Genomic DNA, 53871 nt, shown 5'->3' on the forward strand with positions numbered 1-53871 from the left:
TTTGCGCTTGTTGTTATTAGTCTGTTTGCTGTGTTATCAACGTGCTGGGGGCTAGCTGATAGTACGGTCAAACATCCTTGCCATAACATTGAGAGCGCTGCATTAATCCATTAAGCAGCCTCTACTGAATAAAAGTGACGTTACTGGATATAGAGTCTGGGGACCCAATAACGCCTGAACTGTTACGTTAACCTGTCCATGGTTAACGGTGTATAAAGCGGCAAGGATGTAAGATGTTGTGCGCTTATTATTAGTATGATTTTGTTGCTATTTGCCTTGTGTTGTCCGTTTGCTGGGGAACCAACGAATAACACTGTCATACACCCTTGCCAAAACGGTTATGGCTTAACTTGCCATTGCTTGTAATTGTTGACTTAACTGGGTAATTTTTTGCTGTAATAGAGCGATTTCTGACACAATGGCACCACGGTTTTCAGTTTTACGGGTTTCACTGTGCTTAACCCATTTGTAAACTGTTTTAGCCGAAACGCCATATTGCTTGGCGACATCAGATAAAAGACGATTGTGCACTTTCACTTCATTAATGACTTGATGTTGAAAGTCCATTGGGTATTGTCTAGCTGTTGACATACTCATTCGATAATTCCTTAATGTTTTACTTATACTTGCTTGAACGAGATTCAACGTCGTCCCATTGGCTGTAACCAAGATGCGCTAAGAAAAAAATGTTTTGGCGGCATTGTTCAACCAGCTTAGCAACCATGGCATTAACTGATTTGATGTGTTGACCTGGATTCATTTTACTCATCACTATCTCCTACAACTTCAACGGACTGCTTAAAAATTAAACTACTACTTAGTAGGTATATTCCTCTATATGAAAAGCTTGTGCCAACTTTGTATTTGTTTTTAAGATTGTGATTTTTAAGGCGTTATTGTTTTAATGCTTATTTTTAGATTTTTACTGTTTGGTTTAATTGGTGCAATTGCACTAATTTGGTGAATAAAATACTGAAAATATTGCTTTAGTCGAGCGCAAGTATGGCGAAGGTTTGTGGCAATTAAAGGCCTGCTTTATGACAAAATGACGATGAAGGGGTTGATCTGATGAGCGGCATAGAGGGTGTTATACCATTGCGCGTTAGCAAGTGATCTCTCAGCGAGAATTTAAAAGGGCTTAAACAAGGCGAATGACTGAATGAATAGTTATTCTCTTTCGAAGTCATGCAACGCAGTGTAAGCCCTTTTAAAACTCGCCTGAAAGGAATGCCCCAGCGGCTTTTGCTCTGCGTTCTCGCTATTTGAAAGGGAACAACCATGACTACATAGCGACGCCTTAATCAAAAACCGCTGGACGCATTCTGAGTGGTCACTTATTAATGCGGAATGGTATTAATACCCATCGGCCAAAGTGATGCCAATTAGCATAAAAAGTGGTCGTGCTTACGGGTATATCGCTTATCACTTCGTAAGACATGGTGAAGGTAGCACAACTACCTCGCTGCAATTGCTGCCTTGTGCTAATTTAACCTCAACTCTGGATAAGAGATGTATTGATAACGATATAAATCAATAGATTGACTAAAATCCACTGTCAAGCTTGTGATTTGTTTTGCTAACAAGGCGAATTAACGCGTCAATAGCTAGCCTATTGCAAGTTAATTCAACGCAGTGAGGAAGGCAAAGGACTGCTTGAAAGGCGTTTGTTATCCAGAGCTGAGGTTAATTTAAGTGTTTGATGTAATTAATTGTTTGTGGTGTAAAAGACTGGCGTTGAATGTTATTTTGAGCGGTTGCAGGAACATGAAAAAAGTAATCGAGATAATGGGCTTATCGAATAACTGGCGTTGGTATCAATACTCGTTACTTTTAGATTTTTGATATTAGATTTTAGATATTGAGTTGAAGGGGAGTGATATGCATTCTACTGACTTGGTATTTTTGGCTTAACAACACTCGTCGAATTTATCGTTAATTAAATTGCACACTGCTTCGAGTGCCACTTCGGCATCTGGGCCTGTGGCTGTCACAGTGATCATTTTACCAATACCGCTTTCTAGCATTAGTAGCCCCAATACGCTGGCAGCACTGGCTTGTTTATCGGCCTGTATTAAGGTGATTTCAGCATTAAAGTCAGCGGCAAGTATTGCGAGTTTTGTAGCCGCACGAGCATGTAAACCCAATTTATTTGAAATTGTGACCTGACGCTCCAACATGTTTTACACTCCACCTTAGGCTAAAGTTTATTTTCGTTTATATCGAGCTCTCTGTGGCGAGCATTCACTGTGTGTTTACTGCCTTGTCGGAAACGCTTTGCCAGTTGATCGGTAATATATACTGAGCGATGCTGGCCACCGGTACAACCAATAGCGATGGTTAAATAGCTGCGATTATTACGTTCTAGGTGCGGCATCCAGGTTTCGAATAGATTTTCAATTTGCCAAATAAACTTATTCACAAGGGGTTGGCGACCTAGAAATGCTTGTACAGGTTCATCAAGGCCAGTAAATGGTCTTAATTCAATTTCCCAATGTGGATTAGGCAAAAAACGCACATCAAACATAAAGTCTGCTTCGGTAGGCATACCGTGCTTAAAACCAAATGATTCAAAATTTATCACCAGTTCTTTATCGACACTTCCCAGCAATATTTGCCTGACTTGATCACTCAAATCGTAAATATTCAATGCAGATGTATCGATATAATGATCAACTATTTTGGCGATAGGCTCTAGCATTCGGCCTTCTAACTTAATGGCCTCTTGCAATGAAATCTGGTTTTTAGACAGTGGATGTAAGCGACGGGTTTCACTGTAACGCTTTAGTAGCACTTTATCGCTGGAATTTAAAAAGAAACTGGTTATTTCGGTATCGGGTTGCAGCATTTGCAGCTGCTCTTGTAATACTTTGCCCTGCTCAGCAATATTACGTACATCAACACTAATGGCGACCAAATCATTACTGCCTTTTAATTGCGCCAGCAAGGTACCAATTAGCGGTAATGGCAGGTTATCTACACAGTAATAGCCTAGGTCCTCGAGTACTCTTAGGGCGACTGATTTACCTGAGCCAGACCGTCCAGATACAATAACGAGTTTCATGCGGTGATTACCTGATAGAGTTCAGTTGAGTCGTGGATTTTGCGTAGCTGTTTTAATACTTGTTTGTCACTGAGTTTTTGCGCCATTGACGATAAGGTACTTAAGTGTTGCTGGCACTGATCGGCTGGCACTAACAAAGCAAACAGAATATCTACAGGCTGTTTATCGATAGCATCAAACTGGATTGGCTCTTCACATTTTATAAAAATGCCAATAGGGTGATCGATTGTTGTCAATCGACCATGAGGTATTGCAATACCGTTGCCTATACCTGTGCTACCCATTTTTTCGCGTGCTAGAAGGCTTTCAAAAACCTCTTGCGAAGATAGGGTCGGGTACTGGGCAGCGACGATGTCGCTGATAAGCTCCAGTACCTTTTTCTTACTGCCCGGTGTGGCACAGGTGGTGCATTCCGGCTGCAGGATGGTACAAAGTTCCATCGTTAGTGTTTTGTATACTTCTCTTTGTGTTTAATTACCTGACGGTCAAGCTTGTCTATCAGGGCGTCTATTGCGGCATACATATCGGTATGCTCTGACATGGCAAAAATTTCTCCGCCTTTTAGGCTGATTTTTGCTTCTGCTTTTTGTTGTAACTTTTCGACATTAAGTACTACATGAACATTATTGATCTGATCGAAGTGCCGTTCAAGCTTTGAAAATTTATCATTAACGTATTCACGTAAAGATTCGGTGATTTCAACATGATGCCCTGATAGGTTGATTTGCATTACACTTCTCCATTGTTGAGTAAATTTATAAACTCTTACGTTGGTTTGAGGGCGGGATTAGCATTGCCTCACGGTATTTTGCAATCGTACGACGAGCAACGTTTATGCCCTGTTCTGCCAGAAGTTGAGCCATTTTACTGTCACTGAGTGGCTTTTTCTGATTTTCTGCAGCAACCAGCTTTTTAATAAAAGCACGGATAGCCGTAGATGAGCATTCTCCGCCATCATCAGTACTCACATGACTAGAGAAAAAGTATTTCAGTTCAAATAACCCTCGTGGGGTGTGCATGTATTTTTGTGTTGTCACCCGTGAAATGGTCGATTCGTGCATTTCAACGGCTTCAGCAATGTCGTTGAGCACCATAGGTTTCATGGCTTCTTCGCCGTATTCAAAAAAGCCTTGCTGAAATTGCACAATACAATTAGCGACTTTTAATAAGGTATCATTTCGGCTTTCAAGGCTTTTAATAAACCACTTTGCTTCTTGTAAATGGCCCCGGATAAATTGGGTGTCAGAGGGGTTTTTACTGCTACGTGCCATTGCAGCGTATTGCTGGTTTACGCCAATTTTAGGCATGTTATCTGGGTTTAACTCAACGACCCAGCGACCATTCTTTTTAAATACGGTGACATCGGGAATGACGTATTCGTCATCAGTAGCGGTGATCAACAACCCTGGGCGAGGGTTAAGCGATTGAATGAGCGTTATTGCGTCTCGTAATTCATCTTCTTTTAAACGAGTTTTACGCATTAATAATCTAAAATCGCGCCCAGCAATTAAATCTAAATAATCTTTGATGAGTAAGCGAGCGTTGTCAATATGCGGTGTGTCATTGGCGTATTGAGCTAATTGGATGAGTAGACACTCGCTTAAGTCACGTGCGGCAACACCAACAGGGTCAAAGTGCTGAATACGTTTTAGTACTGCTTCGACTTCGTCTAATTCAACATTTTCATCACCCATAGCGTCCAAAATTTCTTCGGTGCTTTGCGTTAAGTAACCTCGTTCATCGATGGCGTCGATAATGGCTGTCGCAATGGCTAAATCGGTGTCAGAAAATGGTGTCAGGTTTTTTTGCCACTCTAGATGTTCGTATAGTCCTTCAGTGGTTTCTCCTTGAAATGGCATGTCATCATCGCGCATGCTTGCACTGCCAGAACCTGACATTGGCGAGGCGGTGTAGACTTCATCCCAGGTGGTGTCCATGGGCATGTCGTCCATGGTTTCTTTACTGATTGATTCTGTGGTGTCGACGGTTGATGTGTCTTTCTCAACACTGATATTACTGTTATCGCTAAAGTCGGTTTCTGACTGATCACGACTTTCTTTTAATGGGTCTTTTGCTTGAGAAAATTCATCTTCTATTTCAAGTAATGGGTTGGAGTCCAGTGCTTGTTGGATTTCTTGCTGTAGCTCCAATGAAGATAATTGCAGCAAGCGGATTGCCTGTTGCAATTGAGGGGTCATGGTGAGGTGCTGACCCATTTTAAGTTGGAGTGACGCTTTCATTTACCGCTTATCCCTAGATGATTTCCATAACAATAACAATCTCGAAAAACTGTGGTGGATTGTCACATACGTCAATGACATTTAACGCTATTTAGGTATCGTTCAACGACATGATTTAGATAGGCTAAAAGGCTTATATCTTAACTATAGCTTGAATTGTTCACCTAAGTACACTGCTCGAACTTGTTGATTGCTCAAGATCTCATCAGGTGTGCCTTCTGCAATCAAATTACCTTGACTGACTATGTATGCTCTTTCGCACACATCGAGTGTTTCGCGAACATTGTGATCTGTGATCAAAACCCCTAAACCACGGCTTTTAAGCTGTTGAATAATTTTTTTAATGTCGATAACTGAGATAGGGTCAACACCGGCAAATGGCTCGTCGAGTAAAATAAATTTGGGGTTAGCCGCCAGTGCTCGGGCAATCTCTACTCGACGACGTTCACCACCCGATAACGACATGCCCTGGCTGTCGCGAATGTGGGTAATGTGAAACTCTTCAAGAAGATGTTGAAGCTGCTCAATGCGCTCATCATTACTGAGTTCTTTGCGCGTTTGTAACACGGCCATGATATTGTCATGCACGGTGAGTTTACGAAAAATACTCGCTTCTTGCGGTAAATAGCCAATCCCTTTGCGGGCTCTAAGGTGCATGGGATCTGAGGTTAGGTCGTCTTTATCGATTAAAATCCGGCCTTTATCGCTTTTGACTAAACCAACAACCATATAAAATGTTGTTGTTTTTCCGGCACCGTTTGGACCTAATAACCCCACGATTTGCCCCGTTTTTACGGTTAAGCTCACATCTTTTACAACTTGACGAGCTTTGTAGCTTTTGGCTAAGTTTTCAGCGGTTAGGGTGATTTGGGTCATGGTTTAATCTGCTTGTTAACGGGAATTTCTGGCAGCTTTTGTTTTGGCGCTGACTCGTCTTGGAAATTTTCAGGCTGAATAATAGTGATAACACGGTCTTGACCAGTACCAGTGCTTTCAGCAAGGAGCTCTTGCCCTTTTATATTGTACTTAATGCGGTTACCTGTGACCTGGCTACCTGCTTGGTCTAACTTGGCATTTCCTGTTAACGTAAGTGTTGTCGTTGCCAAGTCGTAACTGATTTCGTTAGCACTTGCGGTACCGATTTTACCGTCATCTAATTCTTGCGAAAAGGTGGCTGGTTTGCCCGTGGCAATGAGGCGTTTTGAGGTACTATTTTCTGGGGTAAATGCCCGCAGTTCATCAGCATTGATGTTAATGGTGCCTTGGGTAATGGTTACAGGTCCATAGAACACAATTTGGTTATTTTTAATGTCGGCAGACTGACTCGCTGCTGCGATTTTTAATTCTTGTTTAAGATCACCTTGCTTGGCCATAACTGAAAAACTCAGTACACAAAGTAAACCACTGAGTAGCATTGTGGCATTGGCGCGAGGATGTCGATTATTGTGACTCATATGTTCCTTCTACTTGGCTTAGTAGCGATAATTTTTGCGTATTCAAGTCAGCATGTAGGCCTAATCCCTGAATCATAAACCCTTTACCTTTGATATACACCATATCTTGTGAGCTGCCTATCATGGTGGTTAAATCAAGAGATACATCGTTAGTGGTTAAAGATTGCAAGGGCTCTTCTATATCAATGGCATCAATAATAACATTATTTTCTAGGCTGATTTGATTGCTTTGTTTATTTAATTGGCCTTGATCTGCACTTAGTTGCCACTGTGCTTTGCCATTTTCTGGGTAAATTAAATAGACCGGTTTGGTAAAATGGGTAATATCACTTGAAGCATAATGCTCCATGTGTTCTGCGGTGACTCTGCTTTCAATGAGCCCTTGTTCATTAAATTGAGTTGTCCGTAAGTCATCGGCAATAAAATCTGGGCGTTCAACCCCAACGACTTTAATGGCATCCATTTCACTTCGCTTAATTTGTGTTTGCCAATATAAGGCCAGTGCAAGGCCAAAAAATGCGGCAATTGCGATGGTCACTCTATTCATATACTCATACCATGAGCGCTGGCAATTTTATCTTGGCTGAGTAGCAGTAAATCGGTTAGCTCTCTAAGGGCGCCATAACCACCATTAATGCTGGTTGTCATATGGCAATGTTGCTTTACAAATGGATGACCATCAGCGACACACACGGCTAAGCCCACCACTTTCATGACAGGTAAATCGACCATGTCATCACCAATGTAGGCCACTTCGTCTGCAGTGACATTATAGTGGGATAATAATTGCTCAAATGGCTCAAATTTATTGTCGATGCCCTGATAAATATGGGTAATGCCTAGTGCTGTCATGCGGGTTTCAACAATTTTAGATTTACGGCCCGTAATAACGGCTACGTGAATGCCACTGGTTAATGCAGAACGAATGCCATAACCATCACGGGTATGAAATGCTTTTAATTCTTCGCCAGCATTGCTTAAGTAAATTCTGCCATCAGAAAACACGCCATCAACATCGCAAATTAACAGCTTAATTTTTTTAGCTCTTTGCCAAATCTCGTCGCTGATTGGACCGTAAAAGCCTTGGTGGGTTGTCGAATCTGACATGGTTAAATGACTCCTGCTTTAACCATATCGAGCATATTTAGTGCGCCGATAGGTTGATGATGTTGATTAACGACAATCAGTCCGTTGATGTTTTTGGTTTCCATTATTTGTAATGCTTGTGCAGCCAAAATGCCGCTTGGACTGGTGACACAATTTTTGGTCATGACTTGCGAAATAGGTGTGGTACGTAAGTTGACTTCAGCATCTATGATACGTCGTAAATCACCATCAGTAAAAATACCTACAAGGGTGTTTGTTTTATCAACAATTGCCGTCATGCCCAAGCCTTTTTTAGAAATTTCGTATAGCGCTTCGCTGATACAGATATCATCACTGACGAGAGGCAAACGTTCATCTCGATGCATAATATCTTCAACTTTTAATAATAATTTACGACCTAAAGCTCCACCTGGGTGAGATAAAGCAAAATCGTCGCGGGTGAATCCTTTTGCCTGTAATAAAGTGATAGCCAGAGCATCGCCCAACACTAAGGTGGCTGTAGTACTTGAAGTGGGGGCTAAACCAAGGGGGCAGGCTTCTTCTTTTACTTGAATGCAAAGATGAATTTTTGCGAGCCGAGCCATGTTTGATTCTGGTTTACCGGTAATTGCAATGACAGGTACCCCCATGCGTTGGATCACTGGCAGTAACGTGAGAATTTCACTTGATTCACCCGAGTTAGAGATGGCGAGTACGATATCATTTTTATCTAACGCCCCTAGATCTCCGTGGCTGGCTTCCCCTGGATGCACAAAAAAAGCCGGTGTGCCTGTACTGGCAAATGTTGCCGATATTTTATTGCCAATATGACCTGATTTACCCATGCCCATGACAATCACTTTGCCTTTACACTGCAAAATAAGCTCACATGCCTGAGCAAACTCAACTGAGTCAACATATTGATATAAATTATCTAATGCCGCTTTTTCGATATCGATGACTTTGCGGCCCCATTGGCGAAACTGAATGTGATCTAGCATAGGTGTCTCTCTTTATAATGCTTTGTCTTTATGCTCCAACTTAATGGGATTGAAATACAGCAACTTGGTACGCAATAAAGGTAATTAATAACAGGGCGCCATGCCAACGAGTGAGTTGTTTTTTGGCACCACTTGATAACACTAAGACCGCTAACGCTGCACTTGTGCCCAGCACCATATAAAAATCTCGTCCACTGGCTTGCGCGTCGATAACCCCTGGGGCAATAAGCCCAGGTATCGCAAGTACAGCTAAAATATTAAATAAGTTAGAACCGACGATGTTACCAATGGCTAAATCGTCTTCTTTTTTTAGCACTCCAGCAATGCACGCTGCAAGTTCTGGCAAACTGGTGCCAACAGCAATAATGGTTAATCCGATGACTAGGTCTGATAATCCATAAAATTTGGCAATACCGACAGCGCCATCAACCATCCAACCCGCTGATAGTGGAAGTAATATAATACCAACTGTTAACCAAATGATAGCATGAAAGGTGGGGACGTTTTTAGGGATCTCAGATTCCAAATCGTTATCTAAAGCATCTGGGGTTTTATTGGTAGTGGCTTGCCAAATGAAATACCCCATTAATGCCAAAAATAATACCGTGAGCATTATTCCTTCTGCACGAGTTAAATTTCCGTCGTGTAGAGTGTAACCTGCAAAAACTGTCGCAGCTAACATTAATGGAATTTCACGCTTAAGGGTTGTCGAGCCCACACTAATGGCGCCGAGCAGGGCGGTGAGTCCTAAAATTAAGGTAATGTTGGCAATGTTTGAGCCCAATACGTTGCCAATAGCGGTATCTCTCATCCCGTCCATCGATGCCGTTGCGGCAACAAACATTTCCGGCGCCGAGCTACCCATTGCAACAATGGTTAGTCCTATCAGCATTGGCGGTAAGCCTAAATTACGTGCAAATGCAGCTGCACCGTAAACAAATCTATCTGCGCTCCAAACTAAAACAGCAAGGCCAGCAATTAACATTAGGATATTAATTAGCATGTGATCCCCATAATGGTAAACAATTAGCGGGCATTTTCGCTGGATTTTCACTAAATTGAAAGCATTGCACATTAATTGTATTAGCAATGTTCATTGGTTATATGGATATAGTTGTAGCTTAATGGACAATTACAGTACAATTTGCGCTTCATCTTCTTCTAAGGAAGGCTGTTATCTTTACAACACCGATACCTGATATGAGTAATTCAAATAATTCCCCTTTGGTAGAAATAAACCATTTGGCGTTTAGCCATGGTTCGCGCGTGATTTATGAGGATATTTCGTTAACGATACCCAAAGGTAAAGTCACGGCAATTATGGGCCCCAGTGGGATAGGTAAAACGACGTTATTGAAATTAATTGGTGGGCAACTTACACCTAACAGCGGACAAATTTTATTTGATGGTCACGATGTTCATAAACTAAAGCGAGAAGAACTCTTTGAACTGCGTAAGCGCATGAGTATGTTGTTTCAAAGTGGCGCCATGTTTACCGATCTTAACGTATTCGATAACGTAGCATTCGCTTTGCGGGAGCATTCAGGCCTGCCTGAAGAGATTATTCGCTCAATTGTATTGATGAAACTGCAAGCGGTTGGGTTACGTGGCGCGGCTTATCTAATGCCAAATGAATTATCTGGCGGTATGCAACGTAGGGCTGCTTTAGCTCGGGCTATTGCACTTGAGCCAGAAATGATTTTGTATGACGAGCCTTTTGCTGGCCAAGACCCTATTTCAATGGGAATGTTAGTTAAATTGATCCGTGAGCTTTCTGATACGTTAAAACTGACCTCTGTTGTCGTGTCTCATGATGTGGATGAAGTGCTAGGTATTGCTGATTATGTTTACGTCATCGCGCAAAAGAAAGTGATTGCGCATGGCACACCAGAGCAACTTCGTTTGTCTGACAACCCGCAGTTAATTCAGTTTATCCAAGGTGCGCCAGATGGTCCTGTACCATTTCATTATCCTGCCGAGGATTACCAAGAGGAGTTATTGCGTGGGCGTAATTGATAATCTGGCCGATTTAGGCAAGAACGCATTAAAAATCGTTTTAGGATTAGGCCGTGCTGGCTTAATGCTGTGGGGCGCAATTGTACGCGTGCCTAACATTAAAAAAGGCTTACCATTACTGACCAAGCAAATTTATGTGCTTGGTGTTCGTTCGATGGTGATTATCTTGGTGTCTGGCTTATTCATAGGCATGGTACTGGCGCTGCAAGGCTATAATATTTTAGTCGGTTTTGGTACCGAAGAGAGCTTAGGCCCTATGGTTGCGCTCAGTTTGCTACGTGAGTTAGGCCCTGTTGTTGCTGCACTGTTGTTTGCTGGCCGAGCCGGTTCTGCATTAACGGCTGAAATTGGGTTAATGAAATCGACTGAGCAGTTATCTAGCCTAGAAATGATGGCAATTGATCCACTGAGGCAAATTATTGCGCCGCGTTTTTGGGCCGGTGTAATTAGTATGCCTTTGTTAGCGCTGATGTTTAGTTTGGTGGGGATTTTTGGCGGTCACCTAGTTGGGGTTGAGTGGAAAGGTATCGATAGCGGTGCGTTTTGGTCTATCCTACAGGCGTCGGTCGAATGGGAACAAGATATTGTTAACTGTTTAATTAAAAGTTTGATTTTTGGCGTGGTAGTAACTTGGATAGCCTTATATAGGGGTTATGAGGTGCAGCCAAATCCAGAAGGTATTAGCCGTGCGACAACATCAACCGTTGTGCAGGCCAGTTTAGCTGTTTTAGCGCTGGACTTTTTGCTCACTGCAATTATGTTCGGAAATTAAGGTTTTTTCATTGTTTAGTTTAATTGAAGTGGTTTAAGAGTATGTTAACACGGAAAATTGAGTTACTTGTAGGCGTGTTTTTATTGTCTGGTTTATTGGCTTTTTGCGTATTGGTATTTAATGTTGCCAATGTCGAAGTGAAGTCAAATGACCAAACTTATACATTAGTTGCTGAGTTCAATAATATTGGCGGGTTAAAAGTACGCTCACCAGTAAAAGTGGGTGGTGTTGTGGTTGGACGTGTGAGCGACATTACGCTTGATACACACAAGTTGATCCCTGTGGTCACATTGACCATGGATAAGCGCTATGATCAGTTCCCCGAAACCAGCAGTTTAGCCATTTTAACGTCGGGGTTATTGGGTGAGCAATTTATTGGTTTAACCCCAGGTTTTATGGACGATGACATTGCCATGCTTGCTAATGGCGATAAGGTTCATGACACTCGTGGTGCATTGATTTTAGAAGATTTAATTGGTCAACTGTTGTACAGCATGTCGTCTAAGGATAAATAGGAGCTATATAATGAGAGCACTTTTTAGTCGTGTAATTGCGTTATGTTTTGTGGGTAGCGCTGTTATCAGTTCTGTTGCAGTTGCAGCCAATGACGAGATAAATACTCAAGATCCTTTTACAATGATCAAACAGGTTGCCAATAAAACCTTTGATCGTTTTAAAGCAGATAGAACGTTAATTGATAACGACTTAAGCCATTTAAAAGTGATTGTTAACGAAGAATTAATGCCTTACGTTGACTACAAATACGCTGCATATAAGGTGATGGGCCAATATTTACGTGATACGACGCCAGATCAGCGTGACCGTTTTGTTGAAGCCTTTGAGGGATATTTAGTCGCCACCTATGCGCAAGCCTTGACCGAATATACCAATCAAGCAGTTGAGTTTGACCCAGCAAGTGATTTTAAAGACGAAAAAATTGTCGAAGTGAACGTGCAAATTATCGAAAAAGGCCGTCCACCGATTAAAGTGCAATTTAAAGTTCGTCGCTTGAAAGACAATACCTGGAAAGCGTTTGATTTAGTGGCAGAGGGCGTCAGTTTACTTGCATCTAAGCAATCTGAGATATCTAATTTGATCCGTCAACAAGGGATTGAAGCGGTCATTTCGATGTTGAATGACAAAACCAAACAAAAAATTGATCGTCAACCAGCAAAAGAAGCAACAGCAGCGTGATTAACTTTAACCAACAAGAGCAAACATGCTTTGTTAGCGGACGTTTAACACAGGTTGAAGTAAAACAATTATGGCCAAAACGCCAAGAGTTGTTTACTGCTTCAACCCAAGTGATAGACTTAGCCGCCCTAGAATACGTAGACAGTGCTGGTGTTGCCTTGTTGCTTGCATTTGTGAGGCTCAGTCACCCCAGTACAGAAGAAAAAAGCGGTTCTCGCCAATTGGTTAACCCCAGTGAGCAGCTTGTCAAAATGATAGAGCTATACGATTTAGACGCTTTTTTCAGTAAAAAATAATTTACAAACAATGGTTTGTAAATATCAGCTTTAAAAGTAAAGGTAATAGATTTCATGGATTGCAAGGTTATTGAACAAATTTTAACAGAGGCACTGTCGTTGACAGAAGCTCATGTGACTTCCGATGGCAGCCATTACAAAGTGGTTGCCGTTGGAGAATGCTTTGATGGCCTAAGCCGAGTGAAGCAACAGCAAGCGATTTACGCACCATTAGCTGAGCAGATTGCCAGTGGTGAACTACACGCTCTCACGATCAAAACATTCACGCCCACTCAGTGGAAACGTGAAAAACTTTTTAACATGTAATACAGAGATTCACAGTGGATAAATTAACTATTACAGCCAGCAAACCGCTTACTGGCGAAGTCGTGATCTCTGGCGCAAAAAATGCAGCATTGCCAATTTTAATGGCAGGTGTGTTAGCCCAAACCGATTTTATTGTCTCAAACGTGCCTAATTTGCGTGACGTCAATACCAGTTGCGAACTGCTTCGCTGTTTAGGTGCTGACGTTGAACAGCTTGAAAACAGCAGAGTGCGGATTTCGACCACTAACTTAAATGAGTATTGCGCACCTTATGATTTAGTCAAAACCATGCGTGCCTCTATTCTTATCTTAGGGCCGCTATTGGCGCGTTACGGCACAGCAGACGTATCTTTGCCTGGCGGTTGTGCCATTGGTGCTCGTCCAGTTAATTTGCACTTACATGGTTTAGAGCTCATGGGAGCTAAAATCGAAGTTAAAGAAGGTTACATTAAAGCGCGAGTGGATGGCCGTCTTAAAGGCGCGCATATCTTTATGGATATGGTCAGTGTTGGCGCCACAGAAAACCTATTAATGGCAGCATCTTTAGCCGAAGGTACTACAGTAATAGAAAACGCTGCCCGCGAACCAGAAGTCACAGATTTAGCCAATTGCTTAATTGCCATGGGCGCTAAAATTTCGGGCGTGGGTACTGCAACACTGACGATTGAAGGTGTTGAGCGTTTATCGGGCTGTGAATATCGGGTCATGCCAGACCGAATTGAAACCGGTTCTTTCCTTGTTGCCGCCGCTGTAACGCGTGGCAAAATTCGTTGCGTGTCTGCCGACCCTAGTGCGCTAGAAGCTGTGTTATTAAAGCTTGAAGATGCAGGCGCCACGATTACCACGGGTGAGGATTGGATTGAACTTGATATGCACGGCAAACGCCCTAAAGCGGTCAATATTAAAACAGCGCCTTACCCGGCGTTTCCAACCGATATGCAAGCGCAGTTTTGTGTGTTGAATGCCCTTGCAGAAGGTACTGGGCGTGTCACAGAAACGATTTTTGAAAATCGCTTTATGCACGTCCCAGAGATGAGCCGTATGGGCGCGAATATCGAACTAGAAGGTAATACCTGCATTATTCATGGTATTGAACGTTTAAATGGTGCTCAAGTCATGGCAACTGATTTACGTGCTTCTGCCAGTTTAGTGATTGCTGGTTTAATGGCTGATGGCATTACAACGGTTGACCGTATTTATCACTTAGACCGTGGTTATGAACATATCGAGGCTAAATTTCAGGGGCTAGGCGCTGAAGTGATACGTGTGAAATAAATTTTAGCAGGTGAATAAAAAAGCCATTCAATAACACATTGAATGGCTTTTTTATTGCGTGATCTGCTCGTGAAGATTTACTGAGAACTAATCTACTTCGTCGACTTTTTCAGCAATGATAACAGGTAAGGTTTGTTTTTTACCTTCACGAATGATGGTCATATTAACCTTAGTGCCAGGCGGGGTTTCAGCAATACGGTCCATTAGCATTTCAACGCCGGGGACATTCTCTTCATTATACTGTGTGATGACATCTCTAGGCGCAAGACGTGCACGTGCAGCTGGGCCATCTGGGTCGATGCCGGTAACCAGCACGCCTTTTAAATCGGGTAAGTTAAGGATTTGAGCGACCACAGGATTTAAGGGCTCCCCAGAAATACCCAAGGCTCCTCGAATAACCCGACCATGCTTAATTAATTTGTCCATAATGCTATGGGCTAATTTAATCGGAATGGCAAAACTAATCCCATTGCCACCGCTATCACCGCCAACTTGAAACGCAGCGGTATTGATGCCTATTAACTCACCACTGGTATCAATCAATGCTCCGCCAGAATTACCTGCATTAATGGCGGCATCCGTTTGCAAAAAGTCCAAATACCCTGAACTTAAACCATTGCGACCCGTTGCACTAATGATCCCCTGAGTAATGGTTTGACCTATGTTGTAAGGATTTCCAATTGCCAGCACCACATCACCGACTTGAGCAGGATTATTAAGGTTAAACGGGACGATAGGTAAATTGTCGCCTTCAATTTTTAAAACGGCTAAGTCTGTCACCGGATCGGAACCGACCACTTCAGCGGTAAATTTGCGTCCATCTTGAAGTGCAATCACGATCTCGTCTGCTTTTTTTATCACGTGATAATTAGTCAGCACATAACCATCTTTACTCATGATGACGCCCGAGCCTAAACCTTGTAAAGAGCTAGAGTTTAATGGATTACGTTGATCAATACTGAGACTGTATATATTGGCAACAGCAGGGGCGGCACGACGAACTGCCTTGGCAAAAGACAGCTCTGAACTGCCACTGTGTACAGTAGATAGCCCACTGTTTAGCGAGTTATTAGGTAAAAAAGAGGTGATAACTAAAAAAACAGCTGCCATTATCAGGCCAAATAGCGCAGCTTTAATTATATAGATGCATGTGTCTTTAAAATTCATGGCCTAATATTTTTTGAAAAAATGAACTTTATATTAACATAGCTCAAAAAATTAAGCATCGACCAAAAATCATCGATGCTTAATAATTAACGATAAATCACTTTTTTGTTATCACTCAACAGTCAGTGATTTTAGGCTATTAGCCTTTGTCTTGATGCAGTTGAAAAATTAACGTAACACTAGGTATAAGAGATTATTGTCTCTTAATATTTTTAGTGCCACGGAGCTTTGATTTTCTTTTAATGCTTCTTTAAGTACTTTTAGACTAGAAATTTTACTGCGATTTAACCCCACAATTAAATCTCCTTTTTGTAAACCACTCATTGCCGCTGGAGATCCTTGGGCAATTTCAGTGATTTCAATGCCTTTTTTACTGTCTTCTAGTGTTGCACCTTGTAGCATAGGGTGCACGTTTCCGGCTTCTGCCTCGACTTTATCTGCTTCACCTAACGTGGCTTTGATGGTCTTTTTGTCACCATCGCGAATAATGCCAAACTCAACTTCTGCACCTGCGCCCATAGTGGCGACTTTAGCGCGAAGTTCTTGGAAGGTTTTAATGCTGCGACCATTAAGACTCACAATAATATCGCCAGCTTTTATGCCCGCTTTATCTGCAGCACTTTTTGGCATCACTTCATTTACAAAGCCGCCATGCTGAGTGTCTAGGCCAAAGGCTTTAGCAAGCTCGTTATCAAGATCTCTACCAGACACGCCTAACACGCCACGGCGTACTTCGCCATGTTCAATGATTTGTTCAACTAGGTTGTTAACCATGTTGGCAGGTATCGCGAAGCCGATACCAACGTTACCGCCATTAGGTGCAACAATGGCGGTATTGATACCAATAAGCTCACCTTTAAGGTTAACTAATGCTCCACCCGAGTTACCGCTATTAATTGCCGCATCTGTTTGAATAAAGTTTTCTAGCATTTCTATCCCTAGGCCGCTGCGGCCCAAGGCGCTGACAATACCTGAGGTGACCGTTTGCCCTAAACCAAATGGGTTACCAATGGCCACCGCAAAATCACCGACACGAATATTATCCGAATCCGTTTGTTTGATTGACGTTAAATTTTTAGCTTCGATTTGCAAAAGTGCGATGTCCGATTCTTTATCAGCGCCAATTAATTTCGCTTTGATTTCGCGCCCGTCATGCAAACCTATTTGAATATCATCTGCACCATTAATGACGTGATTGTTGGTCACAATATAACCTTTGTCTGCATCGATGATCACGCCCGAGCCTAAGCCTCTAAAAGGGCGTTCTTGCACTTGCTCTTGTGGGGCATTAGGCCCAAAAAAGTAACGAAATACATCAGGTACACGCTGTTTTGACACTTGTGTGCCAGAAACGGCAACCGACACCACTGCTGGAGTTGTTCGCTCTAACATAGGGGCAAGGCTGGGTAGCGCTTGGCCGTCAACTGACTGAGGGATCGCCGCGTGAGAAACGGCTGGAAACATAGTTAATGATGCCGTTAATAATGCTGCTGAAAGTAAGCTTAATTTTGTTTTCATGTACGTAGCTCCTAGATGCATTCAACTCGATAAAATAAATATGTGGTTTGAAAGCATGATTTCAAAGTTAAATATCGTTAATTAATTTGATTGGTAATATCACGACCAAGTGAAATGTCATTGCATATTAATTGGGTAATAGATTCGCTTATGCTGAGTTACTGATTGAGAGTTAAGCACAGATTGTTAGTTCCATTTTGATTAACAAAGCTTAATTTGATCGTTTAAGTCGGTTACTCGTATTGAATATTTAATGTTATTATTTGCAGCAATTATTTGATGTAAGAGAGTCATTACCGTGTCGCAGTTAACCCCTTGGCAGCATTATCAGCAGGACCTTAAACGAGAAGACTTTTCACATGATGCCGCGCAAGAGCAAGCGGTTAAATCGTTGCAACGTGTTTATGATGAGCTCCTTAACCTAAATAAACCCACTTCTGGAATAACGAAATTGTTTTCAGCTGTAGGCATTAAATCTAAGCCTTTGCCAGTAAAAGGCCTGTATTTATGGGGTGGGGTGGGGCGTGGTAAAACGTATTTAATGGATACGTTTTACGACGCGTTGCCTGGTGAGCGCAAACTTCGGGCGCACTTTCATCGTTTTATGCATCAAATCCATCACGATCTTGATGGCCTAAAAGGGGTACAAGATCCGCTGGTGAGCATTGCAAGAAAAATGGCTGCTCAATATCAGGTTATTTGTTTTGATGAATTCTTCGTGTCAGACATTACCGATGCCATGTTGCTAGGCACATTATTTCAAGAATTATTTAAGCATGGCGTAGCGCTAGTTGCGACCTCAAATATCATTCCCGATGAGCTCTATAAAAACGGCTTACAACGCGCACGTTTTTTACCTGCGATAGCCCTAATCAATCAACATTGTGAAATTCTCAATGTTGATTCGGGTATTGATTATCGCCTACGAACCCTAGAACAAGCCGAGATTTATCACTACCCGCTCGATGAGCAAGCTGATATTAATTTGCTGCATTACTTTGCCCAATTGGCGCCAGAGTCAGAGGTACAAACTGCCGCCATTGAGATCGATGGGCGTTCGATTAACATCCGTAAACAATCTCAAGGGGTGTTATTGATTCAGTTTAGGGACTTGTGTGATGGGCCTCGTTCTCAGCGTGATTACATGGAAATTGCGCGTCTTTATCATACTGTGCTGCTCAGTGGCATTGAGCAAATGGGAGCGCAGCAAACCGGTGATGATATCGCCAGACGCTTTCTTGCGATGGTTGATGAGTTTTATGAACGTAACGTCAAACTTATTGTTTCTGCGCAAATTCAACTTGAAGATATTTACACAGAAGGCCAACTGACATTTGAGTTTAGGCGTTGTCGTTCACGCCTAATTGAGATGCAATCGAGAGATTATTTAGCGTTAGAACACTTGCCCTAATGCCATTTACACCCAAGTTAACACGCACAATTTCTGCACGATGTTTATTTGTGTAATTTATTTAAAAAATACTAAAAAAGCAGGTGATCTTTAGATTCTCTTTGCGTATAATCTGCGGCCTGCCCGCGTTAACCGCCTATTTGGGCGGAAGTTAGAAACCAATATTCATGCTCGAAGGGGCAAGAATCGGTAATTTTGTGTTGATTGCAACCGGCAGTCAGCATGTGAGACAGAAAATTAACTTTGGGTTTTTGTAATAATGAAGACTTTTACTGCTACACCAGAAACTGTAACTCGTGACTGGTACGTTGTTGACGCTGAAGGCAAAACTTTGGGTCGTATCGCAACTGAAATCGCAACACGCTTACGTGGTAAGCATAAGCCAGAATATACTCCACACGTAGACACCGGTGATTACATCATCGTTATAAACGCTGAAAAAGTGGCTGTAACTGGTAATAAAGCTGCTGGTAAGATTTACTACTCTCACTCAGGCTTCATTGGTGGCATTAAGCAAATCAGTTTTGAGAAGCTTCAAGCTCACAAGCCTGAAATGATCATCGAGAAAGCAGTTAAGGGTATGTTACCAAAAGGTCCTTTGGGCCGTGCTATGTTCCGTAAACTTAAAGTTTACGCAGGCACAGAACATAACCATGCTGCACAACAACCACAAGTTCTTGATATCTAAACGGGAGGAGTAAGCAAATGTCTGCAACTCAGTACTACGGCACTGGCCGTCGCAAAACATCTACAGCTCGCGTTTTCGCTAAAGCAGGTAGTGGCAATATCATCGTAAACCAACGTCCTTTAGATGTGTACTTTGGTCGTGAAACTGCTCGTATGGTTGTTCGTCAACCATTAGAGTTAGTTGAAATGACTGAAAAATTAGACATCTATGTAACAGTTAAGGGCGGTGGTATTACTGGCCAAGCTGGTGCAATTCGTCACGGTATTACCCGTGCACTTATGCAACTAGATGAAGCTTTACGTCCTACTTTACGTACCGCTGGTTTTGTTACCCGTGACGCTCGTAAAGTTGAACGTAAGAAAGTTGGTCTACGTAAAGCACGTCGTAAGCCACAGTTCTCTAAGCGTTAATTCGTTTTTTGGATTCAAAAAACCCAGCATCTGCTGGGTTTTTTATTGCCTAAAATAAACGTAATATCTCCACATTTATTGCTGTTAATACCAATCCTTATTAGAATGTGACCTATTTTAGGCTGCGTCACTAGACACAGTTCAATGAAAATGACTGCAGGTGTCGTCATCTACATCAACGTCATTTGATACCGTAATTGTGGGGATGCAGCCCTGAAGGGCGAATTTATCAGCGTGGTATTGTTTGTTAGCCTTTCTTAAACTCGTGCAATATAACCTAATGCACTATGACCTAGTGAACTATAAACTAGTGAATTATAACCTAGTGAATTATGCCCTCAAAAGACTGCCTCGACGACCTCACTGATAACTTTCGCTAAAAGGGCAAATTCTAATGCTGATTGGTATCAGCATTAGAGTCATTTCAACAGCCCAAGGGCCAATGTTCAGTTAGTGCTTTTGAAATACAACTAAATGGATGCTCGGGGGCAGAGTCGTTACAGCGTGCACTCATCTTAACAAGGCCTGTGCTGCCCATGTTAACTGTGCAATGGTATTGCATTGTCTTATTTAGCGCATAATGGGATGCAATTTAACCGTTTATATGGAATTGATAATATTATTGTTGGGGGTTTTAGCGTGAATGTGCAATTAATAATGACCGCGATTGGTTTGGTTTTGATTATAGAAGGTCTTGGGCCATTACTTTTTCCTAACAAATGGCAAAAATATTTATTAGAGTTTTCTACACAAAAGCAAAATGTTCTCAGGCGCTTAGGTGGAAGTCTTGTGACTGCTGGTATCGTTTTATTGATTATTTTTTAATAAAATACTTGCCTATAACCCCCTAAAATCTGTTAAAATTCTATTTTATACCACAAGACGTTGCAGCTAATAATGGGCAAAAATGTAGTCGTACTCGGCACTCAATGGGGTGACGAAGGCAAAGGTAAGATTGTCGACCTTTTAACAGAACAGGCAAAATACGTAGTTCGTTACCAAGGCGGCCACAATGCCGGTCATACTTTGGTGATTGATGGTGAAAAAACCGTTCTTCATCTTATTCCGTCTGGGATTTTACGTGATAACGTAAAATGTATTATCGGTAATGGTGTTGTACTTGCTCCTGATGCATTGATGAAAGAAATCAACATGCTTAAAGGACGCGGTGTACCTGTAGAAGAGCGTTTACTGATTTCAGAAGCGTGTCCGCTAATTCTTCCATTCCATTGTGCACTTGATATCGCTCGCGAAAAAGCGCGCGGTAACAAAGCTATTGGTACTACTGGTCGCGGTATTGGCCCTGCATATGAAGATAAAATCTCACGTCGCGGTTTACGCGTAGGCGATTTATTTAATGCAGAGTTATTCGCGACTAAGTTACAAGAAGTAATGAAATATCATAACTTTATGTTAACTGAGTACTATCAAGCTGAAGCGGTTGATTACCAACAAACGCTTGACGATGCATTAGCGATTGCAGATTACCTCAAGAGCATGTGCACTGACGTAACAGAAATGTTAGATGTAGCACGTAAAGCGGGTGAGCCAATCTTATTTGAAGGCGCGCAAGGTACATTATTGGATATCGACCACGGTACATATCCTTTTGTGACCTCATCAAACACTACAGCAGGTGGCGTAGCGACGGGTTCAGGTTTTGGTCCACGTCATTTAGATTACGTGCTAGGTATTATGAAAGCGTACACCACACGTGTTGGTGCGGGTCCGTTTCCAACAGAGCTTGCCAATGAAATCGGTGATTATATCGGTGAAAAGGGTCAAGAGTTTGGTGCAACAACCGGTCGTAAGCGTCGTCCAGGTTGGTTAGATGCTGTGGCAATGCGCCGTGCAGTTCAAATTAACAGCGTAAGTGGTTTCTGCTTAACTAAATTAGACGTTTTAGACGGCCTAAAAGAAGTTAAAATTTGTGTTGGTTATGAGTATCCAGACGGAACAGTATCAAAGGTAACCCCTTTGGCAGCTGAAGGTTATGAGATGGTTAAACCAATCTATGAAACCATGCCAGGTTGGAGCGAAGTCACTTTTGGTGCGACTTCAATTGACCAGTTACCTCAAGCGGCAATTAATTATATCAAGCGTATCGAAGAACTTTTAGAGACGCCTGTAGACATTATTTCTACTGGTCCAGATCGTAATGAGACCATGATTTTGGTTAATCCATTTAAGTAACACAATGAGGCCGCGTTAAGCGGCCTTTTTTATTTCTCTTGCTGTTTATGCCCCGTAATAATTCACATTGATACCGTGTCCTACTCAAGAAATGCGCTATAATGCCGATGGATAAGTCATCATAGTGTTATTGAGAATTCTTATGTTGCGTATATCGTTAGTTCTTTTAAGCCTGCTTTCTTTAAATGCCTTTGCGTTGACAGAGGCTGTCGATATTTATAGCGATAAACAATTGATTTCACTTATTCAATCAAATCAATATTTACAGCGCGTAAAAGCAGATGAGTGCCAGCTCGTACAAGATATTGAAGCCCGGGCAGAAATCCTGCAACAGCCCTTGTATCAGTTTTTATGGGCAGAAATGCTCAATCACGGTGTTTGTGTTAAGGCGCATCCATCTCGCGGTATGATGCTATTGCAAACATCAGCAGAGCAAGGTAGCGCAGAAGCCATGGTTAAATTGGCGGATTATTATTATCGCGGTAAACTAGTGATGAAAAACCCGAATCGTGCAGTGCAATATGTATTACCTGCCGCGGCAAATGGCAGTTTATCTGCGCGAATGATGTTAGTGCGTTTATTTAGTGAAGGTTACGGTAGCCCGACCGATTATGAAATGGGTTATCATTGGTTATATAACAGTATTTTTGATGACGATGCTCAGCAGAAGAAAGCATCGTCTTTATTGCAGGTGTTAGCTGCAAAAATGCCCGCCAGTGTAGTGGCTAGGGCGCAGCAGTCCCAACTGTATACACGTTAAAGGCTCCATGGTTTGGAGCGAATTATTTGGAAATTGAATGATCAACGATCCTCATTTTGAGAGAGAGCAAGATAAGTACGACAATCCTATTCCTAGCCGCGAGTACATTTTAGAGTACTTGCGCGCGCAAAAGTCTCCCGTTAGCCGTGATAAAATTGCCCAAGCGCTGAATATCACCGAGGAAGAGCCATTAGAAGCGCTTCGTCGTCGTCTTCGTGCTATGGAGCGTGATGGCCAGTTAGTTTTTACTCGTGGACAAAGCTACGGTTTGCCAGAGCGCATGGATTTGTTATCTGGTAGTGTAATTGGCCATCGAGACGGTTTTGGTTTTTTTAAGCCAGACGACGGTGGTGATGACTTATATATTAATAACCGTGACATGTTGATGTATTTCCATGGCGATAAAGTTTTAGCGCAAAAAGCCGGAACAGATCGCCGTGGTCGTCGCGAAGCGCGTATTGTGCGCTTAGTGCAAGAACGAACAGCTGCACTTGTTGGCCGCTATCATGTTGATGGTGGTATGGGCTTTGTGATAGCCGATGATCGCCGTATAACACAAGAAATTTTAATCGATAACAATGATCGAAATGGCGCCCGAGCCGGAGATGTTGTTGTTGTTGAATTAACACGTCGACCAGGTCGATTTGTTAAAGCCGCAGCGAAAGTGACAGAAGTGCTAGGTAAAACCATGGCGCCCGGTATGGAGATTGAAATTGCATTACGTAATTATGATTTACCCCATACCTGGTCAGCTGTCATCGAGAAAAAGCTAAAGCGAATTCCTGATGAAGTGACCGAAGAAGATAAATTAGGCCGTGTTGATTTACGCCATTTACCGCTTGTTACCATTGATGGTGAAGATGCGCGTGACTTTGACGATGCAGTGTATGCAGAAACAAAGCCCAGCGGTGGTTGGCGTTTGTGGGTTGCGATTGCCGATGTGAGTCATTATGTGAGAACAGACTCAGCATTAGACATTGAAGCTCGCGCTCGTGGTAATTCAGTGTATTTCCCGTCGCAAGTGATCCCAATGCTACCGGAAAAAATCTCTAACGGTTTATGCTCACTCAAGCCACAGGTTGACCGTTTGTGTATGGTTGCCGAAATGACCATTTCTGCCGCAGGGAAACTGTCAAGCACTAAGTTTTACCCTGCAGTGATGCACTCCCATGCTCGTTTCACTTATACACAAGTGGCCGACATGCTAGAAGGCGGCCCGATAGCACCTGAACATGAAGCCTTGTTTCCTCATTTGTTATGTTTACAGTCTTTGTATTTAACCCTTGATGAGCGAAGAGCCGAGCGTGGTGCAATAGCGTTTGAAACATTAGAAACCCAGTTTATTTTTAATGAACAACGCAAAATTGAGAAAATTGTTCCTCGAGGGCGCAATCAAGCGCATAAAATCATTGAAGAATGTATGATTTTGGCCAACGTAGCATCGGCTAAGTTTGTAAAAAAACACAAAGGCGAGGTGCTGTATCGTGTCCATGAAGCGCCGTCTGAACAAAAGCTCGCTAACTTTAAAGAGTTTCTTGCTGAACGCGGCCTAAGCATGGACGGTGGGTTAGAGCCTACGCCTACAGATTATCAAAATCTGATGTTGAAAATAGCAGAACGTCCGGACTTTGAACTGATCCAGGTCATGTTATTACGTTCAATGCGTCAGGCTATATACAGCCCAGATAACGAAGGACACTTTGGTTTGGCGCTTGAGGCATACTCGCATTTTACATCGCCTATTAGACGTTACCCTGATTTGATTTTACATCGAGTTATTAAATACTTACTTGCCAAAGAGCAGGGCGACGTTAGTGACAAATGGACGCGTGATGGCGGATACCAATATCAAATAGAAGAGCTGGATTTACTCGGTGAAGAGTGTTCGACCACCGAGCGTCGTGCCGACGAAGCCACGCGTGATGTCAGTGATTGGCTAAAATGTGAATACATGCAAGATCATGTTGGTGATACATTTGAGGCCGTTATTGCTTCTGTGACGAGTTTTGGTTTGTTTGTTCGTCTAAATGAATTATTTATTGATGGCTTAGTGCATATTTCAAGTTTAGCAAGTGATTATTATCAATTTGATCAAATGCGCCAGCGTTTAATTGGTGAAAATACCCGCCAAGTATATCAAGTGGGTGATGCGGTCACAGTGAAAGTGGCTGCAGTCAATTTAGATGATCGTCAAATTGACTTACTGATGGTGGGTGACAGCAGTAAAGGTAGCGGTAAAAGACCAAGAGCTGCCAAAGTCATGACTGCCAGAGAGCGTGCCAACCTTGAAGGGGCTAAAAAGTCAGAGCCAAAACAGGATAAGCCAAAAGCACGTAAAAGTCGCTCAGGCGCTAAATCCAGTGGTGTAAAAAAACCTGCTGGCGCTAAAAAGTCATCAACTAAAAAGAAATCGTCTGATCCAGTTAACGCGAAATCGACAGTAAAGAAAACCTCTGCCAAGCGCAGCAAGAGAAAGTAATTAAATGAAAAAACAAGATACCATTTTTGGCATTCATGCTGTTCAAGCGCTATTGGCCAATAGCCCGGAGCGTGTCATTGAACTTTGGTTATTGCAAGGTCGTGATGATGAACGTTTAACGCCATTAATCAATACCGCTTCAGCTTTTGGCACTACATTACAACGTGCTGCACGTAAAGTGTTAGATGAAAAAGCCGGTAGCTCGCAACATCAAGGCATTGTTGCCCGCGTTAAAGCGGCTAAACCTTTGACAGAAAACGACTTAGATGCGCTGTTAGACAAAACTGACACACCTTTTTTACTTATTTTAGACGGGGTTACCGATCCACATAATTTAGGTGCTTGTTTGCGTAATGCAGATGCTGCGGGGGTGCATGCGGTTATTGTGCCTAAAGATAACTCGGTGGGGTTAACATCAACTGTCAGTAAAGTGGCTTGTGGTGCTGCTGAGACAATCCCGTTGTTTCAGGTGACTAACTTGGCTCGCACTATGCGCCATTTACAAGATAAAGGTGTGTGGATTGTTGGTACAGCAGGCGAAGCGCAGGGGAATGTTTATCAAGCAGACTTAAAAGGGCCTTTAGCGATTGCCATGGGTGCTGAAGATAAAGGCTTACGTCGTTTGTCACGTGAAAGCTGCGATTCACTCGTGTCGATCCCTATGGCGGGCAGCGTTTCAAGCCTGAATGTATCAGTTGCAACCGGTGTTTGTTTATTTGAGGCGGTTAGACAACGTTTAAGTGTGTAATACATAATGCCAAGCGGCATTAATAAGTTGTCTAGCGTTTTTATTAAGATTACCTTTAGCTATTCATAAAAAAACGGCGATAAATTATCGCCGTTTTTTATGTTTATCATTTTCTATCGGCGGCTCATTTCGTTGTCCACGTCTTCATTATCAGTCTCTTTGTTGTCAATGCTGTCTTCGGTATCAACCACATTGGCATAAGCCGCGTTGTAGTCTGGTGTATCTTCAGTGTCATCTTGCTCATCGTCAATGTTATCGTCTAGCCTATCAAAGGCGTCGTCAGCAGGATAAATCATCTGTTCGTTCACCATTTCAACATTCACCCTTGGGTCCAGTGACGCCGCTAATGGCGAGCTCACCAAGTCACCCCCGGCCATGACATAATCCCCAGTTGAGAACTGTTCGGCTTTTTGGCGCTGATTAACCCAGATTAATCGGGCAAGTAAGGTAAATGAGCAAATTGCCATGAAGCCGTAGAGCATTTGATCGCCCATTAACTGCATTAGCCCCGATGCAATAAGCGGCCCAATACTGGCCCCAATACCAAAAGTCACCAAAATAGTGGCAGATAAACCTACTCGCTCATGTTGTTCTACCCGAGAATTAGCTAGTGCTGTGGCTAATGGGTAAAGCGTAAAAGCTAAAATGCCAAATAAACTGGTCAGTATGAGTGAGTAAGTAGAGTGAAATGGCACGATAGTGATGATTAACACTAACACGCCTAATAACCCGCAGTTGATCCTGATAAGAAGGCTGCGCGAAATAATATCAGACAGTTTACCCATGGGCCATTGCGCGAGTAATCCGGCCAAAATAGTGCATGACATATACATGGCAACATGCTCTGGATCTATCCCCTTTGCAGTCGCATAAGAAGGAGCAAGGCCATAAAAACATCCGACAATCATGCTGCCAAGTGCAACCGTTGATAATGCTTGTGGCGCGCGTAGCCAAAAATGCCCCATTTTCAACGGTGCTGGCGTGAGCGGTTCTGGGTGTATGCGTCGGGTAATCGCAATGGGCACAATACACAGGGCAAAACAAATAGCGATTAATAGCAGGGGTTCAATACCGAGATCGGGATATAAGCTGATTGCACCCTGGCCAGCCATAAGCCCTAGGTAAGAAACTATCATGTAACTGGCAAACACTGTACCGCGCTGATTAGTTTCAGCTTGTTCGTTTAACCAGCTTTCGAGCACCATGTACTGGCACATCATGCCCATGCCGACAGCTAAGCGTAAGACCAACCATACGGTTAAGTTATCAATTAACGCATGGCCTAATGCCGAGGCGGTTACAATTCCCGCACAGGCAACAAAAGCACGTATGTGGCCCACTTGAGCAATCAGTTTATGGCCCACCTTGGAGCCGCACACTAGCCCAATATAGTAGGCAGACATCATGCCGCCTATCCATATTTGTGGCACGTCCATATTGGTTAGGCTTAGGCCTAAATATGTGGTGAGAAGACCAGCTGCTAGCACCATTAAAAAAGTTGTACTATATAACGATGCAAAACTGCGTAGCGGGCTGTCCATAACTGCGCCTCGATAATTTCTGTAAGGTCTGTTCACCTCAATGAATGAATGGCTTGTTTCGCTTCATTTTTTACGTTAGATCATTATTGAAACGTATATAACAAGTTGAAGGTTGTGACGGTATCGGTATTTCTACTGTCATCAGGAACCACTTCAGTGTACTTGATGTTCATGCCAATTTTAAATGCCCAATCTTGAATAAAGGTATTTTTGTAACTCATATCAAGGGTTAAGGTATTATTGTCTAAGCCTGTTTCTGCCGTTACGTCAGCGTTAAACGTGGTGTACTCTTGTAATTTTACCGTGTATTTAGCCGCTGAACGCAGAATCACATCACGATTTTCATCAGGGTAAGGGTCTGTGGTGCTCGATTGAGGCTGGTCGTAACGATAACCTGGACCGGCTTCAAGGCTTAACTTTGTCTTATAATTTTTAATTAGGTCAAAACCATAACCAGAAGAAATGGTTGTAATGCGGGTGTACGAACCAAATTCATTCCAAGTAAATTCACCCCGGCCAAACACATAACCACGATCTAGTTTGTAGTTAGACTGTAAAAAGAGCTCGTACTTTTCTGCCGTTGATTCACTGCCGTCAGCAGCATAATACACTTTTACTGTGCCTTCTTGCTTAGTGTTCAGTGAATCATAGGTGAGATAAGTTCTACCGTTAAAGTTTTTGGTTTCGTTGTTACCACTGTTTAGCTGTAAACCCGCTTCAACCTCGGCATAAAAACTGCTATCAGGTTCTTGGTAATCTGGTGGAACTAACGCCCATGTCGGGCTCGATAATAAGCAGAGTAGGCATAGGGTAACTAGATTTTTTATGGTCATCATTGAATTGCTTTATTCTGTAATGGCGTAAACGCAAGGTTTTTGACTGCCGACATCATACCTGCAATCAAGTTTGCTGAAAAGAGAGTTATTGCTTGAGTTTCCGTCAGTGTTTATGTATTATCGCGCGCTCAAATCAGTCACTTTAATTCGTTCCTTGCCTCCACATTGGTCTGACTGAGCCAGAAAAGAGGCTACTTAACCGTAAGGAGCAATAAATGCGTCATTACGAAATCGTATTTATGGTTCACCCAGATCAAAGTGAACAAGTCCCAGGTATGATTGAGCGTTACACCGGTGTTATCACCGCTGCTAACGGTACAATTCACCGTTTAGAAGATTGGGGCCGTCGTCAATTGGCATACCCAATTCAAGACCTACATAAAGCTCACTATGTTCTTATGAACGTAGAAGCATCTGCAGAGTCTATCGAAGAGTTAGAAACAGCTTTCCGTTTCAACGACGCTGTTCTGCGTAACATGGTAATGCGCACTAAAGTTGCCGTTACTGAAGCTTCTCCTATGGCTAAAGCAAGAGACGAACGTGATTCACGTCGTTCATCTTCTGATGACCGTAGCAATGAAGAAGAAAGCGCTGAAGAAAACGCTGAATAATTTATTCTGTGAATAACCACTTAACCTTGTTTGGTACGGTTACTCGAACCAAGCGACTAAATAGCCCTAGTGGGATAAACCATACGGTTATTACGGTAGAGCATAAGTCACAGCGTTATGAAGCAGAATTACTACGAAACGTATACTGCATTATACAAGTGATTTTAAGTGGTCCACGCTTTAATAGCGTTACAGATAAATTACAAGCAGGTGTGCAAGTTGAAGTAGAAGGGTTTCTTTCACTCCAACAAGGACGAAATGGACAAAACCGTTTAGTCTTGCATGCTGAAAATGTCGAATTGAAAACTTAGGAGACTGTCAAAATGGCACGTTATTTCCGTCGTCGCAAGTTCTGCCGTTTCACCGCTGAAGGTGTTGCAGAGATTGATTACAAAGATATCGTTACTTTAAAGAACTACATCACTGAAAGCGGCAAGATTGTTCCTAGCCGTATCACTGGTACTAGTGCTAAATACCAACGCCAACTAGCTCGCGCTATCAAGCGTGCTCGTTATCTTTCTCTACTGCCATATACTGATTTACATCAGTAATATTGCAGTATTAATTCCTAATCGAATAAAGAGGATTTGATAATGAACGTTATTCTGCTAGATAAAGTTGCAAACTTAGGTGGCTTAGGCGATCAAGTTTCTGTTAAAGCTGGTTATGCTCGTAACTTCCTTTTACCATACGGTAAAGCAGTTGTAGCAAACGCAGCAAACACTGAAGTATTTGAAGCTCGTCGTGCTGAATTAGAAGCTAAATTAGCTGCTGAATTAGCTACTGCGACAGCTCGCGCTGAAAAATTAACTGCATTAGAATCAGTTGTTATTGCTTCTAAAGCAGGTGATGAAGGTAAATTATTCGGTTCAGTTGGCAACCGTGACATCGCTGATGCAGTTACTGCAGCAGGCGTTGAACTTGCTAAATCTGAAGTTCGTTTACCTTTAGGTGCATTACGCACTACTGGTGACTTCGAAGTTGAAGTACAAGTACACGCTGAAGTTAAAGCTGTAGTTAAAGTATCTGTTGTTGCAGAAGCTTAATTACCTTTAGCTCCATAAAAGAACACCGCCCTTGGGCGGTGTTTTTTTATGGGCGATGGTCAGTGAAAAACGGCTTAAACGCTTGGATAATATTTTGCGTGAGACGCTCTAGCTTATTTGGTGTATAGCTTTAGTGGGCATCATCATTGCTTTAACAATATGCCTAAAACGGCGCAGTCAGAATGGCTTTACTTGGTTACAAAATTAATCGAAATGGCATAAGTTTTAGCCAAAGTCAGTTTAATATTAACGTGTTAAAGGGATTGTGTTTTAGTCAATAGATTGTTAGATTCTCTTTTTTTTACATATTAGTAACATTCATAAAGGGATAAAATGAAAAAACTATTATTATCTATTATTTGCATCTCTGCACTGACAGGCTGTTCTACCTTTACTCCACCACGTTACTCCACCGATGCCGATAACACTGTCGCATTACGAAAAATAGAGTTAGGTGACATTGCCGTGGGTAATTTTGCCGATCCGGCAAAAATGAGTAATCAGTGTCGTGGCGCTGGCCCGATTGCACCGCCAGACAAAGTGACATTTGCTGAGTATATTCGCCAAGCGTTTGCAGATGAGTTAAAAGTTGCTGGTTTGTATCATGATGGCAGTACGCCACGGGTGACGTTAACTGGTACCTTGAACTCTTTAGTGTTTTCTTCTAGTAAAGGGTTAACGGGTGGAGAATGGAATATTGATTTAACATTGACGTCTTCAAATGGTGCCACGCTGAATATGGTTGAAGCGTATGAGTTTGAAAGCGGCTTTATTGCAGATACCGCTTGTAAACAAACAGCAGAGGCTTACATGGGAGCGGTGCAAAATTTGATTGGTAATATTGTGAAGTCAGATAAGTTTGTTGAGTTACTTAAGTAACCTGAGCTCGGGATAATAAATGCCTTTCAAACAGTCCTTTGCCCTGCTCACTGCGTTGAATCTACTTACAATAGGCTAGCTATTGACGCGTCAATTCGCCTTGTTAGCAGAACAAATGACAAGCTTGAAAGCGAGAGTGGGTAACATGTTGATTTTAAATGGTATAAGTTCATCCCTTATCCCGAGCTCAGGTTAAGTAATCTGGACTTGAGCAAAATATCGACGTTCAATCGCACGGCATTCCTCTAAGTTGTTGAGCTAGTTTAAAATTGGCTTAAAAGCGTTTGAGATTTAGCGATAATAAAGCAGTGAGTTAACATTAACTCACTGCTTTTTTGTTATTGATCGTTTGTGTTATCGCGTGTTGCTTTTGGCTCTATGCGCTTTTTGTTGCCGGTGGGTTACTCACCACCTCAGGTTGCGCTGTGGTTGCTGGTGCTGATGCCGGCTCAGTGTGTGGTGCAAGCTCTTGAATGGTTTCTTTATCTGTCTGTTTATCTGTTTTCTTGTCTGTTTTTTTATCTATGTCTTTGCCTACGTTTTTGTTAGCCTCGGGCGCCTCACTCGCTGTGGCTTTAGGCAAGGCGCTTGATACAGAAGGCTTTGTCACACTTTTTGTTGCCGGTGGGTTACTCACCGCCTCAGGTTGCACTGTGGTGGTAGGTGTTGATACTGGCTCAGCGTGTGGTGCAAGCTCTTGAATGGTTTCTTTATCTGTCTGTTTATCTGTTTTCTTGTCTGTTTTTTTATCTATGTCTTTGCCTGCGTTTTTGTTAGCCTCGGGCGCCTCACTTGATGTGGCTTGAGGCAAGGCGCTTGGTACAGAAGGCTTTGTCACACTTTTTGTTGCCGGTGGGTTACTCACCGCCTCAGGTCGCGCTTTGGTGGTAGGTGCTGATGCTGGCTCAGTTTGTTGCTCTTCAGAATCCACTTCAGCACTGGATTGAGGTAACGCGCTTGGTGCTGGCAGGGTGACAGTGCTTTCTTGCGCAGAGGTTGTGTTAATCATCACAGCAGGTTGTTTTATGATGGCAGGTACAGATTCTGGCTCAGCCTCTGACTCAACTTCTGCATCTGTCTCAGATTCAATCTCTAGATCTAGCTCTAGTTCAGAGGTTGCTTGAGGGGTAGGTTGCCGTTCAGTGCTTTCTTGGGCAGCGCTTACGTCTACCTCTTTTGCAATTTGCTCTGAAGTGACCGTTGCTGATTCTGGCTCAGCTTGTAGATTTAGTTCAGGGTTAACCTCTAAATCCATTTCAGAGCTTGCTTGAGGCAAACTAGCAGCTTCAGGCTGTTGCTCAGTGGTTGCTGGTGTTGATGTGGCCTCAATCACCTCGGCAGCGTGCTCTGGTGTTGCTACAGCTGGCGTTAACATGGGTGGAGCATCTGAGTTTCTTGTTAACGACAGTTCTTTAATTAAGTTATCTGCGTGATCAACTTTGTCCATCATCCATAAAATGTACCGAATATCGACGTGTACAGCACGGGTAATCGTTGGGTTAAAGAACCAGTCTTTAGTGATAGCTTCGTAAGTCGAGTCAAAGTTAAGGCCGACTAATTCTCCTCTTCCATTAAATACCGGCGAGCCAGAATTGCCACCCGTGGTGTCTGCGCTTGACAAAAAGTTAACCGGAACAGAATTAAAGTCTGCAGGTTTTTCCAAACACGACATAAATTGACAGTTGTTTAGATCTTTATATACCGATGCAACTCGATGTGAGCCTAGGTCACCAGATTTAATTGCTTTGAGCAATTTAGGTGGCACGTTGTAAGGTTCCTTACCCGTATGTTTAGCAAGAAGCCCTTCTAAGCGAGTAAACGGTTGTTTGTAGGTGGCATCTTTAGACAGATAGCCATCAACCATGCCGTAAGTAATGCGTAATGTGCGGTTTGCGTCTGGGTATACAGGCCAGTTGTTGGACTTGTAATAGTCAATGATCGCTTTCATGTATTCTGGGCGTGCAGATGACAGCTTGCCTTCGAGGATTTTTTCTTTTTTCTCTAGCGCCATATTGGTGTCATGTATTGCGACGGCTAAGCGAATAAATGGATCTTCACTGGTTTCAAACTCTAAGGCTGTTCTTTTCATCCACGCTAGACGTTTGGTTTGGTCTGTAAGCTCTGTTAATGCATATAAGGCTTCTACTTTAGCTTCTAAGGCTTCAAAGTTGTCGGTAATGCTTAATGCTTTATCAAATACTTTATTTCTTTGTTGTTGTCTTACATAAGCTTGTAAATCTTGTAACCAAAGTGTTTTATCCACTGTGGGATCAAAGCTGCTGTCAATTCGTCTTAGCGCTGCTTTAAACATTTTCATGTCACGTAATTGATAACCGGGCTCACGCTGATCGTTTGGTTTTTTTCTTTCTTTTGCTAAACGGTACAGTTTGCTGGCAGCATTGAGCAATTCACTTGATTGGGCATTTTTATAAAAATAGCTTTTTTGCATTTGCTGATGCTGCTCAGCGATCAGTGCTTCTAAATCGCTGATGATATTTTGATTGGCATCGGGATCTTGTTTCAGCCAGGCTAAAAAGTCATTTTCGCGCTGTTGTTTAATGCCTACAATGTCGGTGGCATTAAAGCCATCTAGTAAGCCGTTTAGCTTTTTCATGCGATTGGCCATAGAAGCCATGGTGCCGGCATATTTTAAGGCGATATCTTTATCAACCGCCCCCATAAAGTTCACGGTATCAATTTGTAATTGATAGCGTTTTGCAAACGTTGGGTAAATCCAGTCACTGGCAAATTGGAGCTCGCTGGTGAGATTGTAGCGGCTTGTTGAGCCCGGGTAGCCTGCAACAAAAATACCGTCTCCTGCTTTTACACCGTCAGCGTTGATTGATAAGTAACTTTTAGGCTGATATGGCACGTTGTCTTTATTAAAGGTGGCCGGCTTACCGTCTTTGCCTACGTAAGCCCGTAAAAAAGTAAAGTCACCGGAATGACGTGGATATTCATAGTTATCAATATCGCCACCAAATCCACCAATGGTTTCAGGTGGGGCATAAACTAAGCGAACGTCACGAATAATAAGTTTTTTGGTTAAGTAATATTCGAGGCCATGGTGAAAATCATCAACCTCGCAACGGTAGTTGGTGTCGATCTCACATTCTTTTACTAGGGCTTTACTGTTGGCTTGGATATTTTCAAAGCGGGCTAATGGATCATCGCTTAAATTGGCAAGCACTTTGTCAGTAACGTTGATGACTTCTTCAGTGATATATAAGCGTTCGTTAGGTCCGGCTGAGGGCTCGTCTTCCTGGGTATGTGCTAAAAAGCCATTAGCCAAATAATTGTGTTCTTTTTTGCTGTTATATTGAATACCGCGATAAGCGCAATGATGGTTTGTGACAACTAAGCCTTGGGGGGAAACAAAACTGGCGGTACAATACCCTAGGCTGACGACCGCATTCATTGGGTATTGCCCTAAATCGGCAAGTTGTTTTGCTGGAATATCAATGCCACGTTGTTGTAATTTGTCAGCAATAGACGGCATTTGATAGGGTTGCCACTGGCCTTCATCGGCATGGGTCAAACCAGATGTCAGCACTAATGCTGCAACAAGTGCAATACGCATTTTATTTCCTTTAGTTATAATTTATTGTCCGTTGACGACGCCGTCCCTTTGATTCTAATTGACATCAAGTTAAGCTAGCAACGGTGTTATACCATATTTTATTAAAGTCGTTGTAAGTTGGGAGTGTTAATGTCACAGCAAGGTGCTTTTAAAGCCAGAAACAGGCAAAAAGATGCAGAAGTGAATGCATTAAAATTGCCGCCCCATTCTATTGAAGCTGAGCAATCCGTTTTGGGTGGTTTAATGCTTGATGCTGAAGCGTGGGACCGTGTTTCTGAAGCGGTTGTGCCAGAAGATTTTTATTCTCGTTCACATCGAATGATTTTTAATGCGATGCAAAAGTTAATGGAGTCTGGTCAGCCGCTGGATTTGATTACGGTATCGGAACAGCTTGAAATTGAAGATCAATTAGAAGATGCAGGCGGCTTTGCCTATTTGGGTGAAATTGCTAAAAATACCCCAAGTGCCGGTAATATTTTATCTTATGCTGACATTGTGCGCGAACGTGCGGTTGTTCGTGACATGATTGGTGTTGCCCATGAAATTGCTGATGCAGGTTATAACCCTGAAGGCCGCGATTCCAGTGCGTTACTTGATTTAGCTGAAACCAAGGTGTTTAAAATTGCTGAGATGCGTGCTAACGCCAATGAAGGCCCTGAAAACATCAAAAGCATTCTTGAAAAAACCGTTGATAAAATCGAGCAGCTTTATAATAACCCTCATAATGGTGTGACAGGTGTATCAAGTGGTTTTAACGATTTAGATAAAATGACTGCTGGTTTTCAGCCCGGCGACTTAATCATTGTGGCTGCTCGTCCTTCTATGGGTAAAACCACCTTTGCGATGAACTTGTGCGAACAAGCAGCCATGAATGAAGATAAGCCGGTGCTTATTTTCAGTCTAGAGATGCCGTCAGAACAAATTATGATGCGTATGCTGGCCTCCCTTGGCCGAGTGGATCAAACTAAAATCCGTACAGGTCAATTAGATGACGAGGATTGGGCACGCGTGTCATCAACCATGGGTATTATGCTTGAGCAAGGCAAAATGTATATTGATGATGGCTCTGGCTTAACCCCGACCGAAGTGCGTAGCCGAGCTAGACGTATTGCCCGTGAGCATGGTGGCTTGTCGATGATCATGATCGACTATTTACAGTTAATGCAGGTACCTTCGTTAAAAGATAACCGTACCTTAGAAATTTCAGAAATCTCGCGCTCACTCAAAGCGTTAGCAAAAGAGCTGGAAATCCCGGTAATTGCATTATCACAGCTTAACCGCTCGCTAGAGCAACGTGCGGATAAACGCCCTGTTAACTCAGACTTACGTGAATCGGGCGCGATTGAGCAGGATGCTGACTTAATTATGTTTATTTATCGCGATGAGGTGTATAACGACAACTCTGAAGATAAAGGTACGGCTGAAATTATTATTGGTAAACAACGTAACGGCCCAATTGGGCGTGTGCGTTTGGTTTTCCAGGGGCAATTCTCACGGTTTGATAATTATGCTGGCCCACAGTTCGAAGAAGATTAATTATTGATTATTATATATTTAACTTCACTTGGCGGTTATTTATGATCCGCTACTGACGAGATAATATTTTGGTTTTACCCGTAACAGTGCGTCATGTTTTTATTGTTAAATTAAGGCAGTCTATTGAAACCGTTTCCTCGTGCAGAAATCAGCCGTTGCGCATTACAAAGTAACTTAGCGCAACTGCGTCTAATTGCGCCTAAAAGTAAAATTATGGCGGTTGTTAAAGCCAATGGTTATGGCCATGGTTTGCTCAATGTGGCCGAAAGTGTAGGTGTATTGAATGTTGCTGAAAGCGTTGGCAAATATCATGGTGGTGCTGATGGTTTTGGTTTAGCAAGACTTGAAGAAGCATTACAACTTCGTGCTGGCGGGGTGGAAGGTAAGTTATTATTGTTGGAAGGTTTTTTTCGTCAATCGGACTTACCGACGCTGGTGACTCACAATATTGATACCGTTGTGCATCATGAGTCGCAATTGCAAATGTTAGAAACCATCAAGCTTGATAAGCCCGTGACTGTGTGGATAAAAATTGATACAGGCATGCACCGTATTGGGTTTAGTTTGGCGCAATTTCCTGGTGTTTATGAGCGTTTATTACATTGCCCGCAAGTCGCCAAGCCTATTCATTTGATGACGCATTTTGCCTGTGCAGATGAGCCAGATAATAAAATGACTCAATCCCAAATGGATGCTTTTGAGCGTATGATTAGTGGTCTTGATGGTGATCGCACTCTAGCCAATTCTGCGGGCACGTTATTCTGGCCATCGAGCCAGTCAGATTGGATAAGACCTGGCATTGCGCTTTATGGTGTCTCACCCGTGGTGGGAGACAGGGGTGTGAATCATCGCCTTATTCCAGCCATGGAATTAGTGTCTAATCTCATTGCTGTGCGCGAGCATAAAGCTGGTGATAGTGTGGGATACGGAGCATTTTGGACTGCCAAAAAAGATACCCGTTTAGGCGTCGTAGCCATTGGCTATGGTGACGGCTACCCGCGAAATGCACCAGAAGGCACCCCAGTGTGGATTAACGGACGCCGTGTTCCCATTGTGGGCCGCGTGTCGATGGATATGCTAACCGTAGATCTTGGCGCTGACGCTCAAGACAAAGTTGGTGACAGTGTTCAGTTGTGGGGGAAAGCATTAGCAGTAGAAGAAGTGGCTGAGCATATTGGCACTATCGCTTATGAGTTAGTGACTAAGCTAACCCCAAGAGTGTTGGTAGAGTTACTCGATTAATCGATAGTTAGCCTAACACATCATAGGATGGCCGATTTATTCGTCGCAAATTGGCCATATATGCTGCAACATCAATGGATGTGTTTCATTAAATGCTTTATCTCATCTGCAGGTACGATTAAGCATCTTCAAAACAAATTTCGATAAAGGCGTTTCCTAATTCATGGGTAAACGGCATCATGATTTTCTTTCCACGAGCTTTATGAGAAATCGTGTGATTTTTTCCTGACACCACAGCCGGGGTCGCCATATCAAAATCATAGCCTTTATCGCTGAGTAAATTTTTAGCCCCTCCAGTGACCATGTTGGTTATTTCACCCACCAGATCGGTGACTTCATCATTAATCACCCCAGGGTTTTCGCCTAACATCTTATTCATTATTTCAAGGATAAGAGGCTGTTCAAACGTGATGGATAGTGACCCCCGAGTTTTAGGGCCAACCATGCCAATTAAACCGGAAACATCACCTTTGGCCAAATCATGATTTTTTAGTTGCGGTTTACCAGGCTTCAAATCCATAGTTGCCATTGTTGATATCACATTGATTAAAGACACAAGAAATGGATTGATGAATTCAACGTTCATAAACAAAGAAATCCTTTTATAGACAAAATAGGCGATATACAGCTGTCTTAATCAGTATACATTGGTCATCAAAGATAACCTAGTGAGCACGAGTGTAGACTATATCAGTTACAACAAATACCAGTTTAAGCTTAGAACACATAAATGAAATTGAAAGCGATAGTGTTTGCACAATTTAGTGCGCAGATAGTTACTAAGTGTCATAAAAGGCTCATATTCTCCTTATCATTAGTAAAATAGTGAATTGGTTAGTGATATAATCGATGGCAATTAACTTAAGCAGGCTGAGGCATTGGCAGATTGTTTTTTCTACAATGATTAAGTATGAATTTTAGAGTGAATGACAGACCCTAGAAGCCTTAGTATTAATACCGTACATATGAGTATAAATAATTCAGTGAATACAACGCCTAAGACAGACACTTCAATAGATACCCTTGACCGCACCTTTTCCATTGCGCCCATGCTGGATTGGAGCTGTTGTAACGTAAGCTGCTGATATTAAAGCGGTCGCATTATTTCTGGTTCCCCATAGGTTCCCCGTTGTTTTTTCTTGTCTTCATGGTTCCCCAATATTACTAAAATATTATTCAGCATAGATAAATCTTAATTTCTTATACAAACATCTAGATTTTATTAATAATTACAAATGAGAGCACCCGTACAATGTGCAAGTATTCTCTTTTTTATCAGTATGTTACGGTGTTTTTTGTGCTTGCAGGAATTAAATGAAACAGTTAAATTGGATAAAGTTTAGATTCATAACCTTGCGGTTAACAAAAGGTAGTGTATTTTAAAAAACTAAGCACCGGCTGCTTGCGACAACCGGTGCTTGGAAAACAACCTATTTTTGGGAGAGGGTATTTTCAATGATTAGTTTAGAACAATTGACAGGCATTAGGCAAATTGAGCGTTTATTACCATTTTTAAAATTTTATGAACGTGGATTTTCTGGGTGGAGTTTGCCCGATGCTGATAACTATCACAGTGCTGAACATGTGGGCAGGTTAATGGGGGAGCGTTATGTTGGGGTTGTTAAACACCATCCAGATTTGGCTGTGCAGTTGAGTGATATATTGCTGGCGATAAATTTAGATGAGCCAAATAATTTGGGTTATTTTATCGGATTTGCTCGTTCGATTGACAAGCAAATCCGCGCGTGAAAACCATTTAAACCAATTGTTGAGGTTTATGCATTAACGATAATGCAAGCGTTGATACCCGGCACTCGCGCAGCTCTTGCATGTCGTATGCGCTCAGCGCATTGTTAGCCGCTTTTTGTCTTAATGTGTGAGCAGCTTTTGAAGTTGCTTCTGTTCTGCTTCTGGCCATGCCATGTTCACGTAGGTATTTTTTTACCTGGTATTGGCTAAGGCCTAGTTGAGCGGCAACCTGATCGCCGCTCATGTGCTGTTTGACGTAGTAATACTCGATTAAATCCGAATTTTGCGCTACTGCGTTGGTTGCATTCATTATTTGCCTTCCTTTGCTAGTTTTTCTGCTAGCGTTTTCATGTATTGTTGGCATGAACCGACTTGGTCGCGGGGCAGTGCGTACCATTGGCGTAACGCTTTTTTGATTGCTTCTGACTGTTTCATATAACCCCCTATGCTGCTTTTGCAATTTGTTTGGATTGACCTGGCAAGTTAGCTTTTACCAGTGCTTCCGATAGTTGCGGTGGTACACTGTTGCCAACCCGTGCGACTTGCTGTTTTTTGGTCGATTTACCGTTGTAATCGCTAATGATGTAATCTGAACTAAAGCCCTGACAGGCAAACAGCTCATGTGGCTCAAGCATACGCAAGCCAATATCAACAATTTGGTATGACTCACCCTTGATAGTTACTAAGCCAAAACGGTCATTGGTGGTAATGGTGTGCAGAGGTTCGTTACAAGCCACTCCGTCTTGCTCATTACCGTAGTATTTGATGAAGAACGCCCGTACTTCGCCAAGGTGTAAACCGCCTGCGGTGATGGTGTGAGCAGGTTCAGTCATTTCAAAACCGATGTTAGTGCCGCGCATCTTAACCATGTGGCTTGTTACCAGTGCAAAGTGACCACCTTTGACTTCTGCGCAAATAGTTCTTAATGGTTCATTTGCAGGCATGTTGCGTTGGGCACTGGCGTTAGCGCATTCTGTTACGAATGGCGTAATAGTTACTTGTGCCGGTGCAATAAACGGATTAGCTGAGTCAATAACAAACTTTTGAATGCCTTTTGCGATTCGCTTCATTGTGTTTTCGGCTAACGGGCGTTTACGGCCAAATATTGATTTACAGGGTATTGACCAATCGATACATTCTGCCGCCGTTCGCCAAGGCTTTAATCTACCTGATTTAACCTCTTCACTATCTGGCGCCCCATGTGTTGGTTGTGGCCAAACTATTGGCTGATTATCGCAACGGGCAATCATAAAGAATCGTTTGCGAATAGTTGGCGAGCCAAAATCGCATGCTCGCATTTCACGCCATTCGACTTTATAGCCAAGTCCTTTAATTAGTTTGGCAGTATCTAGTAGGCCAAGTGTGTCAACGCATTCGGTGAGTGCAGGGTGGTCTGCATCTATTCCATCGCTAAGCATCTTTACAAAAGCATCAAATGTTTCACCTTTGCGGTCTGGGCAAGGTCGCATTGACTCGGTTGCCAGGCACTCAATTACTGGCCCCCACGTTTTAAATTCCTCTACGTTTTCAAGCATGATTATTTTTGGGCGCACTTTCATTGCCCAGCGAATAGCTACCCAAGCAAGGCCACGGATCTCTTTGTTAACTGGCTTACTGCCTTTTGCTTTTGAAAAGTGCTTGCAGTCTGGTGAGAACCACGCTAAATCAACTGGCTTACCTGCAGTTGCTTGCAATGGGTCGATATCAAATACTGACTCGCAATAATGTAATGTTTCTGGGTGATTGGCTTTGTGCATGGCAATAGCATCAGGATCATGATTGATTGCAATATCAACACTGCGCCCTATTGCCCAAGCGATACCGGTACTCGCACCGCCCCCGCCAGCGAAATTATCAATGATTAATCCATTCATGCTGCGTACCCTTGTAGTCGTAATTTCGAATCGGCAGTGCTGGCAAATAGTTCTGCATCTGCTTGGGTAAAGTCGCTCACTTCAATAGCGTTGAACGTTTTGCACATTCCCCAACCGTTGTAGTTGTTTGGTTTGTAAGTGACTTCTACTTGTTGCTGTTCGTGTATTAGTGTGAAGAACGGCCTTGATAGCGTGACAACACCTTGTTTGGTGCTGAATGTTTTGGTTACCTTATTCATGCTGCACCGCCAATTAATTCTTCAATATCTATTTGGGTGCCCATAACCTGAGCGTTACTGTTTGTTACTAGTATTTTGTAAGCGCGTTGGTCATGAGCGCTTAATCTTATTTTGTGGTACTTGTAAGAATGAATAATTGTTCTTGCTATGCCTTTAGCAAAATTAACTAACCCATTACCGAGAGATTGCCAGTAAAGACAGTCAAGCGCCCCTAGTGCTATCGCTGTTTTTATAGGGTCACCCATTTTTAATGCACAAATTAGGTCAATTTTTTGATTGCGATAATGTCCAATCAGGTGTTTAAACGCTGCATTAGTTTTCATTTATGCCACCTTGTTTGGTTTGAATTTGGCCCAGTCGATTTCTTTGATTTGTTCGACGGTGAACGCGACTTGTTCTAATCGCGCAATTGCGCGTGATAAGTTACTTTTTTTAATACTGTTACGGATTGCTGCAACGGCATCTGGATGGCCTATGACGAAGTGGTCGTTAAGGGCCGCGATGATGTCAGGCGATTCGATGTTGGTGAGTTGCAGTAGCAGCTGCAGGCGTTCGGCCGACTCGCCGCCTTGGATTAGGTATTTCATGCTGCACCGCCATTGGCTTTCTCTGCATCTTCACCAGTCCACGGTTTCGTCTCATAGTTGTAACTATCTTTTACGTGGTTTCTTGCTGTTTGATATAAGTCATAAACGGTTAATTTTGATGGAACAAATCCAGCGAGATAAGCGCCTCTAGCGTGGCCTGCAAAGTCCATTACGGCTTTAGCGCGAATATCATTTATTGATTTTGAGTAACGATGTTCAGATTCGTGCTGCTCTGATAACCACAAAACATCACTGTCTGCTATGGTGAAGCTATCAAAGCTATCCTCACGTGCATCCTTTGCACATGCGAGATAACCGTCATAAAAGCCATCCCCAACAGCATCAACGATCTGAGCCTTTAATTCTTCAATCTGTGCAGTAAGTTGGGAAATATGCTCTTGGCTTGCTTTCAGTTTTGCCATCGCACTAACATTGTTTTCATGTAGTTCGGTGAATACCTCGTTAATTTGCTTGGTACTCATATCCTCTATGGCTGCAAAGGTAAGAAATTGCTGAATATTTGCAGGTTTCAATTGCGCTTCTAGGGCTTCGATTTTAGCTAGGTTTTTGTCGTTCTCTGCCAATAGTTCTACATAGTTCATATATCACCGCCTTGCTCACTTGTAACTAATGCCTGAGCTTTATTCCATACCACCATTGCCTGAGCTTTATTCCATATCACCATAAAAGCCTTAATCGAATCTTCCGGCTCATCTTCGCAAAGCCATGTAGCGATAAGCTCGCCATTAGCGCAAATTTCTAGCAATTCCTCATCAGGCAAATACTCCCAAGCTATCTTATTGCCATAGCTATCGATGGCTAAACCTTGGTTATTTTCAGCTTCAATTGCATCGTGGCATGACTCGCAAACCAGTGATTTAAATTCGTTGGGATGGCTAACCATGTCGTGCAAATCAACAACAACTCCACAACGAGGGCATGGTGTTGGCATATCCATTTCGAAAGAATAACTCATGCTAAATCCTCCAAACCTAACCCAAGTTCACGTGCCAGTTTGATATCTTCTGCTTTGCGGCGCGCTGCTGCTTTCGCTTTTGCCTGGTCGCTAATGGCCTTGTTGATGGCTTTGCGGTCTTTGTATTCATCACCATCATTAATGACACCGTTAAAACCATTGCGGCCTTTTAGTGGGCCTTGCCATTCAATATCGCCTTTTGTCACAGGCTTTGGCTGTGCGATTGCCTTTGGTGCTGGTGCTATTGGCTGTGGTTTTTTATCGCTGGTGACTTTCATCACTGCAGGTTTTTGGCGTTTTGGCTGATAGTTGCCGCGCTTTTGCTCGAGGATCCGTTCACGGTTCGCCTGGTAATACGCTCTTGCTGCAATTTGTTTTGGTGTTAGTTGGTTCATATCATCACCGCTTGCATGTTAGTCTGTGGATGCCTTTCGCTGCGCGAATGGCTTCTGCGGGGTTTTCGGTGTATTTACCACCCGGTAACATCCAGCCCATTTTATGGGCGACAATTACACCTGTACCTATGCGTATGTCATTGCGGTGCGGGGTAGGTAGTTGATTGTTTGTCATGATTGCCTCCTGTGCTGAACTGTTTACGCCGCTTTTGGGCTGTGAATGTGGTCTTTTTTGGCCTGTTCGCGTAACTGGTCTAGATATTCTGCTAGGTCTGTTACGTTGATCATCCAAGTCGATTTATTGCTTTGCCCTGCTCTAAATGCAGGTATTGGCAACTTTCCTGATTTGGCATAACGAATTGCCACACTTGCTGATAGGCCAAAATATTCGTCGCAAATGTCCGTGATGGGGATCACGGCTTTGTTGAATTGCGCCATGAGTAAAAATGCAGTGTTCATTGGGTTTCCTTGGCATCTTGCTCGATGCGGGCTTGTATCTGTTTTTTGACGCGTTGCCAGCCTCTGATTAGACGTTTTAGGCATGGCGCTTCGCTTGGCCATGTGCGTAACATGTCTTCGCACTTGGCTATTTCACGGTCGCAATATTCGGTTGCAGCGCTCATATGCTTGCCCTTAGTTGAAACACCGTGCCGCTTTGGTGAAGTGGCGTGTTGCGCCATAGGGTGATGCGGCCTGTGTTGTAGTTGTAACGCATGGCCAGTTCGCTGCCGATTTCGCCTGCTCGGTTTTCAAACATTTTGGTAAACAGTTGGCTTGGGTTGCATGCCATGAGTTGGCGCTCAAGCTTTTCGATACGCTGTTGTACTCGCTCGCATTCCATTGGGTCTTGTTTGGTGGTGAGTAAACAGGCAAAACGAATGCTGACCAGGTGGAAGTGCTCGGCGCGTTCTTTGTCTGTTTTTGGTGTGTTAGTCAGTATCATTTTGCCGTCCTCGGTTAATTGGGTACGGCTTGAATATAACTTTGGTTAATTAATCCGTCAATAACTTTGGTTAATTATTTTTTGAGTTTTGCTTTTTAATGATCTGCATTTGGGTTGGTGGTATAAATAACAACTTAACTAAGGAGGGTTTATGAAGCATGTTTTTAAGGTGGTACTGCTAGTGTATTTAGCGCTATCCATTGATAGTAACGCTGAAATTTACAAGTGTGATGATGAAGGTAAGCTTGTGATGCAGGATATGCCATGCCCTGAAGGTGTAAACCAAAATACCGTGGATGTAGTCATACAAAATGATACTTCAAAAAAATATAAGAAGTATGAGCCAGAACCTTATGATCCAAGTGAATTTAATGATTGGGAAAATAACCTTATAGAGAATAAGAAAGTAGCCGTAGGGATGACGGTTAGGGCCTTGCACTTTAGTTGGGGTTATCCAAGAAGAATAAATCGCTCTGCTTATGGGCCTGAGCAATGGGTGTTTGGTGAAGGGGGGTATATGCGGTTTGCTTATGTTAGAGATGGGGTTGTTGTTAACTGGCAGGATTAGATTTAACTGTTGGTCTATTAAACTAACCCTGCTAATTTAAAGCAATACCGAATACCAAAACACTTTACCTATTACGGTGATTTGTTTTAGGTCGTCACCTTCGTAGCGTTCGTCTGGCCATTCGTCTAGATTGAAGCTACGAAGGCGCAATCCGCCCCCTGGTAACTTGTAGAGTGTTTTAATGCGTAACATGCCATCGTGATTGATTGCGTACATTTTGCCATCAATCACGTTAGTTTGTGAGGTGTCTACGCCCACGGTTGAACCATTCGGTAATACGGGTTCCATGCTGTTACCACTAACGCGAACACACGCGGCATTTGTTGGGTCTACGTTTGATTTACGTAATGTGGATTTTGCAAAGCGTAATTTTGGCCCGTAATAATGCGGCATTTCCGATACGCCGTGTCCTGCGGCTAATTCTACTTCCATGTAAAAAGGGATCTCTACTTCATCATCATTGAGTGGGGTGCTGCTATCCCACGTTTCCATTGGGCCAGCCCATTCGGCGTTGGCGTCTACTTTAGCTCTTACCTTTCCTGTAATTAACTCTTCCGCCGTTGTACCTAACACATTCGCGATAGCCACTAATTTAGATGACTCTTTTGCTTTACCTGAAATGAGTTTATGCACCATCACTTGGGAGATGTTGGCGCGTTCGGCTAATTCCTTCTGAGTTAAGCCAGAAGCCTTTAGCTTTTCTTGGAGGTTTTGGGCGAGTGTTTTCATAAGTTAATTATATTACCTAGGTTATAAAACAGGTACTAACTAAAGTTATTTTTATTTGTTGCGGTTAATTAACTTTGGTTATATTATGTTTACTGTTAATTATTCATTGGAGTTCTTATGAAGACAGCTGATGTTATTGCGCACTTTGGAGGTCAGGGCCGTTTAGCTAAGGCGCTTGATGTTTCACAGCCTGCAATTTCAAAGTGGGGGGATACAGTCCCACTACTTAGAGCTTATCAAATTCAAGTGATCACGAACGGGAAACTCAAAGTTAGCAACCCGCAGATCAAGCAAGCAGTTTAATTTTAGTCGTTCGCAGGGAGAAAAGCATGAAACAAGTATCACGTTTAACTTTATTGATGAAAGCCATTAACAAGTGGCTTGAACTACCTAAAGTGAGCCGTTCGGCATTGGCCACAGCGGTAGTTCAGGCGGTTGATGATTTAAAGATGGTGAGCGTATTAGCTAAAGAGGGCATTTCGTTTACGTATTCTGACGATATTTACAATGATTCGCGGGTTAATGCACAAAAGATTTTTAGATGGCTTGGGCAGTACGCTGACCAGCATGCCGTGCCTGAACGCTTGTTTTATGTTGAGCAGGCAATATTGGCTGCAATGCCAATTGAATTACGCATTGGTTATTTAAACGATGTTTACAACATGGTTGGCGTAACGGTGGTGGTTGATCATGTTGGTGATGGTATGTCGTTAAGCACGAGTGACATGGCCGCGACGTTAACAAAAGAGAACAGCGAAGCGCAAATTGCGGTAATCCGTTTGGGTTTGGCGCCGTCGCGTCATGATGTTGAGCAGGCCTATCGTGAGTTGCGTGAATCGCGCGGCATGACTCAAGCGGCGATGGATGCGTTTGAGCGCAACTACCCGTATTTAGTTGAAAAGCCTCTTAAGTCGGTTGGTTAGTATGGCTGATAACGTTGATGATGCAAATGATATGGCTGAACTGCATTTAGCTGCAGTGTTGGCTAAAGCCAAACCGAGCCTACCACCATTAACCGGGCATTGTTTTTATTGCCACGCTGCCACACCAGAGCGTTTTTGTGATGCAGATTGCCGTGATGATTTTGAACGTGACCAACGCAGAACATTAATGCGAAAGCGGGGTTGATATGTGGTTTTTAATTTTAGGTTGGCTGAGTTTTGCAGTGATTTTAACTGCTGGTTTTTGTTTGATGTTTAAAGGGGCGGGTGATGACTCAGTTAAGTGATAACAACAAACTGATTAACGATGTGCATGTGTTGTTTTTAGATGCCCCAAGTGATGCCGATGCTGTTGCAGAAATCCGAAACATTGACACGATTTGGTATAAAGAAATCACACCCGTGTCATGTAAATATTTACTGGAAAGTGAGCGGAATGCCGGAGTGACGGATTGGACGCTCACTATGCAGCCACCTGCGCATGAGCCGCTAGTTTATCGACCCGTTGACGTGGTTGAGTCACCCGAAGAACGCGAGTATTTCGAAAAGCTAGAGCGTGAGCAGCAAATTGATGCTATGGCCGCAGTGATAAGAACGAGCCCGACTAACAGCGCAACAGGTATTGCCCATTTGTTGGTTGAGGCTGGTTGCACGATAGATACAACGCGAATTAGAAAATAAGAAACCCCGCTTAAGTTTGGCGACCTGAGCACGGGGTTAATACCTACGAAGAGAGGTCTGAGGATGTTACAAAAATATATAGATAACGTCAATGATGGCGAAAATAGCAACATTGTGCCGTTTAGGTCTGTTGATTGTGTTGTTGGTACCAGTAAGCAGGGGGCTATTGTGAAGGCTGATTTAGATGATGGTTACTTAAGGTTGTCTAATACGCTTGTTGATGCCCTTTGCTTAACCAAGCTTAGCGATAGAGAAAGCCGAGTTTTGTTTTCAGTCATGCGTCGTACATACGGCTTTGGTAAGCATGTTGATTGGATATCTTATAGCCAAATTGAGGAAATGACTTCGATTGACTCTAACAATGTGTCACGTGTTGTTGGTGCATTAATAAAGCGAAATATTCTGTTAAAAGAAGGCAAAAAAATAGGTGTTAACTCTGTGGTTTCTGACTGGTTAGACAAACCGATAATTAATAAAACTGTCAGTTTAGACAGTAAAAACTCACTGTCTAAACTGGCAGTAAAACCTGTCAGTTTAGACTCTGACACTGTCAGTTTAGACAGTAAAACCTGTCAGTCTAGACCCCCACAAAAGAAAGACATTAATACAAAAGAAAGACAAAAAGATATATGTGCTAAATCTGCGTTTAATGCGTTTTTTAAACAATACCCAAATCACAGGAAGGGCGGTTCGGATTCAGCAGCTTGGGCGGCATGGAAATCTGAAAAACTGACAGAGCAAGATTGTGAGGCTGCAATCGATTGGTTGGTTCACGCTGCACAGCGAGACGCCAGTTGGGGCGTTAGTGCTAATGGGCAGTTTGTTCTGGGTGTCACTAAATTTATTCGAAATAAAACATGGCTAACCCCGCTGCCTACACCCACGACTAACAACCCACGAAAAAGCTTACAGATCCCTGTTTTTAATGAACAGACAAACGAGTATTCCGACTATGCCGACGATTTTAACATGGAGATTTAATGATGCTAACCATGAACTCTGAATTATCAAAACTGTTGACCCGTTTAAACGCTCCTGTTGGTGTGAAGCCGGCGACTCGAGAGCATATTGCTGAGTTAAAAAGAAAGTCAGAAGCTGCGGCTTATAAGGATCATGTTGCGAGAAAAAACAAAAAACTGATGGATTTAACAGGTTTGAATACACATTTTTTATCTTGTCGCTTTGATAATTACATTTGTGAGCGTAAAGACCAGTTTGATGCAGTTGAAAAGGCAAAGAAGTATTGTGAAAAATTTAGCGAATACTCAGCGCTGGCGAAAGGCTTTTTGTTTAGTGGGACCAGTGGCACAGGCAAAAATCATTTAGCGAGCGCCATGGTGAATGAACTTGTTGAAAAAAATCATTTTGTTGTGTTGTTAAGCGTGATGGATTTATTAGCTCGAGTGCGTGAAAGCTATAAAGACCCGTCGATTTCAGAAGATAAATTAATAAATGATTTTTTAAGGCCTGATTTATTGATTATTGACGAGCTTGGATTGCAGCGTGGCAGTGTTGACGAAGTGTTATGGCTCACTCGAATTATTGATAAGCGGCTATATGCCAAGAAGCCGACTTCGTTTATCACCAATCTTAAAAAGTCAGAATTACAGGAATTACTAGGCGAACGTGCCTATGGCCGTGTTTTGGAGTCAGTGGGTTTGGGCGTGCTTTTTAGTTGGCCAAGCTATCGCGGTAAGCGAACTGGAGGTTCTAATGAGTAATAAGCCATTAACCCAAAAAGAGCGTTTGTGTCGTGTGTTGAGTCAAGGCCGTTTTTTAACCCTGTACGAGATTCAGCAAGAGTGTTTTGAGCGCTTTGGTGTGCATGATAGCGAGTGTGCGTTAAGTGCTAGATGGCGCGAGTTGCCTGTTTCGGTTAAGCAAAAACGCCGCCGTGATAAGTGCCAGGCGTGGGAATACAGGTTGGTGGCATGAGTATGGCGGCATCGGGTGTTGAGGTAGGCAAACTTAACGATGCGGCTTTACGTCGTTGGTTACGTGCTGGGGTGATACGCGATTATCGTGATCCGCAGTTTCCTGAAATCCGTTTACGTGCTGCAGCTGGCCGAACGCGGGCGAGTGTTCATTTGGTGTTGAATGAAAACGGCAGGACAGTTTGGCAAAAAATTGGTACTTGGCCAAACATGTGTATTAAGACGTTATGCGCTGATTTGCCTGTGATGTTGGCTAAACGCAATGTGGGCGGCATGGTGACTGGCCAGTTTGATTCGGTTGGCAGTTTGCTTGAATGGTACCAGGAGCATATCGCTACTAACACGACTTATAGCAAGAGCTGGCGCAGCAATATTAAGTCGATGATTAAGTGTCACCTGTTACCTCGTTTGGCTGATGTTCGTTTGCATAATGTGAGTTTTATTACTGTTGACGGTGGTTTGGTTAAGCCGATGTTGGTTGAGGGGTTTTCGCCTCAATACATTCGTGAAGCGGTGAATAAGCTTAAGGCTGTATTTGCGGCGGCTTCAAAACTGCGTTTGATTAGTGCTAATCCGTTAGCCGGTTATCGAGTGACGTATTCAATTAAGGTGGCTGATGTGGTTGATACTCGCTTGTTTGAGTCAGATTTGGCTGCATTGTTTACTCGGTTAAGTGGTGTGGCTATGCCTGTGCAGATGTTGTTTGTGTTGATGATGATGTTTGGTACTCGCATTAATGAAACTCGATTAGCTCGATGGGAGCATTTTGCGGGTGATTATTGGGTGATACCTGCCAGTAATGCGAAGAACAAGCAGGAACATCGGATACCTATGACTGATTCTGCTAAGGCGTTAATTCAGCATTATCGCAAGTGGCAGCTTAAGCACGTTGGCAAACGCTCGTTTTTGTTCCCTGGCAATGTTGGCGCTATTTCAATCCGCAGTGCTCATGAGTGGCATACCCAGATCCGTTTTAAGCATTTCACTAGCCATGATTTACGTCGGTTGTTCAGGACCATTGTTGCTGATTTGGGTGTCGATACGATGATTGGTGAGCGGTTGCTTAATCATGCCTTGCCTGTGTTGCTGCGCAAGTACGTTAAGTCAACGTTGGATAAGGGCATGAGCCAAGCGTTAGATCAATATCATCAATATTTAATTTACCGTGGGTTTTCTTCTGTTGCGCCCGAGATATTACCTAGATCACCTGTTGAAAGTGAGAACGGTCAAACCAAGAGTGCAAGCGGTTGGCTGTGATGATCACCGCATCATTATTAGAAGAATATGCAGTTAAGGGATTTTGGGGGCTAAATGGCATTACGCGGGTTTGATTTTTTACGAACGGGCAGAGAATTACGCGGCCTTACCCAGACCGAAGTTGCCGAGATTTATGGGGTAAGCGAACGGACTTATCGACGTTGGGAATTGGGTGAGGTTAGGGTGCCATTTGATGATGTTTCGGCAATATGCGACCAGGTGTTTCGATTGGGCATTGATGAAATAAGGACGATGATTAATGGTGAAAGTTAACGTGGCAATGGTTGATCACCGTCAATCATTATTGAAGATGAAAGAATTGCGTGATGGGTTGAGTCGTTGGGGCCGTTACTGGGCTTACCAAGAACGGGGTAAGGGGTTTGCAAGCCGAAGCCAGTGCGACAAATTGGGTGAGGTGATTGTGTACGGTAGTGCAGGTGTTAGTGATGTTACGCCCCCGCGTGAAGTAAGACAGTTCGACCAGCTGATTGAGCGGTTAGCACCGCAGTGTATAAGGGCAATTAGAGCGCACTACATCTGCAAAGGGCAGTGGGCGTTGATGGGGTTCGACAGTAAACAGTCTTATGTGTATTGGTTAAGACGCGCAGAAATTACAATGATGGAGTGAGATATGAGTGAAGTTGCAGTGTTTAAGCCTTATGGATTTGGTGATCGTGTATACGTTGTTTTAGCAAGCATTGTTTGGTTTGAGCCTTATAGCTCCAATAATAATAGTGGTACCAAACTGCACCTTGTTGATGATGTAGAGCTGCTTATCGGTGACAGCCCAGCTGATGTGACAAGGGCTATTGACGGTGTGGCACTATCAAGCTCTAACACTGAGCATCCCAGACCTGCAGTTAAGCGTCCATTGCCGCCAACCCCACCGCCTTGCAGAATTGTTAAAGGCCCATTTTTATAAGGATAATGTGATGAACTATGAATTTTATGAATATATATGGCTTTTGTGTTTTCTATTCGGTGGTGTATTGGTAGTAGTTAGACTTGTTTGGCATAGTCAAAAAAACAAACAAGTGAAGCATAATGCTCGAGAGGTCGGCTATACGTTTTCTGTGGATAGTGGTACTTATTATGTGCCACCAAGTAAGTTTAGGGCCGCGTCTTGTGGCAAGTGCGTCAACTGCATGAAGATAAGCGGGTATGCTAATTGCCTTCATTTATCACGCCCAGCAGGATTACGACCTCCAACTGTGCCACCAAGTAAGTTTAGGGCCGCGTCTTGTGGTAAGTGCGTCAACTGCATGAAGATAAGCGGGTATGCTAATTGCCTTCATTTATCACGCCCAGCAGGATTGCGACCTCCAACTGTTCCACCAAACCCATTTCGTAAAAAGGAATTATTAAAATCAAAGGAAGCAGCTATTGAATCATTGCGACAGGCTATTCAAGATTGTGAAGAGTTCAGTCGGGTGTGGGTCGAGTTGAATGGCCAATGCAAAGGGCATCAACAGGTTACTGGTGTAGTAGTTGATGACGTTGGTGATATCGTTATTTGTTAAAGTTCATATCTAAAGCATAGCCGCTGGCCTGCGGCTTTTAATTCAAATAGTGGAGTTAGATATGAGTGAGTGTGTGAAATGCGGCTCAGGGTTGATAAGTGTTGAATGGGTTGATGGGGATAGGAAGTTAATCACCATCAGTAAAGACCCAGTTAAAAGAACCGAGTTTGTAAGTTCCGTTGCAAGAGCCTTTGATTATAAAGTGATTTCAATAAAAGAACATCTAAGTAAAACATGTAATTGTTGCGGTTACTTATGGCGCGAGAACACTAAGGATAATCTATGAGTAATGTTGCAGTGTTTAAGCCTTATGGTTTTGGTGATCGTGTATACGTTGTTTTAGCAACTATTGTTTGGTTTGAGCCTTATAGCTCCAATAATAATAGTGGTACCAAACTGCACCTTGTTGATGATGTAGAGCTGCTTATCGGTGACAGCCCAGGTGATGTGACAAGGGCTATTGACGGTGTGGCACTATCAAGCTCTAACACTGAGCATCCCAGACCTGCAACGACTGAGTGGGTTGGAGGTAAGCGAGAACGTCGTGCGTGAAGTAGAGGATAGCCAATGCGCTTACGAACGGTTCAGTGATGCGTGTCGTGTGTTCGCTAAGTCATTGATTAAAGGTCTAATGCCTTGGCTTAATCCGTGATACTTCAGGTGTTTGGCCTGAACCAATCCAAATGAGATCGATTATCATTTGGTGTAAAAAAATAAATGGGTCCTTCTGGCTCGGTGCACTGCGGGGGCAGAGAAGCGCAGTGCTTCACTACATATGAAAATTTTAGGGGGTTGTGTTGTTGTTTTATCGGCCCTATTTATTTTGGGCAATTAATATGTATCCCCATATTTTATTAAGCACCTGATTTTAATTTCATTTTTCTATTTTTTGTAATTGTACTTTTCAGCCGCAATTTTGATCGCCTTAAACCTCAACTTTGATCTTTCTATTTGGTTTAAAAAATAAGGGCTAGTGCCCTTATTTTATTGCGCCACTTTTTAGTGCTTTGTTGCGTCAACAAGTATGTATTTCATGCCAGCCTTGGGAGGTGGCGGCAATGGCTTTCCTTTAGTGACGGTTCTTTCAGATCCGGTTCGGCCATTCCTTGGACCTATTAATTCATACTGACCTGATGTTTGTGCAAGTTGTCCGGGTTTAAAGATTTTATTCATTGGTATTGCCTCATATAGACTATGCCATTTGTGCTATACTAACTTTCCACAGTAATCGTTAGCACAAGTGTGTTGGCGGTTTAGGTGCAGAGGAAACTCTGCACCTGCTTTATGAACGGAAATTGCCCACGAAATAATAATAACACACTCTATGTGGTCTGACCAGTTGAGGGGTTGCACACTTATTGTTTTAAAGCAATCGCTCACTTAACCGATAACTTTTAGTTTGAATTGTCTAGAGAATTTAGCGCCATATATCACGTAATACCAAAAACCTAAAGGCCATATATGGCCTGTTTAATGGCCAAAAAAATGGGTATATTTATGTAAGCTTGGTACAACTGCGTAACTTGCTTAGCTTCCTCTATCGTTTCTCTTTGCTTACATCCTCGCCGTTGGGCTCCTGCATTGGAGCCCATTTTTTTGCATGTTATTTGGTGAACACATGATCCGTAAAAAGGTATATATCGCTGGGCCTATGTCTGGTTTACCAGATTGCAATCGGCCTGCGTTTAATTTGGCCGCGCAAGTGCAAAAGTCGTTAACGCATATTGTGCTTAACCCTGCCACTTTGCCAGCGGGGTTAACTGAACCTGAATACATGCAAATTGGGTTAACCATGCTGATGTGTGCTGACATGATTTACATGCTCGATGGTTGGGAGCAATCACACGGGGCAAGGGCTGAACATGCATTAGCGCAAAAGCTTGGCTTACACATTGTTTACCAGGAGGGAATTGATCATGAAATAGCATTAATTGGTTTGGTTGGTGAAGAACACTTTTAACCGCCAGCGTGAATGCTCGCACGTTTAATCACATTGAGCAGTTCGCTTTGCAACATAGTCAGCGAAAAGTGGCCGCGCTTTCACTTTGATAACGGCATGACGTAGTTCGGGTTTGCGCCCCGTTAATGTATCAATAGCTATTATATGAATATTTGAGGAGGGATGATGAATAT

Annotated in this window: 71 protein-coding genes and 1 pseudogene (1 of these 72 only partly in view); 39 read left to right on the top strand and 33 right to left on the bottom strand. The window is 42.9% G+C overall.

Translation table 11 applies throughout. The features are described from left to right. Positions 1-345: 345 nt before the first annotated feature. From L2703_RS13510 to L2703_RS13570, 13 genes are all read right to left on the bottom strand, one after another. A complete protein-coding gene (locus L2703_RS13510) occupies positions 346-597 on the bottom strand; it encodes a transposase (protein ID WP_248971613.1) in 252 nt (83 codons plus the stop codon). 19 nt (positions 598-616) lie between these two features. Further along, positions 617-769: a hypothetical protein gene (locus L2703_RS13515; RefSeq protein ID WP_248971614.1), complete on the bottom strand. Its 153-nt coding sequence runs from the start codon at positions 767-769 to the stop codon at positions 617-619. A gap of 1138 nt (positions 770-1907) precedes the next feature. After that, complete coding sequence (locus tag L2703_RS13520; RefSeq protein WP_248971615.1) at positions 1908-2177, bottom strand: HPr family phosphocarrier protein; 270 nt, start codon at positions 2175-2177, stop codon at positions 1908-1910. Positions 2178-2197: 20 nt separating this feature from the next. After that, positions 2198-3061, bottom strand: a complete 864-nt coding sequence (gene rapZ, locus L2703_RS13525) for an RNase adapter RapZ (RefSeq protein ID WP_248971616.1) — start codon at positions 3059-3061, stop codon at positions 2198-2200. After that, entirely contained in the window at positions 3058-3501 is a 444-nt protein-coding gene (ptsN, locus tag L2703_RS13530) for a PTS IIA-like nitrogen regulatory protein PtsN (protein ID WP_188736334.1), read from the bottom strand. The genes rapZ and ptsN overlap by 4 nt, the downstream gene beginning before the upstream one ends. A gap of 2 nt (positions 3502-3503) precedes the next feature. After that, the gene (hpf, locus tag L2703_RS13535) at positions 3504-3791 is read right to left on the bottom strand and encodes a ribosome hibernation promoting factor (RefSeq protein WP_248971617.1); all 288 of its coding nucleotides are present in this window, start codon (positions 3789-3791) and stop codon (positions 3504-3506) included. A gap of 25 nt (positions 3792-3816) precedes the next feature. Further along, positions 3817-5301 (bottom strand): RNA polymerase factor sigma-54, encoded by a 1485-nt coding sequence (locus tag L2703_RS13540; RefSeq protein ID WP_248971618.1) that lies wholly within the window; start codon positions 5299-5301, stop codon positions 3817-3819. A 144-nt stretch (positions 5302-5445) separates the two neighbouring features. After that, on the bottom strand, positions 5446-6177 hold the full coding sequence (gene lptB / locus L2703_RS13545; RefSeq protein ID WP_248971619.1) for an LPS export ABC transporter ATP-binding protein: 732 nt from the start codon (positions 6175-6177) through the stop codon (positions 5446-5448). Next, on the bottom strand, positions 6174-6755 hold the full coding sequence (lptA, locus tag L2703_RS13550; RefSeq protein ID WP_248971620.1) for a lipopolysaccharide transport periplasmic protein LptA: 582 nt from the start codon (positions 6753-6755) through the stop codon (positions 6174-6176). The genes lptB and lptA overlap by 4 nt, the downstream gene beginning before the upstream one ends. Further along, positions 6742-7302, bottom strand: coding sequence for an LPS export ABC transporter periplasmic protein LptC (lptC, locus tag L2703_RS13555; protein WP_248971621.1), 561 nt, complete (start codon positions 7300-7302; stop codon positions 6742-6744). The genes lptA and lptC overlap by 14 nt, the downstream gene beginning before the upstream one ends. After that, entirely contained in the window at positions 7299-7862 is a 564-nt protein-coding gene (kdsC, locus tag L2703_RS13560; RefSeq protein ID WP_248971622.1) for a 3-deoxy-manno-octulosonate-8-phosphatase KdsC, read from the bottom strand. Before kdsC ends, lptC begins: the two co-directional genes overlap by 4 nt. Before the next feature lie 2 nt (positions 7863-7864). Continuing rightward, the gene (locus L2703_RS13565; RefSeq protein ID WP_248971623.1) at positions 7865-8842 is read right to left on the bottom strand and encodes a KpsF/GutQ family sugar-phosphate isomerase; all 978 of its coding nucleotides are present in this window, start codon (positions 8840-8842) and stop codon (positions 7865-7867) included. Positions 8843-8882: 40 nt separating this feature from the next. Then, on the bottom strand, positions 8883-9845 hold the full coding sequence (locus L2703_RS13570) for a calcium/sodium antiporter (RefSeq protein ID WP_248971624.1): 963 nt from the start codon (positions 9843-9845) through the stop codon (positions 8883-8885). Positions 9846-10042: 197 nt separating this feature from the next. On the opposite strand from L2703_RS13570, the gene L2703_RS13575 reads away from it, so the two are divergent. From L2703_RS13575 to murA, 7 genes are read left to right on the top strand one after another with little or no spacing between them, the layout of a single operon-like run. After that, positions 10043-10858, top strand: a complete 816-nt coding sequence (locus L2703_RS13575) for an ATP-binding cassette domain-containing protein (RefSeq protein WP_248971625.1) — start codon at positions 10043-10045, stop codon at positions 10856-10858. Next, positions 10791-11630: a lipid asymmetry maintenance ABC transporter permease subunit MlaE gene (gene mlaE / locus L2703_RS13580; protein ID WP_283107886.1), complete on the top strand. Its 840-nt coding sequence runs from the start codon at positions 10791-10793 to the stop codon at positions 11628-11630. Before L2703_RS13575 ends, mlaE begins: the two co-directional genes overlap by 68 nt. Positions 11631-11671: 41 nt before the next feature. Then, entirely contained in the window at positions 11672-12145 is a 474-nt protein-coding gene (mlaD, locus tag L2703_RS13585) for an outer membrane lipid asymmetry maintenance protein MlaD (protein ID WP_248971627.1), read from the top strand. Between the two features lie 10 nt (positions 12146-12155). Continuing rightward, positions 12156-12824: an MlaC/ttg2D family ABC transporter substrate-binding protein gene (locus L2703_RS13590; protein ID WP_248971628.1), complete on the top strand. Its 669-nt coding sequence runs from the start codon at positions 12156-12158 to the stop codon at positions 12822-12824. Beyond that, complete coding sequence (locus L2703_RS13595; protein ID WP_248971629.1) at positions 12821-13120, top strand: STAS domain-containing protein; 300 nt, start codon at positions 12821-12823, stop codon at positions 13118-13120. The genes L2703_RS13590 and L2703_RS13595 overlap by 4 nt, the downstream gene beginning before the upstream one ends. 54 nt (positions 13121-13174) lie before the next feature. Continuing rightward, the gene (locus L2703_RS13600) at positions 13175-13426 is read left to right on the top strand and encodes a BolA family protein (RefSeq protein WP_248971630.1); all 252 of its coding nucleotides are present in this window, start codon (positions 13175-13177) and stop codon (positions 13424-13426) included. A gap of 14 nt (positions 13427-13440) precedes the next feature. Then, positions 13441-14700, top strand: a complete 1260-nt coding sequence (gene murA / locus L2703_RS13605; protein WP_248971631.1) for a UDP-N-acetylglucosamine 1-carboxyvinyltransferase — start codon at positions 13441-13443, stop codon at positions 14698-14700. An 87-nt stretch (positions 14701-14787) separates the two neighbouring features. Here murA and degS read toward each other — a convergent pair whose 3' ends face one another. Both degS and degQ read right to left on the bottom strand, forming a co-directional pair. Beyond that, on the bottom strand, positions 14788-15867 hold the full coding sequence (gene degS, locus L2703_RS13610; RefSeq protein WP_248971632.1) for an outer membrane-stress sensor serine endopeptidase DegS: 1080 nt from the start codon (positions 15865-15867) through the stop codon (positions 14788-14790). 168 nt (positions 15868-16035) lie between these two features. After that, a complete protein-coding gene (degQ, locus tag L2703_RS13615; RefSeq protein ID WP_248971633.1) occupies positions 16036-17385 on the bottom strand; it encodes a Do family serine endopeptidase DegQ in 1350 nt (449 codons plus the stop codon). A gap of 298 nt (positions 17386-17683) precedes the next feature. Between degQ and zapE the strand changes: the two genes are divergently transcribed. The 8 genes from zapE to rlmB all read left to right on the top strand — a co-directional run bounded on the left by zapE (position 17684) and on the right by rlmB (position 26074). Then, positions 17684-18796, top strand: a complete 1113-nt coding sequence (zapE, locus tag L2703_RS13620; RefSeq protein WP_248971634.1) for a cell division protein ZapE — start codon at positions 17684-17686, stop codon at positions 18794-18796. 259 nt (positions 18797-19055) lie between these two features. Further along, positions 19056-19484, top strand: a complete 429-nt coding sequence (rplM, locus tag L2703_RS13625; RefSeq protein ID WP_248971635.1) for a 50S ribosomal protein L13 — start codon at positions 19056-19058, stop codon at positions 19482-19484. Positions 19485-19501: 17 nt separating this feature from the next. Then, positions 19502-19894: a 30S ribosomal protein S9 gene (gene rpsI, locus L2703_RS13630; RefSeq protein ID WP_188736369.1), complete on the top strand. Its 393-nt coding sequence runs from the start codon at positions 19502-19504 to the stop codon at positions 19892-19894. A 639-nt stretch (positions 19895-20533) separates the two neighbouring features. Further along, complete coding sequence (locus L2703_RS13635) at positions 20534-20719, top strand: DUF2065 domain-containing protein (protein ID WP_248971719.1); 186 nt, start codon at positions 20534-20536, stop codon at positions 20717-20719. Positions 20720-20791: 72 nt separating this feature from the next. Further along, the gene (locus L2703_RS13640) at positions 20792-22087 is read left to right on the top strand and encodes an adenylosuccinate synthase (protein WP_248971636.1); all 1296 of its coding nucleotides are present in this window, start codon (positions 20792-20794) and stop codon (positions 22085-22087) included. A gap of 142 nt (positions 22088-22229) precedes the next feature. Beyond that, on the top strand, positions 22230-22847 hold the full coding sequence (locus L2703_RS13645) for a tetratricopeptide repeat protein (protein WP_248971637.1): 618 nt from the start codon (positions 22230-22232) through the stop codon (positions 22845-22847). A 37-nt stretch (positions 22848-22884) separates the two neighbouring features. Continuing rightward, entirely contained in the window at positions 22885-25326 is a 2442-nt protein-coding gene (rnr, locus tag L2703_RS13650; protein WP_248971638.1) for a ribonuclease R, read from the top strand. A 4-nt stretch (positions 25327-25330) separates the two neighbouring features. Next, positions 25331-26074, top strand: a complete 744-nt coding sequence (gene rlmB, locus L2703_RS13655; protein WP_248971639.1) for a 23S rRNA (guanosine(2251)-2'-O)-methyltransferase RlmB — start codon at positions 25331-25333, stop codon at positions 26072-26074. 113 nt (positions 26075-26187) lie between these two features. Here rlmB and L2703_RS13660 read toward each other — a convergent pair whose 3' ends face one another. After that, positions 26188-27615 carry an MFS transporter gene (locus L2703_RS13660; RefSeq protein WP_248971640.1) on the bottom strand — a complete coding sequence of 476 codons (1428 nt, stop codon included), beginning with the start codon at positions 27613-27615 and terminating at the stop codon, positions 26188-26190. 83 nt (positions 27616-27698) lie between these two features. Continuing rightward, positions 27699-28451, bottom strand: coding sequence for a DUF481 domain-containing protein (locus tag L2703_RS13665; RefSeq protein ID WP_248971641.1), 753 nt, complete (start codon positions 28449-28451; stop codon positions 27699-27701). 215 nt (positions 28452-28666) lie between these two features. Between L2703_RS13665 and rpsF the strand changes: the two genes are divergently transcribed. The 5 genes from rpsF (at position 28667) to L2703_RS13690 (ending at position 30987) form a co-directional block, all read left to right on the top strand. Then, positions 28667-29062, top strand: coding sequence for a 30S ribosomal protein S6 (gene rpsF, locus L2703_RS13670; protein WP_248971642.1), 396 nt, complete (start codon positions 28667-28669; stop codon positions 29060-29062). Positions 29063-29070: 8 nt separating this feature from the next. Then, positions 29071-29373, top strand: coding sequence for a primosomal replication protein N (gene priB / locus L2703_RS13675; protein ID WP_160052670.1), 303 nt, complete (start codon positions 29071-29073; stop codon positions 29371-29373). Positions 29374-29385: 12 nt separating this feature from the next. After that, the gene (rpsR, locus tag L2703_RS13680) at positions 29386-29613 is read left to right on the top strand and encodes a 30S ribosomal protein S18 (protein ID WP_006083042.1); all 228 of its coding nucleotides are present in this window, start codon (positions 29386-29388) and stop codon (positions 29611-29613) included. 42 nt (positions 29614-29655) lie between these two features. Beyond that, positions 29656-30108: a 50S ribosomal protein L9 gene (rplI, locus tag L2703_RS13685; protein ID WP_248971643.1), complete on the top strand. Its 453-nt coding sequence runs from the start codon at positions 29656-29658 to the stop codon at positions 30106-30108. 333 nt (positions 30109-30441) lie between these two features. Then, a complete protein-coding gene (locus L2703_RS13690; protein WP_248971644.1) occupies positions 30442-30987 on the top strand; it encodes a hypothetical protein in 546 nt (181 codons plus the stop codon). A 1390-nt stretch (positions 30988-32377) separates the two neighbouring features. On the opposite strand, the pseudogene L2703_RS13695 reads toward L2703_RS13690, so the two are convergent. Then, positions 32378-34567 (bottom strand): annotated as a pseudogene (locus L2703_RS13695) (S46 family peptidase); the annotation flags it as partial. Between the two features lie 129 nt (positions 34568-34696). Between L2703_RS13695 and dnaB the strand changes: the two are divergent. Further along, entirely contained in the window at positions 34697-36103 is a 1407-nt protein-coding gene (gene dnaB / locus L2703_RS13700; RefSeq protein WP_248971645.1) for a replicative DNA helicase, read from the top strand. Positions 36104-36226: 123 nt separating this feature from the next. Further along, positions 36227-37345 (top strand): alanine racemase, encoded by a 1119-nt coding sequence (gene alr / locus L2703_RS13705; RefSeq protein ID WP_248971646.1) that lies wholly within the window; start codon positions 36227-36229, stop codon positions 37343-37345. Between the two features lie 118 nt (positions 37346-37463). Here alr and L2703_RS13710 read toward each other — a convergent pair whose 3' ends face one another. After that, positions 37464-37931, bottom strand: a complete 468-nt coding sequence (locus L2703_RS13710) for a chemotaxis protein CheX (protein ID WP_248971647.1) — start codon at positions 37929-37931, stop codon at positions 37464-37466. Between the two features lie 869 nt (positions 37932-38800). Here L2703_RS13710 and L2703_RS13715 point away from each other — a divergent pair. Further along, positions 38801-39094, top strand: coding sequence for a hypothetical protein (locus L2703_RS13715; protein WP_248971648.1), 294 nt, complete (start codon positions 38801-38803; stop codon positions 39092-39094). A 7-nt stretch (positions 39095-39101) separates the two neighbouring features. Here the strand turns inward: L2703_RS13715 and L2703_RS13720 are convergent, their stop codons facing one another. From L2703_RS13720 to L2703_RS13775, 13 genes are read right to left on the bottom strand one after another with little or no spacing between them, the layout of a single operon-like run. Next, positions 39102-39404 (bottom strand): hypothetical protein, encoded by a 303-nt coding sequence (locus L2703_RS13720; protein WP_188923527.1) that lies wholly within the window; start codon positions 39402-39404, stop codon positions 39102-39104. After that, positions 39404-39529 carry a hypothetical protein gene (locus tag L2703_RS19015; protein ID WP_283107887.1) on the bottom strand — a complete coding sequence of 42 codons (126 nt, stop codon included), beginning with the start codon at positions 39527-39529 and terminating at the stop codon, positions 39404-39406. Before L2703_RS19015 ends, L2703_RS13720 begins: the two co-directional genes overlap by 1 nt. A gap of 8 nt (positions 39530-39537) precedes the next feature. Further along, positions 39538-40968, bottom strand: coding sequence for a DNA cytosine methyltransferase (locus L2703_RS13725; protein WP_248971649.1), 1431 nt, complete (start codon positions 40966-40968; stop codon positions 39538-39540). Further along, a complete protein-coding gene (locus L2703_RS13730; protein ID WP_248971650.1) occupies positions 40965-41207 on the bottom strand; it encodes a hypothetical protein in 243 nt (80 codons plus the stop codon). Before L2703_RS13730 ends, L2703_RS13725 begins: the two co-directional genes overlap by 4 nt. Continuing rightward, positions 41204-41530, bottom strand: coding sequence for a hypothetical protein (locus L2703_RS13735; protein ID WP_248971651.1), 327 nt, complete (start codon positions 41528-41530; stop codon positions 41204-41206). The genes L2703_RS13730 and L2703_RS13735 overlap by 4 nt, the downstream gene beginning before the upstream one ends. Then, on the bottom strand, positions 41531-41794 hold the full coding sequence (locus L2703_RS13740; protein ID WP_248971652.1) for an adhesin biosynthesis transcription regulatory family protein: 264 nt from the start codon (positions 41792-41794) through the stop codon (positions 41531-41533). It lies immediately after the preceding gene. Further along, positions 41791-42396, bottom strand: coding sequence for a hypothetical protein (locus tag L2703_RS13745; RefSeq protein ID WP_248971653.1), 606 nt, complete (start codon positions 42394-42396; stop codon positions 41791-41793). Before L2703_RS13745 ends, L2703_RS13740 begins: the two co-directional genes overlap by 4 nt. Further along, positions 42393-42770, bottom strand: a complete 378-nt coding sequence (locus L2703_RS13750) for a hypothetical protein (RefSeq protein WP_248971654.1) — start codon at positions 42768-42770, stop codon at positions 42393-42395. Before L2703_RS13750 ends, L2703_RS13745 begins: the two co-directional genes overlap by 4 nt. Beyond that, a complete protein-coding gene (locus L2703_RS13755) occupies positions 42767-43165 on the bottom strand; it encodes a hypothetical protein (RefSeq protein WP_248971655.1) in 399 nt (132 codons plus the stop codon). Before L2703_RS13755 ends, L2703_RS13750 begins: the two co-directional genes overlap by 4 nt. A gap of 4 nt (positions 43166-43169) precedes the next feature. Next, complete coding sequence (locus tag L2703_RS13760; protein ID WP_248971656.1) at positions 43170-43340, bottom strand: DUF1317 family protein; 171 nt, start codon at positions 43338-43340, stop codon at positions 43170-43172. A gap of 23 nt (positions 43341-43363) precedes the next feature. Further along, on the bottom strand, positions 43364-43624 hold the full coding sequence (locus L2703_RS13765) for a pyocin activator PrtN family protein (RefSeq protein ID WP_248971657.1): 261 nt from the start codon (positions 43622-43624) through the stop codon (positions 43364-43366). Continuing rightward, a complete protein-coding gene (locus tag L2703_RS13770) occupies positions 43621-43788 on the bottom strand; it encodes a hypothetical protein (RefSeq protein WP_248971658.1) in 168 nt (55 codons plus the stop codon). The genes L2703_RS13765 and L2703_RS13770 overlap by 4 nt, the downstream gene beginning before the upstream one ends. Next, positions 43785-44108, bottom strand: a complete 324-nt coding sequence (locus tag L2703_RS13775; RefSeq protein ID WP_188923516.1) for a hypothetical protein — start codon at positions 44106-44108, stop codon at positions 43785-43787. The genes L2703_RS13770 and L2703_RS13775 overlap by 4 nt, the downstream gene beginning before the upstream one ends. A 151-nt stretch (positions 44109-44259) precedes the next feature. Here L2703_RS13775 and L2703_RS13780 point away from each other — a divergent pair, with 151 nt between their 5' ends. Continuing rightward, positions 44260-44676: a hypothetical protein gene (locus L2703_RS13780; RefSeq protein ID WP_248971659.1), complete on the top strand. Its 417-nt coding sequence runs from the start codon at positions 44260-44262 to the stop codon at positions 44674-44676. 36 nt (positions 44677-44712) lie between these two features. On the opposite strand, the gene L2703_RS13785 is transcribed toward L2703_RS13780, so the two are convergent. Continuing rightward, positions 44713-45405 carry an XRE family transcriptional regulator gene (locus tag L2703_RS13785; protein ID WP_248971660.1) on the bottom strand — a complete coding sequence of 231 codons (693 nt, stop codon included), beginning with the start codon at positions 45403-45405 and terminating at the stop codon, positions 44713-44715. 117 nt (positions 45406-45522) lie between these two features. Between L2703_RS13785 and L2703_RS13790 the strand changes: the two genes are divergently transcribed. The 15 genes from L2703_RS13790 to L2703_RS13860 all read left to right on the top strand — a co-directional run. Next, positions 45523-45708, top strand: coding sequence for a Cro/CI family transcriptional regulator (locus L2703_RS13790; RefSeq protein ID WP_248971661.1), 186 nt, complete (start codon positions 45523-45525; stop codon positions 45706-45708). A gap of 26 nt (positions 45709-45734) precedes the next feature. Continuing rightward, positions 45735-46328 carry a toxin YdaT family protein gene (locus L2703_RS13795; RefSeq protein ID WP_188923512.1) on the top strand — a complete coding sequence of 198 codons (594 nt, stop codon included), beginning with the start codon at positions 45735-45737 and terminating at the stop codon, positions 46326-46328. 1 nt (position 46329) lies between these two features. Beyond that, entirely contained in the window at positions 46330-46533 is a 204-nt protein-coding gene (locus L2703_RS13800) for a DUF2116 family Zn-ribbon domain-containing protein (RefSeq protein WP_188923511.1), read from the top strand. Between the two features lie 83 nt (positions 46534-46616). Continuing rightward, a complete protein-coding gene (locus tag L2703_RS13805) occupies positions 46617-47027 on the top strand; it encodes a hypothetical protein (protein WP_248971662.1) in 411 nt (136 codons plus the stop codon). A gap of 63 nt (positions 47028-47090) precedes the next feature. Further along, positions 47091-48008, top strand: a complete 918-nt coding sequence (locus tag L2703_RS13810; RefSeq protein ID WP_248971663.1) for a replication protein — start codon at positions 47091-47093, stop codon at positions 48006-48008. Then, positions 48008-48748, top strand: a complete 741-nt coding sequence (locus tag L2703_RS13815; protein ID WP_248971664.1) for an ATP-binding protein — start codon at positions 48008-48010, stop codon at positions 48746-48748. Before L2703_RS13810 ends, L2703_RS13815 begins: the two co-directional genes overlap by 1 nt. After that, the gene (locus L2703_RS13820; RefSeq protein ID WP_188923507.1) at positions 48741-48962 is read left to right on the top strand and encodes a hypothetical protein; all 222 of its coding nucleotides are present in this window, start codon (positions 48741-48743) and stop codon (positions 48960-48962) included. The genes L2703_RS13815 and L2703_RS13820 overlap by 8 nt, the downstream gene beginning before the upstream one ends. A 2-nt stretch (positions 48963-48964) precedes the next feature. Further along, positions 48965-50218 carry a tyrosine-type recombinase/integrase gene (locus tag L2703_RS13825; protein ID WP_283107890.1) on the top strand — a complete coding sequence of 418 codons (1254 nt, stop codon included), beginning with the start codon at positions 48965-48967 and terminating at the stop codon, positions 50216-50218. Between the two features lie 54 nt (positions 50219-50272). Further along, complete coding sequence (locus tag L2703_RS13830) at positions 50273-50491, top strand: helix-turn-helix domain-containing protein (RefSeq protein WP_248971666.1); 219 nt, start codon at positions 50273-50275, stop codon at positions 50489-50491. Further along, positions 50478-50846 carry a hypothetical protein gene (locus L2703_RS13835; protein WP_248971667.1) on the top strand — a complete coding sequence of 123 codons (369 nt, stop codon included), beginning with the start codon at positions 50478-50480 and terminating at the stop codon, positions 50844-50846. The genes L2703_RS13830 and L2703_RS13835 overlap by 14 nt, the downstream gene beginning before the upstream one ends. A gap of 3 nt (positions 50847-50849) precedes the next feature. Continuing rightward, complete coding sequence (locus L2703_RS13840) at positions 50850-51140, top strand: hypothetical protein (RefSeq protein WP_248971668.1); 291 nt, start codon at positions 50850-50852, stop codon at positions 51138-51140. Between the two features lie 10 nt (positions 51141-51150). Further along, the gene (locus L2703_RS13845; protein WP_248971669.1) at positions 51151-51738 is read left to right on the top strand and encodes a hypothetical protein; all 588 of its coding nucleotides are present in this window, start codon (positions 51151-51153) and stop codon (positions 51736-51738) included. A 282-nt stretch (positions 51739-52020) separates the two neighbouring features. After that, the gene (locus tag L2703_RS13850; RefSeq protein ID WP_248971670.1) at positions 52021-52290 is read left to right on the top strand and encodes a hypothetical protein; all 270 of its coding nucleotides are present in this window, start codon (positions 52021-52023) and stop codon (positions 52288-52290) included. A gap of 1066 nt (positions 52291-53356) precedes the next feature. Then, complete coding sequence (locus tag L2703_RS13855; RefSeq protein ID WP_248971671.1) at positions 53357-53698, top strand: DUF4406 domain-containing protein; 342 nt, start codon at positions 53357-53359, stop codon at positions 53696-53698. Between the two features lie 165 nt (positions 53699-53863). Continuing rightward, a protein-coding gene (locus tag L2703_RS13860; RefSeq protein ID WP_248971672.1) for a lysozyme crosses the window boundary here: on the top strand, positions 53864-53871 show its start. Its footprint extends 460 nt past the window's final position; 8 of the gene's 468 nt are visible here — the first part of the coding sequence; its start codon is at positions 53864-53866; its stop codon lies beyond the right edge, outside the window.

The sequence above is a fragment of the Shewanella basaltis genome (genome assembly GCF_023283885.1).
GTDB lineage: Bacteria > Pseudomonadota > Gammaproteobacteria > Enterobacterales > Shewanellaceae > Shewanella > Shewanella basaltis.

Excerpts from the sequence above, each read along its gene's own strand:
- L2703_RS13715 (WP_248971648.1), top strand. The coding sequence starts at position 38,801 with ATGATTAGTTTAGAACAATTGACAGGCATTAGGCAAATTGAGCGTTTA.
- L2703_RS13520 (WP_248971615.1), bottom strand. The coding sequence starts at position 2,177 with ATGTTGGAGCGTCAGGTCACAATTTCAAATAAATTGGGTTTACATGCT.
- L2703_RS13850 (WP_248971670.1), top strand. The coding sequence starts at position 52,021 with ATGAGTAATGTTGCAGTGTTTAAGCCTTATGGTTTTGGTGATCGTGTA.
- L2703_RS13775 (WP_188923516.1), bottom strand. The coding sequence starts at position 44,108 with ATGATACTGACTAACACACCAAAAACAGACAAAGAACGCGCCGAGCAC.
- L2703_RS13725 (WP_248971649.1), bottom strand. The coding sequence starts at position 40,968 with ATGAATGGATTAATCATTGATAATTTCGCTGGCGGGGGCGGTGCGAGT.
- lptA (WP_248971620.1), bottom strand. The coding sequence starts at position 6,755 with ATGAGTCACAATAATCGACATCCTCGCGCCAATGCCACAATGCTACTC.
- L2703_RS13645 (WP_248971637.1), top strand. The coding sequence starts at position 22,230 with ATGTTGCGTATATCGTTAGTTCTTTTAAGCCTGCTTTCTTTAAATGCC.
- L2703_RS13825 (WP_283107890.1), top strand. The coding sequence starts at position 48,965 with ATGGCGGCATCGGGTGTTGAGGTAGGCAAACTTAACGATGCGGCTTTA.
- L2703_RS13835 (WP_248971667.1), top strand. The coding sequence starts at position 50,478 with ATGGTGAAAGTTAACGTGGCAATGGTTGATCACCGTCAATCATTATTG.
- L2703_RS13810 (WP_248971663.1), top strand. The coding sequence starts at position 47,091 with ATGTTACAAAAATATATAGATAACGTCAATGATGGCGAAAATAGCAAC.
- L2703_RS13515 (WP_248971614.1), bottom strand. The coding sequence starts at position 769 with ATGAGTAAAATGAATCCAGGTCAACACATCAAATCAGTTAATGCCATG.
- mlaD (WP_248971627.1), top strand. The coding sequence starts at position 11,672 with ATGTTAACACGGAAAATTGAGTTACTTGTAGGCGTGTTTTTATTGTCT.
- L2703_RS13590 (WP_248971628.1), top strand. The coding sequence starts at position 12,156 with ATGAGAGCACTTTTTAGTCGTGTAATTGCGTTATGTTTTGTGGGTAGC.
- L2703_RS13735 (WP_248971651.1), bottom strand. The coding sequence starts at position 41,530 with ATGAAAACTAATGCAGCGTTTAAACACCTGATTGGACATTATCGCAAT.
- rpsF (WP_248971642.1), top strand. The coding sequence starts at position 28,667 with ATGCGTCATTACGAAATCGTATTTATGGTTCACCCAGATCAAAGTGAA.
- degQ (WP_248971633.1), bottom strand. The coding sequence starts at position 17,385 with ATGAAAACAAAATTAAGCTTACTTTCAGCAGCATTATTAACGGCATCA.
- L2703_RS13690 (WP_248971644.1), top strand. The coding sequence starts at position 30,442 with ATGAAAAAACTATTATTATCTATTATTTGCATCTCTGCACTGACAGGC.
- L2703_RS13855 (WP_248971671.1), top strand. The coding sequence starts at position 53,357 with ATGATCCGTAAAAAGGTATATATCGCTGGGCCTATGTCTGGTTTACCA.
- L2703_RS13600 (WP_248971630.1), top strand. The coding sequence starts at position 13,175 with ATGGATTGCAAGGTTATTGAACAAATTTTAACAGAGGCACTGTCGTTG.
- L2703_RS13785 (WP_248971660.1), bottom strand. The coding sequence starts at position 45,405 with ATGAAAACACTCGCCCAAAACCTCCAAGAAAAGCTAAAGGCTTCTGGC.
- L2703_RS13745 (WP_248971653.1), bottom strand. The coding sequence starts at position 42,396 with ATGAACTATGTAGAACTATTGGCAGAGAACGACAAAAACCTAGCTAAA.
- L2703_RS13830 (WP_248971666.1), top strand. The coding sequence starts at position 50,273 with ATGGCATTACGCGGGTTTGATTTTTTACGAACGGGCAGAGAATTACGC.
- L2703_RS19015 (WP_283107887.1), bottom strand. The coding sequence starts at position 39,529 with ATGAAACAGTCAGAAGCAATCAAAAAAGCGTTACGCCAATGGTACGCA.
- L2703_RS13795 (WP_188923512.1), top strand. The coding sequence starts at position 45,735 with ATGAAACAAGTATCACGTTTAACTTTATTGATGAAAGCCATTAACAAG.
- L2703_RS13845 (WP_248971669.1), top strand. The coding sequence starts at position 51,151 with ATGAACTATGAATTTTATGAATATATATGGCTTTTGTGTTTTCTATTC.
- L2703_RS13570 (WP_248971624.1), bottom strand. The coding sequence starts at position 9,845 with ATGCTAATTAATATCCTAATGTTAATTGCTGGCCTTGCTGTTTTAGTT.
- rpsR (WP_006083042.1), top strand. The coding sequence starts at position 29,386 with ATGGCACGTTATTTCCGTCGTCGCAAGTTCTGCCGTTTCACCGCTGAA.
- rnr (WP_248971638.1), top strand. The coding sequence starts at position 22,885 with ATGATCAACGATCCTCATTTTGAGAGAGAGCAAGATAAGTACGACAAT.
- L2703_RS13750 (WP_248971654.1), bottom strand. The coding sequence starts at position 42,770 with ATGAGTTATTCTTTCGAAATGGATATGCCAACACCATGCCCTCGTTGT.
- L2703_RS13760 (WP_248971656.1), bottom strand. The coding sequence starts at position 43,340 with ATGACAAACAATCAACTACCTACCCCGCACCGCAATGACATACGCATA.
- L2703_RS13730 (WP_248971650.1), bottom strand. The coding sequence starts at position 41,207 with ATGAATAAGGTAACCAAAACATTCAGCACCAAACAAGGTGTTGTCACG.
- L2703_RS13710 (WP_248971647.1), bottom strand. The coding sequence starts at position 37,931 with ATGAACGTTGAATTCATCAATCCATTTCTTGTGTCTTTAATCAATGTG.
- L2703_RS13800 (WP_188923511.1), top strand. The coding sequence starts at position 46,330 with ATGGCTGATAACGTTGATGATGCAAATGATATGGCTGAACTGCATTTA.
- mlaE (WP_283107886.1), top strand. The coding sequence starts at position 10,791 with ATGGTCCTGTACCATTTCATTATCCTGCCGAGGATTACCAAGAGGAGT.
- dnaB (WP_248971645.1), top strand. The coding sequence starts at position 34,697 with ATGTCACAGCAAGGTGCTTTTAAAGCCAGAAACAGGCAAAAAGATGCA.
- rpsI (WP_188736369.1), top strand. The coding sequence starts at position 19,502 with ATGTCTGCAACTCAGTACTACGGCACTGGCCGTCGCAAAACATCTACA.
- L2703_RS13790 (WP_248971661.1), top strand. The coding sequence starts at position 45,523 with ATGAAGACAGCTGATGTTATTGCGCACTTTGGAGGTCAGGGCCGTTTA.
- L2703_RS13575 (WP_248971625.1), top strand. The coding sequence starts at position 10,043 with ATGAGTAATTCAAATAATTCCCCTTTGGTAGAAATAAACCATTTGGCG.
- L2703_RS13640 (WP_248971636.1), top strand. The coding sequence starts at position 20,792 with ATGGGCAAAAATGTAGTCGTACTCGGCACTCAATGGGGTGACGAAGGC.
- rlmB (WP_248971639.1), top strand. The coding sequence starts at position 25,331 with ATGAAAAAACAAGATACCATTTTTGGCATTCATGCTGTTCAAGCGCTA.
- rplI (WP_248971643.1), top strand. The coding sequence starts at position 29,656 with ATGAACGTTATTCTGCTAGATAAAGTTGCAAACTTAGGTGGCTTAGGC.
- lptB (WP_248971619.1), bottom strand. The coding sequence starts at position 6,177 with ATGACCCAAATCACCCTAACCGCTGAAAACTTAGCCAAAAGCTACAAA.
- hpf (WP_248971617.1), bottom strand. The coding sequence starts at position 3,791 with ATGCAAATCAACCTATCAGGGCATCATGTTGAAATCACCGAATCTTTA.
- L2703_RS13770 (WP_248971658.1), bottom strand. The coding sequence starts at position 43,788 with ATGAGCGCTGCAACCGAATATTGCGACCGTGAAATAGCCAAGTGCGAA.
- L2703_RS13765 (WP_248971657.1), bottom strand. The coding sequence starts at position 43,624 with ATGAACACTGCATTTTTACTCATGGCGCAATTCAACAAAGCCGTGATC.
- L2703_RS13755 (WP_248971655.1), bottom strand. The coding sequence starts at position 43,165 with ATGAACCAACTAACACCAAAACAAATTGCAGCAAGAGCGTATTACCAG.
- degS (WP_248971632.1), bottom strand. The coding sequence starts at position 15,867 with ATGAATTTTAAAGACACATGCATCTATATAATTAAAGCTGCGCTATTT.
- L2703_RS13740 (WP_248971652.1), bottom strand. The coding sequence starts at position 41,794 with ATGAAATACCTAATCCAAGGCGGCGAGTCGGCCGAACGCCTGCAGCTG.
- L2703_RS13665 (WP_248971641.1), bottom strand. The coding sequence starts at position 28,451 with ATGATGACCATAAAAAATCTAGTTACCCTATGCCTACTCTGCTTATTA.
- ptsN (WP_188736334.1), bottom strand. The coding sequence starts at position 3,501 with ATGGAACTTTGTACCATCCTGCAGCCGGAATGCACCACCTGTGCCACA.
- kdsC (WP_248971622.1), bottom strand. The coding sequence starts at position 7,862 with ATGTCAGATTCGACAACCCACCAAGGCTTTTACGGTCCAATCAGCGAC.
- L2703_RS13840 (WP_248971668.1), top strand. The coding sequence starts at position 50,850 with ATGAGTGAAGTTGCAGTGTTTAAGCCTTATGGATTTGGTGATCGTGTA.
- L2703_RS13660 (WP_248971640.1), bottom strand. The coding sequence starts at position 27,615 with ATGGACAGCCCGCTACGCAGTTTTGCATCGTTATATAGTACAACTTTT.
- L2703_RS13540 (WP_248971618.1), bottom strand. The coding sequence starts at position 5,301 with ATGAAAGCGTCACTCCAACTTAAAATGGGTCAGCACCTCACCATGACC.
- L2703_RS13820 (WP_188923507.1), top strand. The coding sequence starts at position 48,741 with ATGAGTAATAAGCCATTAACCCAAAAAGAGCGTTTGTGTCGTGTGTTG.
- lptC (WP_248971621.1), bottom strand. The coding sequence starts at position 7,302 with ATGAATAGAGTGACCATCGCAATTGCCGCATTTTTTGGCCTTGCACTG.
- rapZ (WP_248971616.1), bottom strand. The coding sequence starts at position 3,061 with ATGAAACTCGTTATTGTATCTGGACGGTCTGGCTCAGGTAAATCAGTC.
- L2703_RS13780 (WP_248971659.1), top strand. The coding sequence starts at position 44,260 with ATGAAGCATGTTTTTAAGGTGGTACTGCTAGTGTATTTAGCGCTATCC.
- L2703_RS13510 (WP_248971613.1), bottom strand. The coding sequence starts at position 597 with ATGAGTATGTCAACAGCTAGACAATACCCAATGGACTTTCAACATCAA.
- rplM (WP_248971635.1), top strand. The coding sequence starts at position 19,056 with ATGAAGACTTTTACTGCTACACCAGAAACTGTAACTCGTGACTGGTAC.
- L2703_RS13805 (WP_248971662.1), top strand. The coding sequence starts at position 46,617 with ATGACTCAGTTAAGTGATAACAACAAACTGATTAACGATGTGCATGTG.
- L2703_RS13565 (WP_248971623.1), bottom strand. The coding sequence starts at position 8,842 with ATGCTAGATCACATTCAGTTTCGCCAATGGGGCCGCAAAGTCATCGAT.
- L2703_RS13720 (WP_188923527.1), bottom strand. The coding sequence starts at position 39,404 with ATGAATGCAACCAACGCAGTAGCGCAAAATTCGGATTTAATCGAGTAT.
- L2703_RS13815 (WP_248971664.1), top strand. The coding sequence starts at position 48,008 with ATGATGCTAACCATGAACTCTGAATTATCAAAACTGTTGACCCGTTTA.